The following is a 44,306-nucleotide window of genomic DNA, read 5'->3' on the forward strand; positions in this document are numbered from 1 at the left end:
ATGCCGCTGCCTGAAGCTTCGCAACGTTAAGCTGATAAACATTCGACGCATTGCGGTTACCCTGGCGACGCGCCTTACGCGTTAACCAGCCTTCTGCTTCCAGCCGTGCGATAGCCGTTCTGACGGTGCTCATCCCCGCGCCAATCTGGCGGGCAATGGTTTCAATTGATGGCCAGCACACACCTTCGTCATTACTGAAATCAGCCAGGCGGGCCATAATTGCCACGCTGGATAACTTCATGCCTGACGCAGCGCAACCATCCCATACATAGCCGGTTAATTTAGTGCTCATGACCGACCTCTATTTCCCTGAATTTACGACGAAACTGTTCGAGCGGGCTGAAGCACTCATGCTCATAGCCTTCGCGGAGGTAGATAACCCGTTGTGTTTCCGGTTCCCAACGAATGACTCTGACGGGCACTCCGTAGTGATCTTTGAACCAGCGGTTAACTTGTCGCAAAGGACTGTCTCCTTTTGCCTGTTGAAATCACCCACAGCCCACTCTGCAAAGCTGTGGGTTACAATTTCCCTGTCACCTGGTACATTCACTGCATAGCAATACTCCACCTTCGCTTTTCCACCCGGTACAGGAAGTGCAATCAGTTGCGAGCGACGGTAGTGTGTTGTTAAACTGTTCATGCGTTAGTTTCTCCACAGTCACGACACGCCACGGCGCCCGGAGCTGCACACTCGCGGGCGTCATTACTTTCTGAAATGCAAAAAATTTTGTAGACCAGTGCTGCATGCTCCTGCAGCTTCGAAATTGAGAGGTACAGCTCGTCGTTAATTGCTGTCTTCTCATGCGGTTCCACTACACCGTCTTCAATTGCTGAACGAATCTGTTTTGAATAACTGCCGATCTGTTCAATGACCTCCAGCAGGCGTTGGTTGATATCGGCGTTGTCCACATCCTCGACATCAGGAAGAGACACAAAGACGCCATTTGCAGACTGCGCCACAGCGTCAGCAATGAAGTGAGTTCCACCAGCACGTTGCAAAATCATTGCCCATCCCAGCGGGAAAATCTGATCGCCATCGGCACGAAGGCGGTTAAATAATGCGTTCTCTGTTACATCCAGCCAGTCAGCAGCTTCAGCGTACCCCCCCGGCAACGCTGCGATAGTTTTTCTGACAGCTTTCACGTACCACTCAGGCTGTTTTTCTACTTTCCAGTGATGCTTACCCACGGTTCACCTCCTGTTCCTGTGGTTTAAACCCATTCTGGTTTTGGCTAGATTGAAAACGTGCCGGATAAAGAATCTGCATTTCGCTGACTTCACCCTTAAAAAAATTGGCTAAACGTTCTGCAAGCTCGATAGATGGAATCTGCTCCAGCCTCTCAATACGACTCAACGTCGCTGGATTGACTTGAACACCCGCAGCAACATGCTGCAAAGTGAAACCATGCGCCTTACGCACATTTCGTAATGGTGATTGCATACGCCCTCCAAATATTGCGCGTTATGCATGTTATTTCACGCAATTATTTTGCGCAAGTTGATTTGCTTATCACGCAATAAAGAAATGTAATAAACGCATGAACATAGGAAACCGAGTCAGACAACTTCGCCAAGCGAAGAACATGAAAATCGCCGATCTCGCTGAAGCGATAGGAGTAGATGCGGCGAACATCTCGCGCTTAGAAACGGGTAAGCAAAAACAATTTACCGAACAAACACTGAGTAATATTGCCAAGAGCTTAGGTGTTGATATTGCTGATCTCTTTACCTCTGCCCACAAAAGTAATACTGTATATAAAAACAGTAATAATGAGGATGTTGCGCAGGTGAAGGATGTGTTCCGTATTGAAATGCTGGATATCAGTGCCAGTGCGGGAAATGGCCTTATCCAGGGCGGTGATGTCATTGATGTGATTCATGCCATCGAATACAGAACTGATAATGCTGTATCAATGTTCGGCGGACGACCAGCCAATCACATCAAAGTTATCAACGTTCGTGGGGACAGTATGTGTCCAACCATTGAGCCAGGAGATCTCATCTTCGTTGATGTCAGCATCAATCAGTTTGATGGTGATGGTATATATGTCTTTGGTTTTGATGACAAAATATACGTTAAAAGACTTCAAATGATTCCTGACAAACTGCTGGTGATTTCTGATAACCAGATTTACCGTGAATGGGGAATTACTAGCGAAAACGAACACCGATTCATGGTCTTTGGAAAGGTCTTAATCAGTCAGTCGCAAACCCTTAAGAGACATAATTAACCTCAATATCCCATCCATCGGCCACCGAAAGGTGGCTTTTTATTACCTATAAATTTGCATATCTCGCAAATATCACTTGCATATCTCGCAATTTAATTTTATCTTTTATTCCAGACCAACTACAGGATTACAACAAAATCTGGTTGCAACACGGTGCATGTGTCGTAAGCAGTCAGTAAATGTCAAAAACGAACAGGCAGGACGCCCACGAAGTAGCCGCCTGGGGCATATGAAGTCCAGGATGATTCGTTAGCAACAAAAAAGCGCCCTACAGGACGCTTAGCTCTTTAACAATCTGGTCCCCATCAACAAGTAACTGATAACTTGAGGAGATGTGAAATGCACAAAACAGAACCCAAAATCGTCGCGCCTGGCTACACAGATGAGGAAATTTATGAGTGGATGACAAAGAAGCTGGCAGCTATAAACCAGCTTCGTGAAGTGCTGTCTTATCGACAGGAAACAATAGACTCCTTAAAAAAACTGGATCAGGAAATCACGGTTTTATCACAGGATGTTACTTTAGATATTGTGCAGACAAATTAGGATCCCATTCATTTTCGTCAAAATCATCAAAGTGATGAATTTGTGATCTCCAGTCTCGATAATCTAAAAATTTCTGGGCGGTTACGCTTATTTTATCAAGTGTGAGTTCATCCTGAATTGAAAGAAGAAGTTCATCAAATTTCATCTCATTAATCTGTTTTGGCATCCAGTGATGCTTCATCAGAATAAGGTGAACCAGAGCCTTTTTCCCATTCAACTGATTATAGGGAGTGCCGAATTTCTTCCGGTGCTCATGTAAAACAAGGTCCAAAAGAGTAAGTAATGTTGCCCTTGATTCAACTTTGCTTATTTCGACTGATGACACTACCCCACTGATTTCAATGCCCCGATACTTTCCAACATTTTCACAGTGGGATTTGTACAGCGTATAGATATTACCGGACATTTCTTTTCCTTTTACGTTGTTGGGGATAACCAGATTAACCGAATCCTTGTTGTTGGGGAATAACTAGGTCCACCTCGCCTGATGTGGCTAAAAGCAGGCACATAACAGCTAAGTATTTTCAACCAGAGAGAATCCTTAGCGTTGTGGTGAATGCGGCTCAGCGCACGCGGGTTAAGGTTGAGGCTGACAGTCGACCTTCTGTGGATATCCACCCGCCTGGTGTGCAACCTTCGCCAGGCACCGGGAGGCACCCGGCACCACAACTTTATGCTGTGTGTAGTCTTGGCGGTACCAGCTTGTACCCTTGCTTCCGGCTGGTACCGTCCTTTTTACAAAACAGAGAAGAGCATCACCGGACGACGGGCTCATAACCCAATCCATCCGGGCGGCTGCCACCGCAGGTGTTCTTCTCTGTTTTGTGGAGAAACTAACCGCCCCTACGGGGGCATTTATGGAAATGTAATTGACTCAATAATCGCCGGACGGTGAGGGCTTCCTTTTACCCGAATTCAGCGCGGTGCAGCGCATATACGTGGAGAACAAAATGTCATTTATTAAAACTTTTTCCGGGAAGCATTTTTATTATGACAAGATAAATAAAGACGACATCGATATTAACGATATCGCGGTTTCCCTTTCAAATATCTGTCGCTTTGCCGGTCATCTTTCGCACTTCTACAGCGTCGCCCAACATGCGGTTCTTTGCAGCCAGCTGGTGCCGCAGGAATTTGCTTTTGAAGCGTTAATGCATGATGCAACAGAAGCGTATTGCCAGGACATTCCCGCACCACTGAAACGCCTTCTTCCTGACTATAAACGGATGGAAGAAAAAATAGATGCAGTAATCCGTGAGAAATACGGGTTACCTCCTGTTATGAGCACGCCAGTGAAATATGCCGATCTCATTATGCTGGCAACCGAACGCCGTGATCTCGGGCTTGATGATGGCTCTTTATGGCCTGTACTGGAAGGTATCCCGGCAACAGAGATGTTCAAAGTTATTCCACTGGCACCGGGCCATGCCTACGGGATGTTTATGGAACGCTTCAACGAGTTATCGGAATTACGCAAATGTGCATAACTCATGTAGTTAGTTTTTCTGGCGGGAGAACATCCGCATATCTTGTTCACCTGATGGAAGAACAAAGAAAGGCTGGCAATAACGTCTGCTACATCTTTATGGATACCGGTTGCGAACATCCGCTGACATACCGCTTTATCCGGGAGGTTGTAAAGTTCTGGGACATACCACTAACTGTGTTACAGGTCGATATAAATCCTGAGCTTGGGCAGCCAAATGGTTATACAGAATGGGAGCCAAAGGATATTCAGACACGAATGCCGGTGCTTAAACCGTTTATGGACATGGTTAAAAAGTACGGCACGCCATACATCGGCGGCGCGTTCTGTACTGACAGGCTAAAACTCATCCCTTTCACGAAATACTGCGATAACCATTTCGGGCGAGGTAATTACATCACATGGCTGGGTATTCGTGCAGACGAACCCCGTAGGCTGAAACCGAAATCGGGCGTCCGGTATCTTGCCGAGCTGTCAGATTTTGATAAGTCGGATGTTATCCGGTGGTGGCGAAAACAACCTTTTGATTTGCAAATCCCGGAGCATCTCGGGAACTGTGTTTTCTGCATCAAAAAGTCAACGCAAAAGCTGGGGCTTGCATGTAAAGACGAACCAGGTCTGATGCGAGTTTTTAATGAGCTGGTTACAGGCAAACACGTCAGGGATGGTCATCGCAGAACAGGTAAAGACATTATGTACCGTGGTCACCTGACGCTTGACGGAATTGCCAGAATGTCTGCCAACAGCGACTACAGAAATTTGTATCAGGCGATGGTACAGGCCAGGCGATTCGATACCGGTTCGTGTTCAGAGTCATGTGAAATCTGGGGTGATCAATTGGAATTGGAATTCGAAGAGGTAGGGGTATGACAACCGAAATTAACTACCATGCACTGCTTGAGCGCGCACGGAATAAAGTGCAGAGCATTGAGTTCGCCTTAACACAGAGTGCATTCGCTGAGATTCGCGCTGAGCTTGAAAATGATTTAGAACTGGCACGGATTGCACTGGCATCTCTGGAAGTTGAGCCAGATGAACGCGTAGCCTATGAATTATTTATGGAAAAGCGTTTCGGTAAAACAGTCGATCGTCGGAGAGCAAAAAACGGCGATAACGAATACATGGCATGGGATATGACTCTCGGTTGGATCGTCTGGCAGCAACGAGCTGGTATCCATTTTTCAACAATGTCACAGCAAGAGGTGAAATAATGGAGCCATACAGCCTCACACTCGATGAGGCCTGTCATTTTCTCAAGATATCCAGACCGACTGCTATTAACTGGATACGCACAGGGCGTCTTCAGGCAACACGCAAAGATCCCACTAAGAATAAATCTCCTTACCTCACAACACGACAAGCCTGCATTGCGGCTCTTCAGTCTCCGCTGCATACTGTCCAGGTGAGCGCGGGTGATGGCATAACAGAGGAAAGAAAATGTCACTCTTCCGCAGAGGTGAAATATGGTACGCCAGTTTCACATTGCCGAACGGTAAAAGATTTAAACAGTCTCTTGGAACAAAGGACAAAAGGCAGGCGACAGAACTCCATGACAAGCTAAAGGCTGAAGCATGGCGGGTCAGCAAACTTGGTGAAATACCTGATATAACGTTCGAGGAAGCGTGTGTCAGGTGGCTTGAAGAGAAAGCACATAAAAAATCACTGGACGATGACAAAAGCCGGATCGGATTCTGGCTTCAACATTTCGCAGGAATGCAACTAAGAGACATTACTGAATCAAAAATTTATTCAGCAATGCAGAAAATGACGAACCGGCGTCATGAGGAAAACTGGAAACTCAGGGCAGAAGCATGCAGAAAAAAAGGGAAACCTGTTCCAGAATACACGCCAAAACCAGCGTCCGTTGCAACGAAGGCTACGCATCTTTCATTTATAAAGGCCCTACTAAGAGCCGCAGAGCGTGAATGGAAAATGCTGGATAAGGCACCAATTATTAAAGTGCCTCAACCAAAGAATAAACGGATCCGCTGGCTGGAGCCCCATGAAGCACAAAGGCTGATTGATGAATGTCCGGAGCCATTAAAGTCTGTTGTTGAATTTGCACTGGCAACAGGCTTAAGACGCTCGAACATCATCAACCTTGAATGGCAACAAATAGATATGCAGCGCCGGGTGGCATGGATAAACCCGGAAGAGAGTAAATCAAACCGCGCAATTGGCGTTGCGCTGAATGATACTGCATGTCGCGTATTGAAAAAACAAATCGGGAATCATCACCGTTGGGTATTTGTGTACAAGGAAAGCTGTACCAAACCAGACGGAACGAAAGCGCCAACAGTAAGGAAAATGCGGTATGACGCAAACACAGCCTGGAAAGCGGCGCTGAGACGGGCTGGTATTGATGATTTCAGATTTCACGACTTGAGACACACCTGGGCAAGTTGGCTGGTTCAAGCCGGAGTCCCGTTGTCAGTGTTACAGGAAATGGGAGGCTGGGAGTCTATCGAAATGGTTCGTCGATATGCTCACCTCGCGCCTAATCACCTTACCGAACACGCACGGCAAATAGACTCGATTCTGAACCCATCGGTCCCAAATTTGTCCCAGTCAAAAAATAAGGAAGGTACTAATGATGTGTAACTTATTGATTTTAATGGTGCCGATAATAGGAGTGTAACACGCGATAAATCTTGTGTTCGGGTCTTCTTCTACGACCTTCGCAACTACCTGATTTAACGATTTTTACGCACACTGATAATCTGGCATTCATCATGCACATGATAAACGCCCCTAAACTTTAACGGGGTGGAAAATGAAATACAAGCCGGATCAATACATCATCTCTGATAGTTACGGAGTTTATTACGTCAGGATCTCAATTCCTATATGGCTTCGTAATGCATTTGGTGGAAGAAAAACTCTCGTCCGTAGTCTGAACACTTCCGATCTTCGTGTGGCACGTAGGAAGCGTGATGTTATAGCAGACGAGTTTCACCACATCAGGCAAATTGCAGAGCCACCAAAACCGGACAGCTTGCAGGACACAATCAGCTATCTAAAGAGCGTTGCTAAGTACGCAAAAGCTGCCCCGAAAGCATCAGCGCCAATTATCTCCCAATGCCCCTCTCTGAATAAGATGTTGGAGATTTACCTCACGCATAACGCTGATCGCCTGAAAATTGGAACATTAAGCAAGACCAGGAAAGCCGTAGAACTGTTTCTGAATTACCTGCGAAAGAAGGATGTGGAACTAAACGATATCAACCGTACCACCGTTACAGGCTGGCTTGATCATCTCCGAGAAACAAAGGCAGTCCAAACAGTGGCTAACTATCTTTCTGCAATGGCAAACATTCTCGATCTTGCCTCTTCCCGATACCAGGACGCCCCACAGCTGGAAAGTAACGTATTCAGAGGGCATAAACTCAACACAGCGCAGAGCCGCCAGAGTTACGAGGCATTCACGGACGAAGAAATTACGAAGCTCATTAGCACGTTTAACAAGTTAGGAGAGGACGAATTAAGGGATTTAAGCGCCATAGCCGCTTATAGCGGAATGCGCATCAATGAAATAGCCAGTTTGAAATCTGACAATATCCGTGAAGTTGAGGGGGTGTTATGTTTCGATGTATTGGAAGGAAAGACAGCTAACGCTTCCAGGCTAATCCCATGCCATAGTGCGATTAAAACAATGGTCCTGGAACGCTGCCAGAAGCCGCACAACGGCTTTTTATTTTACCGTGCAAGTGTGACCAAGAGAGAGGACGGCAAGCGCTCCTCATGGCACGTAAACCGCTTTGGACGGCTTAAACGCGATATTCTCCCAGGGCAAGAAAACAAGGTGTTTCACTCGTACCGCCATGCCGTGATCAGTAAGCTAAACGCCGCCGGAGTGGATGAATCTCGTATTGCCTTGCTCGCGGGCCACTCATTTGGAGAAACTGAATCTTTCAAGACGTATTCGAAATCCGTTCCTGAGCGAATAGTGAAGGAACTAAAAGAATATATCGAATTAATCAAATATTAAAATACCTTAAATGTGAGGGGAAATCCCCCTCTATTTTATTTATACCATACACTTTGCATATATTGCGATGTTTCAGATGAAATATTATACCAATATGCATAATTATTTGTTGCATCTACAACTATCAATTTATCATCACTATCCATCGCTTTATGAACTATTTGCGCTGCCTGTTCAGAATTGTAATGTGAATTAACATACCAATTTGATTCTGTAACTTTGACTGCTACGCCCAATGATTTAATAGCTTCGTAAACTGCTGGATAGTTTTTAGTTTTGATCAAGTCATAGGTTACAAAAAGATTGTTAGCCATTTTATTCTCTCCAGAGATTCAAAAGAATAAGCGCCGCTATAGGCGCTTTGAGATGTTTTTATTTCTTAGCTTTCTTGGTAGGGATTTTGATAGTTTCAGTTACCGTAGTGTCAGGATGTCTTTTAGCTTCAATGGGCTTAACAAACTGACCAGTTATCGCAGAACGAACTACTGTTTTCTTAGCCATAAAACACCTCATCTTGGAGATAAAGAGTGAACTGCTTACCCTTTTAAGAATAAGGGACAAACGAAGCGGCGTCAAAGAAAAAACACCACATATACACATCATTTACAAAACAAGCGCAATATGTGGTATCTCCATGCGATTTACATCACAATCACCCCCCTGTGCTGCTCTGACCGCTCAAGGCTGACAAGGTGAGCGACTGTGTAAAACTGGCTTGTGAGGCTCTCGCCTGGAAATCAATGTAATCGCTCAGCCTTGAGCTATCGCTGGCGATAGTTAGCGGAACAGACGCTTCAAGATTGAGATTGAATACAGGTGCAAGATTGTACGCTGGCGCACTATTGGTGCTGGTTAGGGATGATATAGCAGAATCACGAAGCGCTCCCCCTTTCAGAGAATCACCATTCAGGCCGTATTGTTCTACCGCTGTCCCTGTAGGCTGATCATCTATCCCTAACCAACCTTTAACGGCATGACCTACACTACGGCTGTCCCACCCTGTCTTGTCCTGCACCCAATCGGCAGCACTGTTGGCACTTCCTGTAACAGCACCATCATACAAACTCTGTGCCGCTGGCTTATCGCTACCAGTGAACCATTGAGGGAAACGTTCTTTCAGCCCTGCATTGATATCACTCACAACACTGGAAATCTCACCCACAAACCCAGTGATTTCTTTCGAGAGATTGCCTAAGCCCTCTCCAAGCATTCCCGCCGCTTCGGTGATAATTTTGGTTTTCCTTACCAGATCGTCGCCCCCATCGGCAAAGCCTTTCATCCAGCCTGTAAACAACTGATTGTCTATTCCATTCATCAGATTACCCATAGCAACACTCAAATCGCCATACTCATAAACCTGCTTGATCATTTCGTCGTTCAGCGTCTGACCGGACTCAATGAGAGTTCTTAGCGTCTTGTTATACTCTGCACCGTTGTTCATGAACATATCGGTGTAGTGCATCAGGTCATCACCTAAACTCTCAATCAGCGTACCAATCTGAGCCTGTGACATACCACGGCGTTGCCCTTCATTCACCGTAGCTTGAACAAAATCGAGTGGTGAATCTTGGAACTTGGAAATCTGATCCTTACTCCATCCAAATTTGTTCATTATCGACGTAATGCCACCATCCCCACCCTTCCATTCGCCATTCTTCATTTGAGCATCGTTAACAGTCATGGCGAGGCGTTCGCGCACATCTTTCATGTTATCGACGGCTTTTGAGGTATTAGCTGAATCAACACCGTGTTGCTGTCCCCAGGCCACCATCGTTTTTATGGCGTTTGGGTTGGTTTTCACACGTTCACTCATTCTCACCAGTTCGAGGTTATCATTCCCTTTGTCAATAATTCGCTGCCCCACTCCGAGGGAGCCAGCCGTTAACGCAAGGTTTCCTAATACCCCACCACCGACGATAGGAGCATTCCCGCCCTTCTGAGCCTTTAGCTTAGTGGCTGCTGCGGCATACTGGGTACGCTGTGCCTGTGTCACTTTGGCTTGCTGTGCGGCTTCTCTGCGTAACAGGGTTACACGCTCACGAATAGATGCGTTCATACGGGCACTGGTCAGATTGCCTTTGGCAAATTCCTCTGTTTGCTGACGTATGAAACGTAACGCTTCATATTGAGATTTAGGATCAAGTCCGTATTTACCTTTAATTCCTGACACTTGTAGCCCTGCATGGCGAAGTTTAAGCTCGGCTGTCTCTTGGTGCTTCTGTAGCTGCTGCTTCGCTTTCAGATTGGCCTTTTCATCCCTGGCTTTCTGCTTCTCCGCCGCACGTTGGGCTTTCATTTCCTTCGTATCACGAGGTTTATCATTAAAACGTGCATCATCGGCTTGTTGACGAGCTTTCTGTCTGCGCTGCTTCTGAGCCTGGAAGCGAATCTTGGGATCGGCTATTTTCTGGAAGTGCTTTTGAAGGTTATCCGCTGCGGCTTTAGCCAGAGCAATGCTCTGCTTATCCACCACGAATGTAACCGTATTGCGGATCTGACTGACCGAAATATCAAGCATCGCCACCGCCTTTCTTACTCACCAGATAATTAAGTGCATCTGATACACTACGCCCACGATGTAATAACTGACGTAGATGACCGTGATCTATTTCAAGCACACGACACACTCCCGCCAGATTTAATAACTCTTCTGCTGTTTCAGCATTTACGGCGAGGTGAAGCCCCGCGCTTTTTACAATCACTTGCATTTATCTTTCCTCTTATTCTGGAAATAAAAAAGGGCGGGAACACTGGGGAGATGTTCCCAACGTTCACACGCCCTATTCAAAAGCCTGATTATTGCCTGCGGGTCAGGCTCCCGCTTGCTCATTAAGCAGTGATGGTGATCTTCACTTGCATACCTAACGCATGGTTCACTGGTAATGCGCTGTTTTCGTGCATAACGTGGTAAGCATCGCCGCGCTCGCTCAGGTAGCCCCAAGAGTAGTATTCAGCAGGTGCAGCATCGATCAGCGCGAAGTTGCCAGAGGCAGCGCCGTAGATGTTCTGATAAGCATTTGTGCCTTTACTGAATACCGGAACCGCCACCATGTCAGCATCATCTGGCATCTGTGCAAGGATCAGCGGATCTGTCACTTTAACAATGTCGATAGGCGCACCAGGTAGGCTAAACGTACTAACACCAGGGAGAAGCTCGTGACGCTGGTAGAATAGGTTACGGTCGTCATATGGCGCTACATACTGGAACGCCTTAGACATACTGTCAGAGAAGCGAATCTGGCTAAATGCAGCAGGTTTAGCGAATACGATCACTCGTTCAATCTGTCCAGCCAATCCACCTGCGGCAGCCTGAACTTTGTCTAAGATGGCATCAAAATCCTGTGCCGCTGTCGCTGTGCTCACGCTGGCTGTCATTGGCACCACACCGAACAGTTCAGCATAAGAGATCAGTAGGTCATCAGTTGCAGGCGTATAAACTTCACCTTTGAGCAGAGCACGGGCCAGGTAGGATTCACGGGTACGAAGATAGGCAATCTTATGTTTCCCTGTGTACTCGGTGTACAGGTCGGTAACGGTTTGCTCGTAGTCCGTGCCTTGCACCCTTTTCCCTTGTACGTCTACTGGTTTGAAGGTGTCTTCCCTCGCAAACCAAGGGATCTCCACCAAATATTCTTTACCATTCTGACGCGCGGTAGTGTCGTGGCTTGATGAATAACGACTCTGCGGGGTGTTAAACAGGCTGTAGTTATCATCCAGAAGCTGTGTCACCACCACTTTCGGATTCTGAACACCTACCCCGTCGAAGAGGTCGAGAGCATTCATAAGATAGTTACGTTCCGGCAGAGCCTGGAAGATTGGCGCTAAATCGACCATCTCACGCCCAATTGCGATTTTACTCATTATTTATCTTCCTTGATTAAGAGGTGAAGAATGGACGGCATACGAACCCTTTGGATTCGAGCGTGGTGATAGCTGCGGCGTGATTAGCTGCGTGCAGGTTGTCGGCTTTCAGTGCTACGAAGCTGCCAACATTAGGCGCACGTAGGACATTCACGGTTTTACCGTCGCCAGCACTCACGAAATCACTTACCACCACAAAGGCATCATCGCCGGAGGTGTATAGAGCGCCATCAGCGCCGATAACATCGCCGCATTCAATATCTGCTGGCAGGTCGAAAACACGGCCTTCTACGACTGCAAAAGAATCAGTGGCGTAGCTCACTACGTCAGTGAAACTCTTACGAATTGGGAAAAGTTCGGTTAGGTCTACAATCATTGTTGTTTGATTTCCTTGGATTTGATTGCGATCCGTTCCTGCATACTAAGTTGAGGTGTGTCCTCAGAAGGGAAATACTGGTCTACAGCTTTTTCTATTTCTTCAACGGTACATCCTGCCATTTCAGCCACTTTAGCTATTAACTCAGGATTAACTTGAATCACTTCGGATTTGTATTTTAGGATTCGGTCGCGATTGTTTATTAAGAACATTGTGTTGTTCCTTCGCGTTATAACTGCGTTTATCCTTCCATTAATAACGGAAGTGTTACATGCAGATTGTTAAAAAGGGGCGATTAAGCCCCTGGAGAATATGCCCTTGTTAGAAAGCATTCTGTTAAAATCATTTTCGTTTCGGAGGATTATGATGTTAAAGAATGGTTTCTTGAAAAAATGAAGGGCGCAACTGTTACGAATAACAGAAGTAGGATCGCCCGTCATTGCTCCCACTTCAAAACAGAAGCCCTTCTGTCATGGCGAGAAGTGGGAATGGAATTTCTTATCACCCTGGAATAGTAATAAGAGATTGCCAGCCTGAACGTAACTACCACTGACGGCGTTTATTCAGTCTGACTGCTTATAATCCTAACGGGGTTATAAGGTTTAGAGCACGGAATATGCTCTCTGAAAGAGAATGTGCGCGGTGATTGTTCGTTACCACCCGACACAAGTGGGAACGCCCGCGCCACCCTTTGGAACTAAACACAACAAAGGAAAACAACCAGCTTTCAGAGAGGATATTCAATGGGAGAGAGCGCCGCCTATGGGAAACGGTATTCTCAGGGAGTGCGTATTGTTATACGAGGGTGGAGTGATTCTAATACCTACCCTATAACTTATTATGACACAAATAGCACAATATGTCAAGATATTTCGTAATTTTTATGTTATAGCGCATTCTTCCGCGATCTGGATGGCAAGCTCTCCGAGTTCAACGGTGATGTGTTCCATAGCGAGGGCAAGCTCCTCCATATCATTGGCAATGCGCCACGCCTGATCCACGGTGACGGTATCCCCGTTCATCTGCACCAGGTGCTCTACAGCAGCATTCCAGTGTTCAAGGGCGGTGATTGCCTGTTCAGTGAATTGCAGCGCTTCCAGGAGCGCGGAGGGCGTTCTCTCACACCACGCCCTATTAACAAGCCACAGGGCTGGTAGATGCCAAATATCGTGGAAATAGTTAATTAGGGTGTTCACGGTGTCCATAGTTTTATTATTCATTGTTGTTTTCCTTGTCGTCAAAGAGAATATCAAAATCTTGTATGTGGTGAGATAAGCCGTTAGTTTGGGAATACCCCACCCAGTCAACATAGTTTTCTGCGTATAGCTGCCACTTCTTAAGATTCGATGAATCAACACGGTATTCACGGCGGCGGCGTGGTTTATAGAAGACGTTATCCGAAGATGCTAAAACATCCTGCAATAGTTCAAACTCTGCCCCTACGGGCACCGTTGCAGGGTATTCTATTATTTCGGTGATCCATTCTCCTGGAATAGACTCTCGTGCGAGGTCTTGTAGAGAAGAGGTGTATTTACGTTTGCTGGCGCGAGTGGCTTTTTCGATTCTAACAATGTTACTTCGTTCTTTTCGTCCCATTCATTCCTCGTAGAGGGAAACTTCCGTGTTTTCTCGTTAATGTCCATACTGCGTAAAATGCAAATAACCAATACATAGCGATGATCATAAAAGTTTCCCTATTGTGTGTTTAGAAATTAGAGTAGATAAATTCTACATTGTCTCGTTCGATGTGTTTCAGCGTGAATGATAGATAATGGCTTTCATCGTCGATATCGATCACACCAATGTTGCGCAGCGCACGAAGCCAGAATCTGATCCCGTTATCACTTACACTGGATTTATCAGATAGCTCTCCGTAAGAAATTTTAGTTTTTCTGCCCTTCCAGAACCAGATAAGCGCATAATAAACGCCCTTCCCGCTATCGTTGATCTGTATCTGGTTTGTGTTGTTCAATTTTATGTATTGTATCAATTAGTCCTCCTGATTAGTTCCAGTGGCGTTGTATTGTGGCGATCCCTTTCTTCATTAGTTCAGCCGTTTGTCTTTGGGTCAATCCTTTGGATTTGTGTTCCTGTACTTCTTTACGGGTGTTGTTACCTTTAACTTTCTTTCTCACTTTCCCAAATTTCAGACATTCAATCTTTGCTCCAGGGAAATAATGCTCTTTGATGTATTCAGCTGTTGCCAGATCCGGTACTACGAACACCAGAGGGTGATCAGTGTCAGCATTACGGATAGATGTACGGCTAATAAACTGGTAGCACCTTTCATAATTCATCGCGGAGCGTTGCTTCTGTTCAAATTCTTCAACATTCCAGCCGTTAAGCTCCGCATACTGCCGCCATTTACCTTGGAAATCTTTATCAAGATTACTGCATCCGAGAAATACAGCATTGTGTATGTGCTGGTAATGGTTCAGGCCATAGGAAGCCATTGAAACACGGATACCACGGGAAGCATCGGTAAGAATTTCATCCCCTATCGTAGTAAACTGACACAGGGATTTATCTCTGTTGGTAGCGAAGATAAATTCACCAGGCACGCGCTGGATGATTTCCTGGAGATGTTCGTGAAACACCTTCTGTAATGCTGTCAGGGTGCATCTGTTTTCACATACGGCGACCAGGGAGATCGGTACACGCTTATGTTTACGTCTTTCAAGTGGCGGCTGTAAATCTTCACCAGCTTTCTCTACTTCGTATTTCGTCAGATGTTCAGCAGCCCAGACAAACAAACTTCGAGAAGAGCCAGCACCTAAGAGTGTGAGTTGTTCAGCCCATTCTACAGATCTGATAATTGGTGAAGCAGTGAAGGCGAACAGGTGTTTATTCTCTTCGTAGAGAAGTCCAGCACCCTGCATAATCGCCCAGAGCAGGCGCTTTAACTCAGCACCATTCGCCTCTGTTTCGTGCCAATAGTCGTAGAAATCTTCACGCTTATCCTCACTCAGGAATAACAATCCGTCCCGCTCTTCCAGCCAATCCAGGAATGGGAAATTTTGTTCCGTCCGTTTGGTATGCTGCACTTTGATGTAAGCGCCAAACATTGCATCAGGGATTTCATCAACAAAGATACTGAAATTACGGAGAAGGTTTTGAAGTTCCGTTTCAAGCGCTGCGCGATAGCAGTAATGAATGAAACATTGATGTGTACAGATAATAACCGAATGCTGGAAATCGTATTCCAAGGTGGAAATTAGGTGTCTTACCGCTTCTGTTTCGGTGTCCACATGGAAACTCTTCACCCGTCTGTCTTTTAGTTCTTCCCTCACCTGCCCACATAATTCATGTGTTGGCATCACGAGAAGAAAACGAGGGGGAATTGCTTCGGAATTTGTTAATAAACTTGACTTGATGTAGTGCTGTAACGTGGTGGATTTTCCAGATCCGCAAATTGCATCAACGAATTTTACTACGCGTTTCTTTTCTTTCATCAGTTTCCTCTTTTTGTAGGATAGTGTGTTTGACAATGGAGTTAACCAGGGCCGGAATACTTACACCTTTAATTGTGGCGGCTTCAAGGAGCGCCTCGTAAACTTCTGGACTAAAACGAATGTTCATCATTAGTTAATTTCCTTACGGTGTTGGTCATAACGGGCGAGAGCGTCAGCGAACATTTTCATTCGGTCTGTATACTCCCTCGATTTTGCTGCTTGCATGGATGCGTAAATAACGTGGCGTTTCACCTTACCACTCACCAGATCATTAAAAACCTGGTCACTACTGAAATACTTCAATAACTACCTCCTTCGGATTTTGGATGCAAAAAGCCCCAGGCAGTTACCCCGCCCAGGGCTGAAAAGTTCAGAAGGTTTTCTCCCCTTCATACTTACCATAATACACTATTTTAATAACGTTTGTCAACCACCTACCATAAAATAAATTTGTCGTCAACAATTTTTTCATAATAGGATAAGACGGCTTCTCAAGGAAGGGTATCATTTCCGGCTCTTCATGCGAGTGAGCCGATCTTGTAGCTACGCTACATCGCACAATGAACCTGTTAACACATCATTTTAATGATAAGCCCTTTTACATAATTTTGATGTGTTGAGATCGTAGGCTCACAATGAACCAGCGATCAGCGGGTGAATGTCGCATGAAAAAGTATCTGCTCATGCTCATCCTGCACAAAGATGTATGTTCGAGGAATACGAGAACATAAGAGAGATAATTAATAACCTTAATTTAATTAAGGGTAGTTAGTAGTTGGTTTGTGTCAGTGAGCGAAGCGAGCATGACAAATTATCTCTACAGGAAAATTTCTTCTCAACAATACTTTTCTGTAGAAGTCACTTTCATGCGCGTGATCAGCGCATACCAAATTGTACAGTCCACTTTATGGAGAATTAACCCTCCATCAATCCTGATTACGTGTTAATAGCGAATACTCGCCTCCATAGCGCCGGAAAAATCCCACGCTAATTACATTCTAAATACCCGCTAAACCCCAGGTAAAGCGATGCTTAATCTATTCTAAATAACCCGCCTGTAACGCCCTCTGAGCGCCTTTCTCACTTTCAAAGTATCTTTCATCACTTATACGAAAGCCTTACGCCGTGCGGCTCACAGCGATCATTGTCCACAATGAGCACTTTTATGATAGGTGCAATTTGCTTAAAGACTTTTTATGTTTTATCAAATTTATTTGAATATCGATTTTCCATGCCCAAACCCGCCAGTTGGTTAGCATTCTAATCATTTCATCATGCAATCAGTTGCAAGTGCATAAACTCCGCATAATCTGTGCATACAGGCAGGTTAGCGCCGCCCTCGCCTAACGACTCTACATTTATCACCATTAAATCAATGAGATAGATAAAAACCACACACAAGCATTGGTAGTGTGATGTTCCGCTGTTGCCGCTGTTCTTCGTGAAGAGTTGAGGATTTGGCAACGTTCAAACAGATGTTTAGACTTTCCAACATTATGATTTTGCTAAGATATTTCCAGTTTGTGCGAATTTCGAACAGGAGAATGTGCTTGTTCGCGCTGAACCCTGGACACAATCGCGCCATCTACCACACACAACACCGATTATTTTTTGATCATTTGTCTTGCAACTCACTGAAATTGATCATAATGTTTATTTCATTGGTTTAGATGTGTGACCTTGAAGGAGGGTAAATTGAACAGAGCAGTGGTGTTAGACGAACAGCAAGCTAAAGCGATCAGGGAATGGCTAAACGCTCATAACAAAAGCCTGATAGCTGACGTTACGTTAATGATGCAAGCCGCCGTATTGCGTGTGGGGGATGCCGTAGCTTTGCGCTTCGACGAAGTGATTAACGGAGAGATAGACATAGAAGAACAGAAGACTGGGAAGCGTAAAGCCCTCACCCTTCCGGCTCCAGTGGTGCAGATGATCGCTCGTCGCCGTGCTGAGTATCCGCATGATGTGCATGTGTTCAGAAGCCAGCGTAACCGATCAATGAACAAGCAAGCGCCTGTACGACGCGAAGAAGTGAGCAAGCAGATCGCAGAGGCCGCTAAAGCTATCGGTATTCATGGCACTGTATCGGCTCACAGTTTCCGCAAAGCTGGCGGGAATGCCATCTACAAGCGTTCAGCAAACAACATCGCTTTAGCTATGACCGTGCTTAATCACAGCAACATCACTGACACCAGGCGCTATCTGGACTTAGACAAGCAAGCCGTTAGCCGGATTATCAATGAAATGGATTTATGAGAATCGAACACTCAATTTGCAGACACTACAGTACCAAGCGTTTTGACCCCTCGTGACAGCAAACTGTTGCATGTGTCTTTTGATATTGCTTGTTTCATAACAATGAGGACAAAATGGTACTTCATCTCCAGCTTTCCAATAAACATTATCCTTGAAGATAAATGTCGATTTATCTTTCAGCTGATCTTCAAGCTGCTTATTTTTCTGTTCCGCGTCGAAAAGTAGAGTTTGTGTTGTTATCGCTTCAATCTTGGCGTTAGCAAGTTCGACCATTAGATTGGCTAACTCAAGTTTGAGCGTAGCCTTGTCCAGTTCATCGCTGTTATTTGCCAGCTTCTGAGTGATGCTTACCGCTTTATCAAGAATCCCTATAGCTGCCGCCGTGCTTGCCAATACTCCTGCCATAACCTCTCCTACGTACGTATCGATTCGAAGAATATGTTACTGCCGATTCCCTGCGCATACCAGTGTGGAGAAGATACCACAAGGATTCGCACACCACCTTCATCACATCACAATCAGAATCCACTTAAAATTCTTGAAATTATGTTTTAACATTGCAGGCGCTTCTAAATAAAACAATCATTCAGGATGATTTATATTCGTAAAGGTTTATTGGTGTTAGTGGCTTCAACTCTGCTTCTCTCTGGGTGTGCTGTACAGAAACAACTGGTTCCAACTGGTGGTAGCAAGGCTGATGGGACTGTAAAAATGAGCTACTCTTTCGGGATGTTCGAATCCCCTAAAGTGAACGTTCAGCAAGGCGCTCAAGCAGCAGCACAACGTTGCGCTGCATGGGGTTATTCTGGTGCTGAGCCTTTCGGTGGTTCAACTTCTGTTTGTTCTCAACCATCTTCAAGCGGATGTATGGAAACAATGGTCACTATGGAATATCAATGTACTGGTGACTTGAAGAAGTAAGATTCGGGGGGCGGGTTGCCCCCTTATTTTTTGGGATACGAATTTTCAGCAGTGACTAAATTTCATACTGACTTATCGTTGTACGTTCTTTAAAACAGGGATAAAATTAAGATAATTCGTAAAAAATGGATTGGTGCATATGGTTAAGAAAATCACTTTACTGGGCTTGTCGGTGCTTTTTGCTACACAAGTTGCCTTCGCTGAAAATTCAAACAATTGGATTGAAGTTACGACGAATAAAGACGGTGCTTTTTTAGTCAAGAAAGGCACGTTTAGAAATGTAAAAGGTGATTCATCTGCTTTGTTCATGTATGAAAAAACAGATAAAAAAGTTGAATATTACAAAATTAGTATGAAAAACACAGATTGCGACAATGGATATGGTGAAATAAAATTTTTCTATATGGACGGAAGTTTAGCTTTTAAAGGTGATTATGTGGCTGATGGAACCAGTGTTGGGGCTGGTCTTGGTGATTTTCTTTGTGGAGTAAGAATCGCGGCGGAAGCACAAAAAAGTTGAGGAATGGGGGCACATCCTACAAGAAATATGCCCTCCCCCCTTCATATAAATTTCCTCGCCTCTGAAACCAGCTTCATTTCAGCTTCTTCGATTGTCTTGCGTTCTAACCATAATTTACCCTCCGGCGTAGCCAGGAATTTACGAGCGTGTATCTTTCGGTTGTTACGCTTCGTGGCTGCTTGTGAGTTAGCTTTTGACATGTTATCCCCTCCGCTGAATATGCCAGCGTTCAACGTACAGTAGAGAGACAGTACAACGAAAGTTACAATGGTGCAGATAATAGATGACCATTACGTGCCGTGTTGGGCACATAAGAAAAGGCGGCGCGTAGCGCTTCCGCAGGGTGTAATCCCTTCGCAGGGAGGATAAAGCCTTAGCACGTTCTCTTATCAGGTGATCGTTATACTCCGGTGATCGAAACCGTGGCAGAGCCGGATTCTTTCCCGATCCGGTTAGTCTTCCCAACATTACGCCTGTTTATTCTCTGCAACGTCATCTCGACGTGTAGCATCATTGAGCGCCGCACGAAGCGCGGAACGTATCGCTAAGGGTTCAAGTGATGTGTTTAGAGAGTCCGGCAACTCTTTCAGCTTCAAGGGATGGCAAAATTTCTAATGCTGTTCGGGCTTGAGCCTGGTAACTACCCGCCATTACGTTGTACAATCCTTGAGCCGATACAACGCAAAGGCGTTTACCAAGTGTTATCAAGAATGATAATTGAAGATACAATCCGTTAGATTTTTTACGCTAAGTGATTGATTTTCTTAGATGGTGCCGATAATAGGAGTCGAACCTACGACCTTCGCATTACGAATGCGCTGCTCTACCAACTGAGCTATATCGGCCCTGAAAGGACATGTTCACGAACGTGAATCACGGTGGACAAGGTTAAAACTAACCGGGCGATGCGTCAATGGCCTTGTGAATCAAATGGCTACTTTTGCATCACCCGGTTTTATTTACGCACGAATGGTGTAATCACCAATGCCGATCCACTTGTAAGTGGTCAGTGCTTCCAGCCCCATTGGGCCACGCGCGTGGAGTTTTTGTGTGCTTACCGCCACTTCCGCACCCAGACCAAACTGGCCGCCGTCGGTAAAACGCGTAGAGGCGTTAACGTAAACAGCGGACGAATCCACTTCGTTAACAAAACGCTGGGCGTTGCGCATATCGCGGGTCAGGATCGCATCGGAGTGTTGTGTGCCGTGTTCACGAATATGGGCGATGGCATCGTCAAGATCGCTGACGATTTTGACGTTCAAATCTAATGACAGAAACTCATCGTCATACTCTTCGGCTTTAACAGCAACCACCTTCGCAGGGCCTGCCTGCAACTGCGCCAGTGCAGCTGCATCTGCGTGTAATGTCACGCCGCTTTCCGCCATTTGTTTGCTTAATGCGGGCAGGAAGCTATCGGCGATGTTTTTATTCACCAGCAACGTTTCAACCGTATTACATGTGCTCGGACGCTGAGTTTTCGCGTTGACGATCACTTTTAATGCTTCAGCGATCTCTACACTTTCATCAACGTAAATATGGCATACGCCTATACCACCTGTGATCACCGGGATTGTCGACTGTTCACGGCACAGTTTATGCAAACCAGCGCCACCACGCGGGATCAGCATGTCGATGTATTTATCCATACGCAGCATTTCACTGACCAGCGCACGGTCAGGATTATCAATCGCCTGCACGGCACCCGCCGGTAAGCCGCAGGATTTCAGGGCGTCCTGAATCACCGCCACCGTTGCAGCGTTAGTGCGACACGTTTCTTTGCCACCGCGCAGGATCACCGCATTACCGGTTTTCAGGCACAGCGAAGCGACATCAACCGTCACGTTCGGGCGCGCTTCATAAATCACGCCAATAACCCCCAGCGGTACGCGACGACGCTCAAGACGCAGGCCGCTGTCCAGTACGCTGCCATCGATTACCTGCCCCACCGGATCGGCGAGGTTACACACCTGGCGCACATCATCGGCAATGCCTTTCAGCCGTGCGGGCGTCAGTGCCAGACGGTCAAGCATCGCTTCGCCAAGGCCATTGGCACGCGCGTCAGCAACATCCTGGGCGTTAGCGTTGAGGATGATTTCGCTTTGTGCTTCCAGTTCATCGGCGATTTTTTCCAGCACGCGATTTTTTTCGCGGCTGGAGAGTTGCGCTAATTTATACGAGGCTTGCTTCGCGGCAATGCCCATTTGTTCCAGCATCAGCCTGCTCCTTAACGGGTAATCATGTCATCACGGTGAACGGCAACCGGGCCGTATTCATATCCCAGTATTGCATCAATTTCTTGCGAGTGGTGCCCGGCAATACGGCGTAATGCATCGCTGTTGTAACGACTGACGCCGTGGGCGATATCGCGACCTTCGAGGTTGCAAATGCGGATGACTTCACCACGCGAGAAATTGCCAGTCACGCTTTTAATGCCTTTCGGCAACAGGGAGCTGCCGCGTTCAAGAATGGCGGCAGTTGCCCCTTCATCTACCGTGATTTCACCCGCCGGCGGCGCACCGAAAATCCAGCGTTTACGGTTTTCAAGCGGAGTCGCCTGGGCATGGAACAGCGTACCGACGGAAATGCCTTCCATCACATCACCAATAACGCCCGGCTTGCTGCCCGCGGCAATAATGGTGTCGATACCCGCACGGCAAGCCACGTCAGCGGCCTGCAATTTGGTACTCATGCCGCCAGTTCCGAGGCCTGAAACGCTGTCACCGGCAATCGCGCGCAGTGCGTCATCAATGCCGTAAACATCTTTAATCAGTTCTGCCTGCGGATTGCTGCGCGGATCAGCGGTATACAAACCTTTTTGATCGGTCAGCAGCAACAGTTTATCGGCACCCGCCAGAATCGCCGCCAGCGCAGAAAGGTTATCGTTATCGCCGACCTTAATCTCTGCCGTAGCGACAGCATCGTTCTCATTGATTACCGGAACGATATTGTTATCGAGCAACGCACGCAGGGTGTCGCGGGCGTTCAGGAAGCGTTCACGGTCTTCCATATCAGCACGGGTCAGCAGCATCTGCCCGACGTGAATGCCATAAATCGAAAACAGCTGTTCCCACAGTTGAATCAGTCGACTCTGCCCTACCGCCGCCAGCAGTTGTTTCGAGGCGATAGTCGCTGGCAGTTCCGGGTACCCCAGGTGCTCACGTCCGGCGGCGATCGCGCCCGACGTCACAATAACAATCCGATGCCCGGCGGCATGTAACTGCGCGCACTGGCGAACAAGTTCAACGATATGGGCACGGTTCAGACGGCGCGATCCGCCTGTTAGCACACTGGTGCCGAGTTTTACCACCAGCGTCTGGCTGTCACTCATGATTCTCTGCCATTCAATTTTAGGAAAAATGATATCAAACGAACGTTTTAGCAGGACTGTCGTCGGTTGCCAACCATCTGCAAGCAAAGCATGGCGTTTTGTTGCGCGGGATCAGCAAGCCTAGCGGCAGTTGTTTACGCTTTTATTACAGATTTAATAAATTACCACATTTTAAGAATATTATTAATCTGTAATATATCTTTAACAATCTCAGGTTAAAAACTTTCCTGTTTTCAACGGGGCTCTCCCGCTGAATATTCGCGCGTTAATTAAAATCAGGAATGAAAATGAAAAAGAGCACTCTGGCATTAGTGGTGATGGGCATTGTGGCATCTGCATCCGTACAGGCCGCAGAAATATATAACAAAGACGGTAATAAACTGGATGTCTATGGCAAAGTTAAAGCCATGCATTATATGAGTGATAACGACAGTAAAGATGGCGACCAGAGTTATATCCGTTTTGGTTTTAAAGGCGAAACACAAATTAACGATCAACTGACTGGCTATGGCCGTTGGGAAGCGGAGTTTGCCGGAAATAAAGCGGAGAGTGATACTGCACAGCAAAAAACGCGTCTCGCTTTTGCCGGATTGAAGTATAAAGATTTGGGTTCTTTCGACTATGGCCGTAACCTGGGCGCGTTGTATGACGTGGAAGCCTGGACCGATATGTTCCCGGAATTTGGTGGCGACTCCTCGGCGCAGACCGACAACTTTATGACCAAACGCGCCAGCGGTCTGGCGACGTATCGGAACACCGACTTCTTCGGCGTTATCGATGGCCTGAACTTAACCCTGCAATATCAAGGGAAAAACGAAAACCGCGACGTTAAAAAGCAAAACGGCGATGGCTTCGGCACGTCATTGACATATGACTTTGGCGGCAGCGATTTCGCCATTAGTGGGGCCTATACCAACTCAGATCGCACCAACGAGCAGAACCTGCAAAGCCGTGGCACAGGCAAGCGTGCAGAAGCATGGGCTACAGGTCTGAAATACGATGCCAATAATATTTATCTGGCAACTTTTTATTCTGAAACACGCAAAATGACGCCAATAACTGGCGGCTTTGCCAATAAGACACAGAACTTTGAAGCGGTCGCTCAATACCAGTTTGACTTTGGTCTGCGTCCATCGCTGGGTTATGTCTTATCGAAAGGGAAAGATATTGAAGGTATCGGTGGTGAAGATCTGGTTAATTATATCGACGTCGGTGCTACGTATTATTTCAACAAAAATATGTCAGCATTTGTTGATTATAAAATCAACCAACTGGATAGCGATAACAAATTGAATATTAATAATGATGATATTGTCGCGATTGGGATGACGTATCAGTTTTAATAGATATTGCCGGATGTGATGCATCCGGCACATTTCACTCACGCCGTTAACTTCACCGGCTCGTCACGAAAATCATCCGCCGGTTCCAGCTTCAGATTCAGCGTCGTCAGCAGTTCACGCAGCTTCTCGTGAAACTCACGCAGGGTGTGCTCCAGTCGTTCAACCACTTCAGTATCTTTTACCGGAACACTCTTCCAGTCGCCTGCTTTATCGAACAGACCAAACTGGTAGCTGTAGGTAAAACGGGATTCCTGCGCTTCCAGCTCCATCCACCAGCCCCAGAATTCACGCACTTCCGGTGCCGGTTTCACGTTGACGCATACAGCCAGACAATCGAAAAAGAATCGATTATCTTCGCACTTACCTTCACGAATATACGGGCCTAGTGCGGTAAATTTTTTGATCAATCTGCTCTTCGGGTGTCCACTCGGTAACGTCATTGCTATCTCCTGTTGTGATGCAACTGTTTTACCAAATTGGCAAAATTTAGCAAATTTTTAACACAAGCGTTTTTCGATCCAGCCGGTGATTTCCTGAAGACCTTTGTCAAAATTCCGATACACCGGGTTAAATGGGATCTCTAATAATTTACCGTCAGCAGATGATGAGGTGATTAAGCGTGAGTCCTCTTCCGGGCTGAACGGATCGTTCTTCCAGTAGCCTGATAACATTGGCGTTGGGCAGCGACGTCCCAGCAATCCTTGCACTTTTAATGAATAGCGATTCAGCTCCACGCGTAACGCTTCGTCGGAAGCATCATGCATCCCCAAACGACTCGCCAGAACGTCAAGATACATTTCCGGCACCTGTTGCTGGCACTTAAAATCACTCAACAGGGTATGAACTACCGGACCAAGACAGGCAACCGCTTTCAGACGCGGCGATTCAAGGTATGCCAGACGCACGGCAACGTTAGCGCCGAAACGGAAACCAAAGGCCGCGACGCGAGTGTGATCCACCCACGGTACGTTAGGCAGCGCCTTTAAGACGTGCTGATGCAACAGGCTGGAGTCCTGGGTGAGCTTCCATTTTGAAGAAAAGCCCACCGACGGCATATCAATAGTCAGCATCGCAATGCCGCGCGGCGCAAAATAACGTTCATACAGGCTGTAATAGTCCGTCTGCATCGCATCCAGACCACCACACATTAATACTGTCGGGAACGGGCCATCGCCTTTCGGCATATGCAAAAAGCCGGTGATGGGCGCACCGCCGGGTACAGTAAACTCCATCTGCCGCATCGTGCCCGGCAGACGCTGGGCGGCCTCTTCATAGGCGCGGTTTGATAAAGCCTGCGCTTGCTCGGCCAGGTCATCTCCTTTCAGATGAGGATAGGCGGCAATGTTGTACAACGTAGCCGCATGCAGCCAGTGTCGACCACTGAGTTGCGGATCTTCTTCCGCACAGGCTTTTTGTTGCCACACCATCGCCTGGGTGGCCCACTCATAAATCCAGTTGCCACCACGGTAGCCAATCACAGTATCGTATAAATCATCGTCGGTACGTTCAGCATCGCTCATCACAATACGTGCCTGGACGTCTAGGATTTCACGTGGGTCAATACCGCGCCAGATCCACATCAGACGGTTAATCATGCGATACCAGTGAGGGATGGTTTTACCATCAAGAGCCGACTGCACAGGCGGTTGTGCGCCGTGATTAAAGCGGCGGACTAGCGTCGAGGTTTCAGGATGTTTAAAGCGGGGTTTGAACAGGGTTTCGCTCAGGTTTGCCTGTGTCATGGATGCAGCCTCCAGAATACTTACTGGAAACTATTGTAACCCGCCTGAAGTTAAAAAGAACAACGCCCGGCAGTGCCAGGCGTTGAAAAGATTAGCGACCGGAGATTGGCGGGACGAATACGACGCCCATATCCCACGGCTGTTCGATCCAGGTATCTTGCGGGATATCAACAACATAATCATCAACCAGCGGACGACCAGCCGGTTTTGCAAAGATGGTGACAAAGTGCGCTTTTGGATACATTTCACGAATCGCAACCGCAGTACCACCGGTATCCACCAGGTCATCAATAACGATGAAGCCTTCGCCATCGCCTTCTGCGCGTTTCAGCACTTTAAGCTCGCGCTGGTTGTCGTGATCGTAGCTGGAAATACAAACGGTATCGACATGACGAATACCCAGTTCACGCGCCAGTAACGCACCCGGTACCAGACCGCCACGGCTTACGGCAATAATGCCTTTCCATTGTTCAGAAGGCATCAGTCGGCTTGCGAGTTTACGTGCATGGATCTGCAACATGTCCCAGGTGACGATGTATTTTTCGCTCATGTGAAGTGTCCCAGCCTGTTTATCTACGGCTTAAAAAGTGTTCGAGGGGAAAATAGGTTGCGCGAGATTATAGAGATCTGGCGCACTAAAAACCAGTATTTCACATGAGTCCGCGTCTTTTTACGCACTGCCTCTCCCTGACGCGGGATAAAGTGGTATTCTCAAACATATCTCGCAAGCCTGTCTTGTGTTGACAACATTTTCTGCTAACCCTGTGACCTGCAATACTGTTTTGCGGGTGATCGACAAGGAGACTTAACGTGTCTGAACTGTCTCAATTATCTCCACAGCCGCTGTGGGATATTTTTGCCAAAATCTGTTCTATTCCTCACCCGTCCTATCATGAAGAGCAACTCGCTGAATACATTGTTGGTTGGGCAAAAGAGAAAGGTTTCCATGTCGAACGCGATCAGGTAGGTAATATCCTGATTCGTAAACCTGCTACCGCAGGTATGGAAAATCGTAAACCGGTCGTCTTACAGGCCCACCTCGATATGGTGCCGCAGAAAAATAACGACACCGTGCATGACTTCACGAAAGATCCTATCCAGCCTTATATTGATGGCGAATGGGTTAAAGCGCGCGGCACCACGCTGGGTGCAGATAACGGCATTGGTATGGCGTCTGCGCTGGCGGTTCTGGCTGACGAAAACGTGGTTCACGGCCCGCTGGAAGTGCTGCTGACCATGACCGAAGAAGCCGGTATGGACGGTGCGTTCGGCTTACAGAGCAACTGGTTGCAGGCTGATATTCTGATTAACACCGACTCCGAAGAAGAAGGTGAAATCTACATGGGTTGTGCGGGGGGTATCGACTTCACCTCCAACCTGCATTTAGATCGTGAAGCGGTTCCAGCTGGTTTTGAAACCTTCAAGTTAACCTTAAAAGGTCTGAAAGGCGGTCACTCCGGCGGTGAAATCCACGTTGGCCTGGGTAATGCCAACAAACTACTGGTGCGCTTCCTGGCGGGTCATGCGGAAGAACTGGATCTGCGCCTTATCGATTTCAACGGCGGCACACTGCGTAACGCCATCCCGCGTGAAGCCTTTGCGACCATTGCTGTCGCAGCTGATAAAGTCGACGTCCTGAAATCTCTGGTGAATACCTATCAGGAGATCCTGAAAAACGAGCTGGCAGAGAAAGAGAAAAATCTGGCCTTGTTGCTGGACTCTGTAGCGAACGATAAAGCTGCCCTGATTGCGAAATCTCGCGATACCTTTATTCGTCTGCTGAACGCCACCCCGAACGGTGTGATCCGCAATTCCGACGTGGCAAAAGGTGTGGTCGAAACCTCCCTGAACGTCGGTGTGGTGACCATGACTGACAATAACGTAGAAATTCACTGCCTGATCCGTTCACTGATCGACAGCGGTAAAGACTACGTGGTGAGCATGCTGGATTCGCTGGGTAAACTAGCTGGCGCGAAAACCGAAGCGAAAGGCGCATATCCTGGCTGGCAGCCGGACGCTAATTCTCCGGTGATGCATCTGGTACGTGAAACCTATCAGCGTCTGTTCAACAAAACACCGAACATCCAGATTATCCACGCGGGCCTGGAATGTGGTCTGTTCAAAAAACCGTATCCGGAAATGGACATGGTTTCTATCGGGCCAACTATCACCGGTCCACACTCTCCGGATGAGCAAGTTCACATCGAAAGCGTAGGTCATTACTGGACACTGCTGACTGAACTGCTGAAAGAAATTCCGGCGAAGTAATTATTTGATTTGCTGCCGGATGGCGTTTAATCGCCTTCCGGCAGTTTCATCCTTCATTATCCTTCGATAAAAGCCATCCCTGTAAATGTCCGTCTCGGGTTGCCACGTTCAATCTGGTGATGGAACATTCGCCGCTGCGATTTCAGCACCGCGCTATTTTCCTGTTGCTGCTGCTCCAGCTTCCAGGCAATCAGCAATCGTGCCAGCCGCTTGTTAGCATGCTGACTACGCTCTGACTGAACCTTCACGCTAATACCGGATGCCAAATGCGTGGCGCGTACCGCCGAGTCGGTTTTATTGACATGTTGACCGCCCGGCCCCGACGAACGCAACGTCTCATAACGGATTGCATCCGATTGTTCCTGCTCATCAGCGGTAAAACGCCCAATGCCCAGAAACCAGTTTTTGCGCCCATGATGAGGCCGATACGGACTCGGACAAATCCACTGAATAGTGCCGCACCAGCTTTCGCTTAATGCCCATGCGTTATCGCCATCCAGAGAAACCAGAGCTGAACGCAGCGTGTCAGAGTAGCGGCCCGTTTCTGTTTCCAACACCGTTACCGCGACGTCTTGTCGGGCAGCTTCTTTAATTAGCCTGTCCAGCGCCTTTTTCACTGCGAGACAACATTCTTCCGGCCCCTGCGCTGAGGAGAGTTGTAGCAAGATCATCCTTTTTTCCCTCCACTGTTTTTGAGCGTTAGCACCGGACGCAGCCGCGCGACAGGAATAATTAAACCGGCCTGCACCAGACATTGCACCACGCTTTCAGCCGATTTATAGGCTTGTGGCGCTTCTTCAAAGATGAGTTGTTTATCGCGACAAATTACCCGACTGCCAAGTTCAGTACGCGAGAGTTGCGTCGCCGTGTATTTCGCTGCCAGACGCCCTTTACACTCGGTGCGCCCCCATTTACGCCCTGCCCCATGCGCCAGCGAGTGGAGCGTTTTTTCGTTCGCAACAGGCTGTACAATCCAGGAGTAATCACCACGTGAACCGGGAATAATCACCAGACCGTTGTCATCCGGCGTGGCACCTTTACGATGCAACCAGCCCTGTTGATCGCCGATTTGACACGCGCTAACAAAGTTATGCGCCACATCCAGAACCGGACTTCCCGTGGCCTTAACTTGTTGCATTATGCGCAAAGCGATCATCTGGCGATTAATACACGCAAACGCCAGCGCATCGTCATGTTCCGCAATATACCGTAGCGCGTCGTCACTGCCTTGAGGCAAACCATGATGCGAGAACGAGGCAATATGCCGCTGTAAAATAGACTGCCCCACCCCCCGCGAGCCGCTATGAACCAACAGTTGCAGATGTTGTGCATCCAGACCTGCCAGTGCAAACAGTTCAGCGTTGATGATTTGATCAACTTGTTGCAGTTCAGCGAAATGATTGCCGCCACCGATAGAGCCAAGCGAGCTGCGCCACGGATGCTGTGCAAATGCTGACGGCAGGTTTTCCTCCAGCCAGCTTTCTTCAGCAACGTCATCCAGATCTGATAATCGCTTTTCAAACTTATCGGCGTTGTATTTGCGAGTGAGAATATCTGTTTGCCATAGCGCCATACCGCAGCCGATATCATTGCCGACCAGTGCCGGATAAAAACGACCAACAGAGAAGAACGCTGCGCCAATCGGATAGCCGCGTCCGGGATGTAAATCTGGCATCCCCACTACGCGCTGCATGTTGGGTAAATTTGCCGTGGTGTGTAATTGTTGGATCGCTAAACTCTCGATCCACAGGTCATCAGATGCGATGGTAAATACCGCATCGGATAAGGGACGAATATAATTGCCCATATACCATTCCGTAAATAGACTCGTCATACTTCAAGTTGCATGTGTTGCGACTTGAATTATTGAGAGTAACAATTAAAAAATCAGGAAATGGCAGACGAATCCAGGGCAAGAAAAAAAGAATTAATCCTGGAAAGGTCTGCAAAGAGTCATTGATAAAGGATTTGTCATGATTTACCTCCTTGCAGTTTGTGGAATAAGAAAACGCGCACATACTAGGCTTGCGTTATTTTCATTGCAAGCTGGATTTAATGTTGCTGTTTATAACGCATATAAAAATTAATAAACCACTCTCCCCGACATTCAACGCGTTGCTGCTTAACTGTCTGAAAACCATAACGTTCAAAAAAGGGTTTTGCGGTTATGCTTGCGTCCACCGTAAGTTCGGATTCAGACTTAATCAAAGGTTTTAACAAAGCGCTGGCAACCCCACGGCGGGTGTATTCAGGGTCAACAAATAACATATCGATATAGTGTTCAACGCAGGTAATAAAGCCGACCAGTTTTGCATTAATGACTGCAACCCGCACTTGTGATTTCGCGAGTTTCTCCTTCCAGCGAGATTCGTCAATCTGCGCCCAGGCGGCAATTTGTTGTGGTGAATAATGCTGACTGGCAGTCATCGTAACCGCTCTAATGAAAATAGCGCATAGTTGCTGAAAATCGCCAGGCTGATAGTCTCTTATTTGTATGTTATTCATAATCCCAGCACCAGTTGTCTTTCCATTTGCGGGTCAAGCAACGTCACATGCAGCCCCACCAGTCGCACACCGCGCCCGCCGCGGCGTTCATCCCAGGTTTTACGCGCGGTGGCGATTAAGTCAGCTTTATTCAGCCGCGGCCAGACGTGCTCCTGAGTGGTTTGCTGAAAATCGTCGAACTTTAATTTCACCCCCTGGCGGGCAATCAGTAAATCAGGTTTTACCTTTGCCAGACGGCGTTCAAGTTCCGGATACAGCCGCTCGATAATCGCTTCACATTCAGACCAGTGGTGGATATCTTCCGCCATCGTGCGTTCCACGCCGACGGATTTTCGCAACCGTTCGCTGTTAACGTCGCGCTCGTCAATCCCCTGACTACGCTCCCACAAAATGCGGCCAAATTTGCCAAAGCGTTTAAGCAGCATCACCAGATCACACTTTTGTACATCACCGCAGGTCCGCAGCCCCATCGCTTCCAGTTTTGCCGCCGAGACTTTGCCGACGCCGGGGATTTTTGCCAGCGGTAAGGTTTGTAAAAATGCCGGAACTTCTGCCGGCGTAATCACAAACTGACCGTTGGGTTTATTCATGTCGGAGGCGATTTTGGCGAGAAACTTTACTGGTGCCACGCCCGCAGACGCCGTCAGTTGCAGCTCGCTGAAAATCGTCTGGCGGATTTCCTGGGCGATGAGGGTCGCAGAACCGTGGCAATGGACGCTATCGGTGACGTCGAGATAAGCCTCATCCAGTGACAACGGTTCAATACGCGAGGTGTAGCGCGAGAAGATTTCACGGATATGATTTGAGGCTTCTTTGTAGGCGTCAAAGCGCCCCGGAAGCAAGGTGAGATGCGGGCATAATTTGAGCGCCATCCCTGTCGGCATAGCGCTACGTACGCCAAATTTACGCGCGGGATAATTGGCGGTGCTGATCACCCCCCGACGTTCGCGGCTGCCGCCAATAGCAATAGGGATATCGCGCAGGGCGGGATTGTCGCGCATCTCCACCGCTGCGAAAAAGCAGTCCATATCCACATGAATGATTTTACGCATTACTCACCTCTCAACACTGGTAAAGTATACAGTGATTTCAGGGTTTGAGAAATGCGTAAAGATTCAGCATTTAACGCGTTCGCTGCGAAAGCACCTGCTGCTTATCCAGCTTTTGCACCAGCGGCTGCACCACTTTATCCCCATGCTGACCAAAGTATTGATACAGCGTATCGGACGCACTTTTGGTCAGCACCATAATCTCAATGCGCCGGTTGCCCGCGCTTTGCGGATTTTTGGAATCCAGCAGCATCTGGTCCGCCATTGCGCTTACCTGCATCACTTTATCTTCCGGCATTCCGGCCTCTTCCAGCACCCGACGAGCTGAAAGCGCGCGATCGCCCGAAAGGTTCCAGTTGTTGTAGATATTGTTTTTGTAGGCCATCGCATCGGTATGCCCGGTAATAATAATTTTGTTATCGAGCGAGTCGAAAACTGGCGCGAGCTCCACCAGCAGCCTTTTAAAGAACGGCATAATCTGCGCGCTGCCGCGTTCGAACATATTGCGATTCTGGTCGTCTTTAATCAGCACGCGTAATCCCTGCGGGACAATCTCCATCTCCAGATTCGCTTCCATATGCGCATCACGGGCAATGGTGTTGATACTGGTTGCCAGCTCGCCAAGCTCGGTGGCGGATTTCTTCTTCAGCAGCACCGTTTTCTCATTGACGTCACGCGCTTTTTTCTCCGTCTCTTCCGGCACCGCCACGGTGGCAGGTTTTGGCGGATGAGACGGGCTGATTTTATTTAACGGCGACAGCCCACCACCGTTAAAAATCGACTGCCCGTGCAGCGCGGCGATAATGCTTTCACGCTCGGATTTACTGACGCTGTTGACAATCAACTTTATTGTCGTCACCAAAGGGGCCGAGCGTATTTCCGAGGTTTCAGCCCGCTTTACCCTGGATGCGATGCCCGGTAAGCAGATGGCGATTGACGCCGATCTTAATGCCGGGTTGATCAATCAGGCGCAGGCACAAACCCGACGTAAAGATGTTGCCAGCGAGGCCGATTTCTACGGCGCGATGGACGGGGCATCGAAATTTGTGCGCGGGGATGCTATCGCCGGGATGATGATTCTGGCGATCAACCTGATCGGCGGCGTCTGTATCGGGATCTTCAAATACAACCTGAGCGCCGACGCCGCCTTCCAGCAGTATGTGCTGATGACCATCGGCGACGGGCTGGTGGCGCAAATCCCTTCCCTGCTACTCTCCACCGCGGCGGCGATTATCGTCACCCGCGTCAGCGACAACGGCGATATCGCCCATGACGTGCGTAACCAGTTGCTGGCAAGCCCGTCGGTGCTCTACACCGCTACCGGAATTATGTTCGTACTGGCGGTAGTGCCGGGAATGCCACATCTGCCGTTTTTGCTGTTCAGCGCCCTGCTTGGCTTTACCGGCTGGCGGATGAGCAAACGCCCGCAGGCGGCGGAAGCGGAAGAGAAAAGTCTCGAAACGCTGACCCGCACCATCACCGAAACCAGCGAGCAACAGGTCAGTTGGGAAACCATTCCGCTGATCGAGCCCATCAGCTTAAGCCTCGGCTACAAGCTGGTGGCGCTGGTGGATAAAGCGCAGGGCAACCCGCTCACCCAGCGGATTCGCGGCGTGCGGCAGGTGATATCCGACGGTAACGGCGTGCTGCTGCCGGAGATCCGTATTCGGGAAAACTTCCGCCTCAAGCCCAGCCAGTACGCTATTTTCATCAACGGCATTAAGGCTGATGAAGCGGATATTCCGGCGGATAAACTGATGGCCCTACCCTCCAGCGAAACCTACGGCGAAATTGACGGCGTGCTGGGGAACGACCCGGCGTACGGGATGCCGGTGACCTGGATCCAGCCCGCGCAGAAAGCGAAGGCGCTGAATATGGGGTATCAGGTGATCGACAGCGCCAGCGTGATTGCCACGCATGTGAATAAGATTGTGCGTAGCTATATTCCTGATTTATTTAACTATGACGATATTACGCAGTTGCATAACCGTTTGTCGTCGATGGCACCGCGCCTGGCGGAAGATTTAAGCGCGGCGCTGAATTACAGCCAGTTGCTGAAAGTGTACCGCGCGCTGCTGACCGAAGGCGTTTCCCTGCGCGATATCGTCACCATTGCCACCGTGCTGGTCGCCAGTAGCGCGGTGACCAAAGATCATATTCTGCTGGCAGCTGATGTGCGCCTGGCGCTGCGGCGCAGCATTACCCATCCGTTCGTTCGCAAGCAGGAGCTGACGGTGTATACCCTGAATAATGAGCTGGAAAATCTGCTGACCAACGTGGTGAATCAGGCGCAACAGGGCGGGAAAGTGATGCTCGACAGCGTGCCGGTCGATCCGAATATGCTCAACCAGTTCCAGAGTACGATGCCGCAGGTGAAGGAGCAGATGAAAGCGGCGGGGAAAGACCCGGTGCTGCTGGTGCCGCCGCAGTTGCGCCCTTTGCTGGCACGCTATGCGAGGTTGTTTGCGCCGGGGCTGCATGTGCTGTCGTATAATGAAGTGCCGGATGAGCTGGAGTTGAAGATTATGGGAGCGTTGAGTTGATGAGGATTCTTTTCCATGCTTTGCATGCATCTGACACCATTGATTGACGTCACATTGCAAACATACTACGATGACACCATACAATGACGTCATGGATTGATAGTATGATTAAGGTCAGCGCGCTAGGCTCCCGCCATAGAAAAACATTCGACGATGTAATGACGGAGCCGCCAAAATCTGGAATTAAATGGGATGATGTTGTTGCGCTCATTAAAGCGGTGGGTGGAACAATAAAAAATAACAATGGGTCCAGAAGGAAATTTCAGATTGGAACGACCAAATTCAGTACACATGAGCCACATCCAAAGAATGTGATGGATAAAGGTGCAGTAGCAGGTCTTAAGGAGTGGTTTGTTAACTGTGTAGGGGTAGATTATGAATAAAGCATCGAACATTATCACAATTAAAGGTCAACCAGCCGCAGTGACATTTGAAGCCGATATCAACGCATTTCGCGGCAAGTTCCTCAATGTAAACGGTTATTGTGACTTTGTAGCCACAAGCATTGAGGCATTATATCGTGAGGGCGAAAGCGCGCTGGATGAGTGGATGGCGGATTGTGAAGAGGACGGTATTGCCCCTTTTCGTGAAGAAGAAGAGCAAAAACGCCTGACGCTTCGTGTTCCTCATCACATTGATTCGCGGCTGACCATCGTCGCCAGACAACATTCCATTTCAAAAAACCAGCTCATTGTTGATGTCTTAGAACGTGAGTTTTCAGCCCATATGTAAACAAGTCGGATGCCGCGTGGCATCCGGCCTTTTGCCAGTTCGTCAATATTACCCATTTACAAAATCGTCTCTTCCGTCAAAATCCTGCGCGCGCCCAAAAAATGGTCCTGCCAGAAAGGTTCGGCTAACCGGCTTACCCGAATGGTTTCCCCGGTGCGCGGCGACTCGATAAACTGGCCATCGCCCAGATACACCCCCATATGATCGGCAATCTCGCGGCTGTGGATATGGAAAAACAGCAAATCTCCCCGGCGCAGGTCGTTATTCGCCACAATCGTTGCCCGATGGTAGTGATACATCTCGTTGGCCGTGCGTGGGAGCTTCGCCTCAAGGATCTTGTTGTAGGCATAGAAAACCAACCCGCTACAGTCGAAGCCTTGATCGGGCCGCGTGCCGCCCCATACGTAAGGCTTGCCAAGCTGTTGCTCCAGACGGTGAATCGCTACTTCGGTGATGTTATGCAGATGGTCGCTGCTTAAGAAATGGTTGTTTTCCGCCAGCGCCTGCCAGCGTCTGTCACTCGCCTTGAGCGGCGCAGGAAACCATTCTGGATGCTGTTTTATCTGTTCGCGGTTGTGCTGGCGTAGCGCCCTTCTGCTTTCGGCATTGCCTTCCACAATATAGCTGGCCTGTTTTTTCAGATGGGTTTGGTACTGTTTTAATAAACGCGCACGATTTTGCATCCGCTGGCGGGCGGCGTAGCTGAAAGTGATATGTGATGTGGTGGCGCTGGCAAATGAAGAAAACGGCAAGCAAAGCAACAGTAATCCCGACAACACAAAAGAGGGAATCGACGGCAAGGACATACTCAATAATGGCTGATCATGCATTGATGTTGCAGTGTATCCCGGCCCGTACCTGAACAAACTTAATAAACCATTATTATAAAATTAATAAATATATTTCAGTTAATTATGTAAAAACATCCGTTTATTAAATTACTCATGGATTGTCGCTGTTGCTCATTTGAGCTACAATTCAAGCTGAATAAATATACAGCACAGGAGATACCCCAATGGCTGCTAACGCATTTGTTCGCGCCCGAATCGATGAAGATCTGAAGAATCAGGCGGCGGACGTACTGGCCGGGATGGGGCTGACCATCTCTGACCTGGTTCGCATAACCCTCACAAAGGTCGCGCGTGAAAAGGCATTGCCGTTTGATTTACGCGAGCCTAATCAATTAACCATTCAATCAATCAAAAACAGCGAAGCTGGCGTTGATGTTCATAAGGCCAAAGACGCCGATGATTTATTTGATAAATTAGGAATTTAAATATGATTCAAAGGGATATTGAATACTCGGGACAATTTTCAAAGGATGTAAAACTTGCACAAAAGCGTCATAAGGATATGAATAAATTGAAATATCTTATGACGCTTCTTATCAATAATGCTTTACCGCTTCCAGCTGTTTATAAAGACCACCCGCTGCAAGGTTCATGGAAAGGTTATCGCGATGCTCATGTCGAACCGGACTGGATCCTGATTTACAAACTTACCGATAAACTTTTACGATTTGAGAGAACTGGAACTCACGCGGCGCTCTTTGGGTAAAGCACGCTGCCGATGAAATTTGTAAACCCTGCGCCGACAGGCTTGCGTAAAACTCTTTTGGTGATAATGTGAGCCTTCCAAATCCAGACTATTCCGATTTGGGATCTATTTTGCCGTCCTGGCGTGTGTAACCGTTTTATCAAGGAATAAGCAGTATGCGTAAAATCGCATTAATTCTTGCGATGTTGTTGATCCCGTGCGTTTCGTTTGCCGGTTTGCTGGGCAGCAGTAGCTCGACCACGCCAGTGAGCAAAGAGTATAAGCAGCAGTTGATGGGATCCCCTGTCTACATCCAGATCTTCAAGGAAGAACGTACGCTCGATCTCTACGTCAAAATGGGCGAGCAATATCAGCTGCTCGACAGTTATAAAATCTGTAAATATTCCGGCGGCTTAGGGCCAAAACAGCGTCAGGGCGATTTCAAAAGCCCGGAAGGGTTTTATAGCGTCCAGCGTAATCAGTTAAAACCAGACAGCCGTTACTACAAAGCGATTAATATTGGTTTCCCCAATGCCTATGACCGTGCGCATGGTTATGAAGGGAAATACCTGATGATCCACGGCGATTGTGTTTCCATCGGCTGCTACGCAATGACCAATCAGGGTATTGATGAGATCTTCCAGTTCGTTACTGGTGCGCTGGTGTTTGGTCAGCCGAGCGTGCAGGTGAGTATTTACCCGTTCCGCATGACCGACGCCAATATGAAGCGCCATAAATATTCCAACTTTAAGGACTTCTGGGAGCAACTGAAGCCGGGTTACGACTACTTTGAGCAAACCCGTAAGCCACCGACCGTTTCTGTGGTCAATGGTCGTTACGTGGTCAGCAAGCCGTTAAGCCACGAAGTTGTGCAGCCACAACTGGCATCAAACTACACGCTCCCCGAGGCAAAATAAGCGCCATTCGCCTGGCATAATCTTTTGCCAGGTTTCATTGCCCGTCAGCGGCTGTGTTGCAATCACCGTGACCACATCATTCGGTGTGGTCTGCGAGCTGAAGTCGATTTCCACATCCTGATCCAGCAGCGTTGCCACGCCAAACGGCGCGCGGCGGGTGATCCAGTGTAAATTAGTCGAGCAATACGCCATCACATAGCGCCCGTCAGAAAGCAGCATGTTGAAAACGCCCTTCTGCCGCAGTTCATCCGCCAGTGAGGCGATATATTTAAACACTGCCGCCATGTTGCCCGGTGTGCGCGGGTAACGCTGCGTTAATTTATGCAGGAGCCAGCAGAAGGCTTTTTCGCTATCGGTTTCACCGACCGGGCGGAAGTTGCCGGTTTCCAGTGATTTGTAGCCCGTCAGTTGTCCGTTATGGGCATAAGTCCAGTTACGCCCCCATAACTCGCGGGTAAATGGGTGAGTATTTTCCAGCGCCACCTCGCCCCGATTAGCCTGGCGAATATGAGCCACCACCGAACAGGATTTTATCGGGTAGTCCTGGACAAGTTTGGCGATGGGGGAATTAAAGCTGGGTTGTGGATCTTTAAATGTGCGACAGCCTTTACCTTCGTAAAAGGTAATGCCCCAGCCATCTTTATGTGGCCCGGTTCCACCACCACGCTGTACAAGTCCGGTGAAACTAAAGCAGATATCGGTAGGGACGTTGGCGCTCATCCCGAGCAATTCGCACATGGGTAACCTCCACAACAGCGGGAGCGAATGGCCCCCGGCGAAGATTGATTTAAGAATTTTCAGGTCGGATGCGGCGTAAACGAATTATTCGGCCTACGGTTCGGGTACAGATTTGTAGGCATGATAAGACGCGTCAGCATCGCATCAGGCATCAGCGCACAAGTGCCGGATGCGGCGTAAACGCCTTATCCAGCCTACGCCAGACTTACTTAACCATCTCTTTTTCAATTAACTGGATCAGGATATGGATCACTTTAATGTGAATCTCCTGAATGCGGTCGGCATAACCAAAGTGCGGTACGCGAATTTCGATATCCGCCGTGCCAGCCATTTTGCCGCCGTCTTTACCGGTCAGGGTGATCACTTTCATCCCCTTCTCACGCGCCGCTGCGATCGCTTTGATCACGTTTGCAGAGTTACCGGAGGTGGAGATCCCCAGCAGTACATCGCCTTCGCGACCTACCGCTTCAACGTAGCGGGAGAAAATATCATTGAAACCGAAATCATTACCGACGCAGGAAATATGACTAACGTCAGAAATAGCAATCGCCGGGTAGCCCGGACGGTTTTCACGGTAGCGACCGGTCAACTCTTCGGCAAAGTGCATAGCGTCGCAATGGGAACCTCCGTTGCCGCAGGAAAGCACTTTGCCACCGGCTTTAAAGCTGTCTGCTAACAGGACCGCCGCGCGCTGAATGGCGTGAATATTGGCGTCATCTTTTAAAAAGTTAGCCAGCGTTTCCGCCGCTTCGTTCAGTTCGTTACGAATAAGATCCTGGTACATGAGGATATCCTTCAGCATAAATGTAATAGACAAAATGCAGTGTACCGGATACCGCCAAAAGCGAGAAGTACGGGCAGGTGCTATGACCAGGACTTTTTGACCTGAAGTGCGGATAAAAACAGCAACAATGTGAGCTTTGTTGTAATTATATTGTAAACACATTGCTAAATGTTTTTACATCCACTACAACCATATCATCACAAGTGGTCAGACCTCCTACAAGTAAGGGGCTTTTCGTTATGATGATTTTGAGTATTCTCGCTACGGTTGTCCTGCTCGGCGCGTTGTTCTATCACCGCGTGAGCTTATTTATCAGCAGTCTGATTTTGCTCGCCTGGACAGCCGCCCTCGGCGTTGCTGGTCTGTGGTCGGCGTGGGTACTGGTGCCTCTGGCCATTATCCTCGTGCCATTTAACTTTGCGCCTATGCGTAAGTCGATGATTTCCGCGCCGGTATTTCGCGGTTTCCGTAAGGTGATGCCGCCGATGTCGCGCACTGAGAAAGAAGCGATTGATGCGGGCACCACCTGGTGGGAGGGCGACTTGTTCCAGGGCAAGCCGGACTGGAAAAAGCTGCATAACTATCCGCAGCCGCGCCTGACCGCCGAAGAGCAAGCGTTTCTCGACGGCCCGGTAGAAGAAGCCTGCCGGATGGCGAATGATTTCCAGATTACTCATGAGCTGGCGGATCTGCCGCCGGAGTTGTGGGCGTACCTTAAAGAGCATCGCTTCTTCGCGATGATTATCAAAAAAGAGTACGGCGGACTGGAGTTCTCAGCTTATGCCCAGTCTCGCGTGCTGCAAAAACTCTCCGGCGTGAGCGGGATCCTGGCGATTACCGTCGGCGTGCCGAACTCATTAGGCCCGGGCGAGCTGCTGCAACATTACGGCACTGACGAGCAGAAAGATCACTATCTGCCGCGTCTGGCGCGTGGTCAGGAGATCCCTTGCTTTGCACTGACAAGCCCGGAAGCGGGTTCCGATGCGGGCGCGATTCCGGACACCGGGATTGTCTGCATGGGCGAATGGCAGGGCCAGCAGGTGCTGGGGATGCGTCTGACCTGGAACAAACGCTATATTACGCTGGCACCGATTGCGACTGTGCTTGGGCTGGCGTTTAAACTCTCCGACCCGGAAAAGCTGCTGGGTGGCGCAGAAGATTTAGGTATTACCTGTGCGCTGATCCCGACCACCACGCCGGGCGTGGAAATTGGTCGTCGCCACTTCCCGCTGAACGTACCGTTCCAGAACGGACCGACGCGCGGTAAAGATGTCTTCGTACCGATCGATTACATCATCGGGGGGCCGAAAATGGCCGGGCAAGGCTGGCGGATGCTGGTGGAGTGCCTCTCGGTAGGCCGCGGCATCACCCTGCCTTCCAACTCAACCGGCGGCGTGAAATCGGTAGCGCTGGCAACGGGCGCGTATGCTCACATTCGCCGTCAGTTCAAAATCTCTATCGGTAAGATGGAAGGGATTGAAGAGCCGCTGGCGCGTATTGCCGGTAATGCCTACGTGATGGATGCTGCGGCATCGCTGATTACCTACGGCATTATGCTCGGCGAAAAACCTGCCGTGCTGTCGGCTATCGTTAAGTATCACTGTACCCACCGCGGGCAGCAGTCGATTATTGATGCGATGGATATCACTGGTGGCAAAGGCATTATGCTCGGGCAGAGCAACTTCCTGGCGCGTGCTTACCAGGGCGCACCGATTGCCATCACCGTTGAAGGGGCCAACATTCTGACCCGCAGCATGATGATCTTCGGACAAGGAGCGATTCGTTGCCATCCGTACGTGCTGGAAGAGATGGAAGCAGCGAAGAACAATGACGTCAACGCGTTCGATAAACTGTTGTTCAAACATATCGGTCACGTCGGTAGCAACAAAGTTCGCAGCTTCTGGCTGGGCCTGACGCGCGGTTTAACCAGCAGCACGCCAACCGGCGATGCCACTAAACGCTACTATCAGCACCTGAACCGCCTGAGCGCCAACCTCGCCCTGCTTTCTGATGTCTCGATGGCTGTGCTGGGCGGCAGCCTGAAACGTCGTGAGCGCATCTCGGCACGTCTGGGGGATATTTTAAGCCAGCTTTACCTCGCCTCTGCCGTTCTGAAGCGTTATGACGACGAAGGCCGTAATGAAGCCGACCTGCCGCTGGTGCACTGGGGCGTACAAGATGCGCTGTATCAGGCTGAACAGGCGATGGATGATTTACTGCAAAACTTCCCGAACCGCGTGGTTGCCGGGCTGCTGAATGTGGTGATCTTCCCGACCGGACGTCATTATCTGGCACCTTCTGACAAGCTGGATCATAAAGTGGCGAAGATTTTACAAGTGCCGAACGCCACCCGTTCCCGCATTGGTCGCGGTCAGTACCTGACGCCGAGCGAGCATAATCCGGTTGGCTTGCTGGAAGAGGCGCTGGTGGATGTGATTGCCGCCGACCCAATTCATCAGCGGATCTGTAAAGAGCTGGGTAAAAACCTGCCGTTTACCCGTCTGGATGAACTGGCGCACAACGCGCTGGCGAAGGGGCTGATTGATAAAGATGAAGCCGCTATTCTGGTGAAAGCTGAAGAAAGCCGTCTGCGCAGTATTAACGTTGATGACTTTGATCCGGAAGAGCTGGCGACGAAGCCGGTAAAGTTGCCGGAGAAAGTGCGGAAAGTTGAAGCCGCGTAATTGAATAACGGAGCCGAAAGGCTCCGTTTCTTTATCCGCTAATTATTTAAAATTAAAGCCATCCGGATGGTTTTCCAGGCTGCCGGTCAACGCCGCGAACAGCACCGTTTTACCATCAATCGAAAGCGCATCGTTCACATTCAGCCAGGTGAGTTTCTCTTGCGACGTTTTCTCATCAATAGTCGAGAACAGCCCCGTCATCTGATTAGATTTCTCGGACCACATCACAGCGATACGTTGCGAGCCACAGTCATGCGGTTTGCACGCGCTCATCACCTGATACGTCTCATCTCCCAACGTTACGGTTTGTGCGGGAGTATAAGTACCGCCTTTCATCACCCAGGCAGGCAGCTTATGCCCTTGTACCATCTGATTAAATGCAGCTTTGGTGGTTTCGCCCTTTGCAAGGCTGCTAATGGTTAAATCATCCTGCGCCATTGCACTGGTGGCGATGACCAGAGCGGCGACTGTCGTTATTGCCTTAAACATCATTCCTCCCGAGCTTATCCTGCCCATGTTATTAACCTTCTAAAGCCTGGCGATAACACGATAATTTGCAAATCAGATATTTCCAATATCAGCATTTGTTATCAATTTATTCTGCGCTAAGGCAACTGCCTGATAAGGTGTTAAAGTTATAAAACCCTTCGCATAAAGGAGTTGTACACCGTGCCTGGTTTGAAGATTACGCTTTTGCAGCAACCACTGGTGTGGATGGATGGCCCTGCCAACCTGCGTCATTTTGATCGTCAACTGGAAGGTATTACCGGGCGCGATGTGATCGTTCTACCGGAGATGTTTACCAGCGGCTTTGCCATGGAAGCGGCAGCTTCGTCGCTAGCACAAGATGACGTAGTGAACTGGATGACAGCTAAGGCGCAGCAGTGCAATGCGCTGATTGCAGGCAGTGTTGCATTACAAACGGAGTCTGGTTCGGTTAACCGCTTTTTGCTGGTTGAGCCGGGCGGCACGGTACATTTTTATGATAAGCGTCATCTGTTCCGCATGGCAGATGAGCATCTACATTATAAAGCGGGCAATGCGCGAGTGATTGTGGAATGGCGCGGCTGGCGTATTTTGCCGCTGGTGTGCTACGACTTACGTTTTCCTGTGTGGTCGCGCAATCTCAACGATTATGACCTCGCCCTGTACGTCGCCAACTGGCCTGCTCCGCGCTCTCTGCACTGGCAGGCATTGCTGACGGCCCGCGCGATTGAGAATCAGGCGTATGTGGCGGGATGCAATCGCGTCGGCAGCGATGGCAACGGCTGCCATTATCGCGGTGACAGCCGGGTGATTAATCCACAAGGCGAGATTATCGCTACTGCCGACGCGCATCAGGCAACGCGCATTGATGCCGAGCTGTCGATGGCGGTGTTAAGGGAATATCGCGATAAGTTTCCGGCATGGCGGGATGCGGATGAGTTTAGGTTGCGGTGAGTGGGGGTTGTGTTTAAGGCTGGGGGAGAGTCGGGGTAAGACTACGAAAGCCCGCTCTCCGCAAGGACTGACGCCAGATAGTTTCTGTCCATAGCTGCATTTCGCATCTTACGTCTTAACCCTGCCTTGAATACCTTATCATTCGTCAAAATATTAATAGCGATGTGCCGTATCCCTGAAAATAATTCTGCTGCATTTCCTCTTCTTATTTTGCAGTCGTCTTCATTCATTACCACGTCCAGACGCCAGTGCAGCTTATTCTCCACGTGCCAGTGGTTTCGGATTGCTGTGGCGAACTTCTCTGCGGTTAAATCAGCAGAACTGATATAATATCTGACCGTCATTTCTGGCTCTTTCTTTTGTTCTGCTATTATGGACCGAAAGGAGACTGCCACGCATAATTTCTTCAGCCCTTTCCATTCAAACGTGAAATCAATAAGTTCATCAGGGACATCGCAAACAATATGAAGACGGATTTCTTCTCTGCCGTGACTCTTTTCACTGATTGCGTAACTGTCATGCTCTGGATTATTTAATTCTTTCAGCGGAAATTTTTCCTCAAAGGCTTTATTAAGCCGCCCCTGGTTTCCTTTTACCGCGAATAAATAATCACCGCCCTGTTTTTGTATCTTCTCTGCAATATCTTTCTGGCATCCCATCGCATCAGTTGTGATAATTTTTCCTTTAATATCCAGCATGTTAAGAAGTTCTGGGATAGCTGTAATCTCATTAGATTTCTCATCCGTCCTGATCTGTCCGATGACCAGACTGTGCATTGTTGAGAACGCACTAATGACATGAATCGCTCCCCTGCGGCGACTCTTGTCATAAGAGTGCCGGAGCGTTTTTCCATCAATTGCGATGACGTCTTTATCATCTGAAGAATGGCAGTCACGCATCCAGTTAATAAAGCACTCATGAAATTTTGCAGGACTGATACAGGATACAACTCTGGCAATAGTATCGTGAACAGGAATACCATTTTCAAAATCACCATATTGCTTCAAGAAATCGAGATGTGTTTCCCCGAAATCCTCTATATCTTCCCAACTTTCTGCAC

The 44,306-nt window shown here is 48.5% G+C and carries 53 protein-coding genes, 1 tRNA gene and 2 pseudogenes; 22 read left to right on the forward strand and 34 right to left on the reverse strand.

Annotated features, from left to right (window positions below):
* The 4 genes from ACJHXA_RS20345 to ACJHXA_RS20360 all read right to left on the reverse strand — a co-directional run.
* A partial coding sequence (locus tag ACJHXA_RS20345) for a helix-turn-helix domain-containing protein (protein WP_073980643.1) occupies positions 1–292 on the reverse strand: 292 nt, incomplete at its 3' end.
* Complete coding sequence (locus ACJHXA_RS20350) at positions 282–461, reverse strand: DUF4222 domain-containing protein (RefSeq protein ID WP_001250269.1); 180 nt, start codon at positions 459–461, stop codon at positions 282–284. The genes ACJHXA_RS20345 and ACJHXA_RS20350, both read right to left, overlap by 11 nt.
* Positions 462–636: 175 nt before the next feature.
* Positions 637–1,188: a protein YmfL gene (gene ymfL / locus ACJHXA_RS20355; protein ID WP_000515845.1), complete on the reverse strand. Its 552-nt coding sequence runs from the start codon at positions 1,186–1,188 to the stop codon at positions 637–639.
* On the reverse strand, positions 1,181–1,441 hold the full coding sequence (locus tag ACJHXA_RS20360; RefSeq protein WP_001191674.1) for a helix-turn-helix domain-containing protein: 261 nt from the start codon (positions 1,439–1,441) through the stop codon (positions 1,181–1,183). Before ACJHXA_RS20360 ends, ymfL begins: the two co-directional genes overlap by 8 nt.
* 97 nt (positions 1,442–1,538) lie before the next feature.
* On the opposite strand from ACJHXA_RS20360, the gene ACJHXA_RS20365 reads away from it, so the two are divergent.
* Positions 1,539–2,231 (forward strand): XRE family transcriptional regulator, encoded by a 693-nt coding sequence (locus tag ACJHXA_RS20365; RefSeq protein WP_001020634.1) that lies wholly within the window; start codon positions 1,539–1,541, stop codon positions 2,229–2,231.
* 339 nt (positions 2,232–2,570) lie between these two features.
* Positions 2,571–2,777, forward strand: a complete 207-nt coding sequence (locus ACJHXA_RS20370; protein ID WP_000549623.1) for a hypothetical protein — start codon at positions 2,571–2,573, stop codon at positions 2,775–2,777.
* On the opposite strand, the gene ACJHXA_RS20375 is transcribed toward ACJHXA_RS20370, so the two are convergent.
* Positions 2,749–3,183: a hypothetical protein gene (locus ACJHXA_RS20375; protein ID WP_000016389.1), complete on the reverse strand. Its 435-nt coding sequence runs from the start codon at positions 3,181–3,183 to the stop codon at positions 2,749–2,751. The two genes, ACJHXA_RS20370 and ACJHXA_RS20375, sit on opposite strands and share 29 nt — an antisense overlap.
* Positions 3,184–3,326: 143 nt before the next feature.
* On the opposite strand from ACJHXA_RS20375, the pseudogene ACJHXA_RS20380 reads away from it, so the two are divergent.
* From ACJHXA_RS20380 to ACJHXA_RS20410, 7 genes and pseudogenes are all read left to right on the forward strand, one after another.
* Positions 3,327–3,646, forward strand: a pseudogene (locus ACJHXA_RS20380) (hypothetical protein).
* A gap of 81 nt (positions 3,647–3,727) precedes the next feature.
* Positions 3,728–4,264, forward strand: coding sequence for a 5'-deoxynucleotidase (gene yfdR / locus ACJHXA_RS20385; RefSeq protein ID WP_074530275.1), 537 nt, complete (start codon positions 3,728–3,730; stop codon positions 4,262–4,264).
* Positions 4,255–5,133: a phosphoadenosine phosphosulfate reductase family protein gene (locus ACJHXA_RS20390; RefSeq protein WP_000335007.1), complete on the forward strand. Its 879-nt coding sequence runs from the start codon at positions 4,255–4,257 to the stop codon at positions 5,131–5,133. Before yfdR ends, ACJHXA_RS20390 begins: the two co-directional genes overlap by 10 nt.
* On the forward strand, positions 5,130–5,474 hold the full coding sequence (locus tag ACJHXA_RS20395) for a DNA-binding protein (protein WP_089538370.1): 345 nt from the start codon (positions 5,130–5,132) through the stop codon (positions 5,472–5,474). Before ACJHXA_RS20390 ends, ACJHXA_RS20395 begins: the two co-directional genes overlap by 4 nt.
* Positions 5,390–5,824 (forward strand): helix-turn-helix domain-containing protein, encoded by a 435-nt coding sequence (locus ACJHXA_RS20400; RefSeq protein WP_077873866.1) that lies wholly within the window; start codon positions 5,390–5,392, stop codon positions 5,822–5,824. The genes ACJHXA_RS20395 and ACJHXA_RS20400 overlap by 85 nt, the downstream gene beginning before the upstream one ends.
* Positions 5,746–6,864, forward strand: coding sequence for a tyrosine-type recombinase/integrase (locus ACJHXA_RS20405; protein ID WP_001132557.1), 1,119 nt, complete (start codon positions 5,746–5,748; stop codon positions 6,862–6,864). Before ACJHXA_RS20400 ends, ACJHXA_RS20405 begins: the two co-directional genes overlap by 79 nt.
* Positions 6,865–7,036: 172 nt before the next feature.
* Positions 7,037–8,251, forward strand: a complete 1,215-nt coding sequence (locus tag ACJHXA_RS20410) for a tyrosine-type recombinase/integrase (RefSeq protein ID WP_033801639.1) — start codon at positions 7,037–7,039, stop codon at positions 8,249–8,251.
* A gap of 35 nt (positions 8,252–8,286) precedes the next feature.
* Here the strand turns inward: ACJHXA_RS20410 and ACJHXA_RS20415 are convergent, their stop codons facing one another.
* From ACJHXA_RS20415 to ACJHXA_RS20465, 11 genes are all read right to left on the reverse strand, one after another.
* On the reverse strand, positions 8,287–8,565 hold the full coding sequence (locus ACJHXA_RS20415) for a hypothetical protein (RefSeq protein ID WP_033801635.1): 279 nt from the start codon (positions 8,563–8,565) through the stop codon (positions 8,287–8,289).
* 58 nt (positions 8,566–8,623) lie between these two features.
* Positions 8,624–8,752: a hypothetical protein gene (locus ACJHXA_RS20420; protein WP_257394210.1), complete on the reverse strand. Its 129-nt coding sequence runs from the start codon at positions 8,750–8,752 to the stop codon at positions 8,624–8,626.
* A 151-nt stretch (positions 8,753–8,903) separates the two neighbouring features.
* Positions 8,904–10,769: a cell envelope integrity protein TolA gene (locus tag ACJHXA_RS20425; RefSeq protein ID WP_283512351.1), complete on the reverse strand. Its 1,866-nt coding sequence runs from the start codon at positions 10,767–10,769 to the stop codon at positions 8,904–8,906.
* Complete coding sequence (locus ACJHXA_RS20430) at positions 10,762–10,959, reverse strand: hypothetical protein (RefSeq protein ID WP_033801633.1); 198 nt, start codon at positions 10,957–10,959, stop codon at positions 10,762–10,764. The genes ACJHXA_RS20425 and ACJHXA_RS20430 overlap by 8 nt, the downstream gene beginning before the upstream one ends.
* A gap of 121 nt (positions 10,960–11,080) precedes the next feature.
* Positions 11,081–12,112, reverse strand: coding sequence for a major capsid protein (locus ACJHXA_RS20435; protein ID WP_410225219.1), 1,032 nt, complete (start codon positions 12,110–12,112; stop codon positions 11,081–11,083).
* A gap of 16 nt (positions 12,113–12,128) precedes the next feature.
* Positions 12,129–12,488: a hypothetical protein gene (locus tag ACJHXA_RS20440; protein ID WP_033801631.1), complete on the reverse strand. Its 360-nt coding sequence runs from the start codon at positions 12,486–12,488 to the stop codon at positions 12,129–12,131.
* A complete protein-coding gene (locus ACJHXA_RS20445) occupies positions 12,485–12,700 on the reverse strand; it encodes a hypothetical protein (protein ID WP_033801630.1) in 216 nt (71 codons plus the stop codon). Before ACJHXA_RS20445 ends, ACJHXA_RS20440 begins: the two co-directional genes overlap by 4 nt.
* Positions 12,701–13,369: 669 nt before the next feature.
* The gene (locus ACJHXA_RS20450) at positions 13,370–13,708 is read right to left on the reverse strand and encodes a hypothetical protein (protein ID WP_283512352.1); all 339 of its coding nucleotides are present in this window, start codon (positions 13,706–13,708) and stop codon (positions 13,370–13,372) included.
* Positions 13,701–14,084: a hypothetical protein gene (locus tag ACJHXA_RS20455; protein WP_033801628.1), complete on the reverse strand. Its 384-nt coding sequence runs from the start codon at positions 14,082–14,084 to the stop codon at positions 13,701–13,703. Before ACJHXA_RS20455 ends, ACJHXA_RS20450 begins: the two co-directional genes overlap by 8 nt.
* A 407-nt stretch (positions 14,085–14,491) precedes the next feature.
* Positions 14,492–15,940: a DEAD/DEAH box helicase gene (locus ACJHXA_RS20460; RefSeq protein ID WP_045148751.1), complete on the reverse strand. Its 1,449-nt coding sequence runs from the start codon at positions 15,938–15,940 to the stop codon at positions 14,492–14,494.
* Positions 15,906–16,070 (reverse strand): hypothetical protein, encoded by a 165-nt coding sequence (locus ACJHXA_RS20465; protein ID WP_283512353.1) that lies wholly within the window; start codon positions 16,068–16,070, stop codon positions 15,906–15,908. The genes ACJHXA_RS20460 and ACJHXA_RS20465 overlap by 35 nt, the downstream gene beginning before the upstream one ends.
* Positions 16,071–17,635: 1,565 nt before the next feature.
* Between ACJHXA_RS20465 and ACJHXA_RS20470 the strand changes: the two genes are divergently transcribed.
* On the forward strand, positions 17,636–18,196 hold the full coding sequence (locus ACJHXA_RS20470) for a tyrosine-type recombinase/integrase (protein ID WP_045148753.1): 561 nt from the start codon (positions 17,636–17,638) through the stop codon (positions 18,194–18,196).
* Here ACJHXA_RS20470 and ACJHXA_RS20475 read toward each other — a convergent pair.
* Positions 18,191–18,601 carry a hypothetical protein gene (locus ACJHXA_RS20475; protein WP_045148755.1) on the reverse strand — a complete coding sequence of 137 codons (411 nt, stop codon included), beginning with the start codon at positions 18,599–18,601 and terminating at the stop codon, positions 18,191–18,193. The two genes, ACJHXA_RS20470 and ACJHXA_RS20475, sit on opposite strands and share 6 nt — an antisense overlap.
* 186 nt (positions 18,602–18,787) lie before the next feature.
* Between ACJHXA_RS20475 and yecR the strand changes: the two genes are divergently transcribed.
* Together yecR and ACJHXA_RS20485 are read left to right on the forward strand one after the other, a co-directional pair.
* Complete coding sequence (gene yecR / locus ACJHXA_RS20480; RefSeq protein ID WP_071829443.1) at positions 18,788–19,117, forward strand: YecR family lipoprotein; 330 nt, start codon at positions 18,788–18,790, stop codon at positions 19,115–19,117.
* 139 nt (positions 19,118–19,256) lie between these two features.
* A complete protein-coding gene (locus tag ACJHXA_RS20485; RefSeq protein ID WP_096981031.1) occupies positions 19,257–19,637 on the forward strand; it encodes a hypothetical protein in 381 nt (126 codons plus the stop codon).
* Positions 19,638–19,678: 41 nt separating this feature from the next.
* Here ACJHXA_RS20485 and ACJHXA_RS20490 read toward each other — a convergent pair whose 3' ends face one another.
* From ACJHXA_RS20490 to proB, 4 genes are all read right to left on the reverse strand, one after another.
* Entirely contained in the window at positions 19,679–19,837 is a 159-nt protein-coding gene (locus ACJHXA_RS20490; RefSeq protein WP_164474134.1) for a hypothetical protein, read from the reverse strand.
* A gap of 569 nt (positions 19,838–20,406) precedes the next feature.
* A tRNA-Thr gene (locus tag ACJHXA_RS20495) sits at positions 20,407–20,482 on the reverse strand.
* Between the two features lie 114 nt (positions 20,483–20,596).
* Positions 20,597–21,850 carry a glutamate-5-semialdehyde dehydrogenase gene (gene proA, locus ACJHXA_RS20500; RefSeq protein ID WP_000893255.1) on the reverse strand — a complete coding sequence of 418 codons (1,254 nt, stop codon included), beginning with the start codon at positions 21,848–21,850 and terminating at the stop codon, positions 20,597–20,599.
* Positions 21,851–21,861: 11 nt separating this feature from the next.
* Positions 21,862–22,965, reverse strand: coding sequence for a glutamate 5-kinase (gene proB / locus ACJHXA_RS20505; protein WP_001285288.1), 1,104 nt, complete (start codon positions 22,963–22,965; stop codon positions 21,862–21,864).
* Between the two features lie 287 nt (positions 22,966–23,252).
* Between proB and phoE the strand changes: the two genes are divergently transcribed.
* Positions 23,253–24,308 carry a phosphoporin PhoE gene (phoE, locus tag ACJHXA_RS20510; protein WP_000749882.1) on the forward strand — a complete coding sequence of 352 codons (1,056 nt, stop codon included), beginning with the start codon at positions 23,253–23,255 and terminating at the stop codon, positions 24,306–24,308.
* 38 nt (positions 24,309–24,346) lie between these two features.
* Here the strand turns inward: phoE and crl are convergent, their stop codons facing one another.
* From crl to gpt, 3 genes are all read right to left on the reverse strand, one after another.
* The gene (gene crl / locus ACJHXA_RS20515) at positions 24,347–24,748 is read right to left on the reverse strand and encodes a sigma factor-binding protein Crl (protein ID WP_000174677.1); all 402 of its coding nucleotides are present in this window, start codon (positions 24,746–24,748) and stop codon (positions 24,347–24,349) included.
* Between the two features lie 57 nt (positions 24,749–24,805).
* Positions 24,806–26,050: an esterase FrsA gene (frsA, locus tag ACJHXA_RS20520; protein WP_000189543.1), complete on the reverse strand. Its 1,245-nt coding sequence runs from the start codon at positions 26,048–26,050 to the stop codon at positions 24,806–24,808.
* 91 nt (positions 26,051–26,141) lie between these two features.
* On the reverse strand, positions 26,142–26,600 hold the full coding sequence (gene gpt / locus ACJHXA_RS20525; RefSeq protein WP_001291990.1) for a xanthine phosphoribosyltransferase: 459 nt from the start codon (positions 26,598–26,600) through the stop codon (positions 26,142–26,144).
* Positions 26,601–26,860: 260 nt separating this feature from the next.
* On the opposite strand from gpt, the gene pepD reads away from it, so the two are divergent.
* Complete coding sequence (pepD, locus tag ACJHXA_RS20530; RefSeq protein WP_001293016.1) at positions 26,861–28,318, forward strand: cytosol nonspecific dipeptidase; 1,458 nt, start codon at positions 26,861–26,863, stop codon at positions 28,316–28,318.
* Positions 28,319–28,374: 56 nt separating this feature from the next.
* Here pepD and prfH read toward each other — a convergent pair whose 3' ends face one another.
* The 5 genes from prfH to lafU form a co-directional block, all read right to left on the reverse strand.
* Positions 28,375–28,989: a peptide chain release factor H gene (gene prfH / locus ACJHXA_RS20535; RefSeq protein WP_000602112.1), complete on the reverse strand. Its 615-nt coding sequence runs from the start codon at positions 28,987–28,989 to the stop codon at positions 28,375–28,377.
* Positions 28,986–30,125: an RNA ligase RtcB family protein gene (locus tag ACJHXA_RS20540; RefSeq protein WP_000528869.1), complete on the reverse strand. Its 1,140-nt coding sequence runs from the start codon at positions 30,123–30,125 to the stop codon at positions 28,986–28,988. The genes prfH and ACJHXA_RS20540 overlap by 4 nt, the downstream gene beginning before the upstream one ends.
* Before the next feature lie 245 nt (positions 30,126–30,370).
* Entirely contained in the window at positions 30,371–30,823 is a 453-nt protein-coding gene (locus tag ACJHXA_RS20545) for a GNAT family N-acetyltransferase (protein WP_001059855.1), read from the reverse strand.
* The gene (gene dinB, locus ACJHXA_RS20550) at positions 30,820–31,875 is read right to left on the reverse strand and encodes a DNA polymerase IV (RefSeq protein ID WP_001226183.1); all 1,056 of its coding nucleotides are present in this window, start codon (positions 31,873–31,875) and stop codon (positions 30,820–30,822) included. The genes ACJHXA_RS20545 and dinB overlap by 4 nt, the downstream gene beginning before the upstream one ends.
* Before the next feature lie 70 nt (positions 31,876–31,945).
* Positions 31,946–32,731, reverse strand: coding sequence for a putative lateral flagellar export/assembly protein LafU (gene lafU, locus ACJHXA_RS20555; RefSeq protein WP_000207575.1), 786 nt, complete (start codon positions 32,729–32,731; stop codon positions 31,946–31,948).
* Between lafU and ACJHXA_RS20560 the strand changes: the two are divergent.
* From ACJHXA_RS20560 to ACJHXA_RS20570, 3 genes and pseudogenes are all read left to right on the forward strand, one after another.
* Positions 32,697–34,415, forward strand: a pseudogene (locus tag ACJHXA_RS20560) (flagellar biosynthesis protein FlhA); the annotation flags it as partial. The gene lafU and the pseudogene ACJHXA_RS20560 overlap by 35 nt on opposite strands.
* A gap of 104 nt (positions 34,416–34,519) precedes the next feature.
* On the forward strand, positions 34,520–34,798 hold the full coding sequence (locus ACJHXA_RS20565) for a type II toxin-antitoxin system HicA family toxin (RefSeq protein ID WP_000598760.1): 279 nt from the start codon (positions 34,520–34,522) through the stop codon (positions 34,796–34,798).
* The gene (locus ACJHXA_RS20570) at positions 34,791–35,147 is read left to right on the forward strand and encodes a type II toxin-antitoxin system HicB family antitoxin (RefSeq protein ID WP_001030483.1); all 357 of its coding nucleotides are present in this window, start codon (positions 34,791–34,793) and stop codon (positions 35,145–35,147) included. The genes ACJHXA_RS20565 and ACJHXA_RS20570 overlap by 8 nt, the downstream gene beginning before the upstream one ends.
* A 56-nt stretch (positions 35,148–35,203) precedes the next feature.
* On the opposite strand, the gene ACJHXA_RS20575 is transcribed toward ACJHXA_RS20570, so the two are convergent.
* A complete protein-coding gene (locus ACJHXA_RS20575) occupies positions 35,204–35,977 on the reverse strand; it encodes a C40 family peptidase (RefSeq protein ID WP_000543895.1) in 774 nt (257 codons plus the stop codon).
* A 185-nt stretch (positions 35,978–36,162) separates the two neighbouring features.
* On the opposite strand from ACJHXA_RS20575, the gene dinJ reads away from it, so the two are divergent.
* The 3 genes from dinJ (at position 36,163) to dpaA (ending at position 37,600) form a co-directional block, all read left to right on the forward strand.
* Positions 36,163–36,423: a type II toxin-antitoxin system antitoxin DinJ gene (dinJ, locus tag ACJHXA_RS20580; protein WP_000729704.1), complete on the forward strand. Its 261-nt coding sequence runs from the start codon at positions 36,163–36,165 to the stop codon at positions 36,421–36,423.
* 2 nt (positions 36,424–36,425) lie between these two features.
* Positions 36,426–36,704: a type II toxin-antitoxin system mRNA interferase toxin YafQ gene (gene yafQ / locus ACJHXA_RS20585; RefSeq protein ID WP_000615976.1), complete on the forward strand. Its 279-nt coding sequence runs from the start codon at positions 36,426–36,428 to the stop codon at positions 36,702–36,704.
* Between the two features lie 155 nt (positions 36,705–36,859).
* Entirely contained in the window at positions 36,860–37,600 is a 741-nt protein-coding gene (gene dpaA, locus ACJHXA_RS20590; RefSeq protein WP_001225679.1) for a peptidoglycan meso-diaminopimelic acid protein amidase, read from the forward strand.
* On the opposite strand, the gene ACJHXA_RS20595 is transcribed toward dpaA, so the two are convergent.
* Both ACJHXA_RS20595 and lpcA read right to left on the reverse strand, forming a co-directional pair.
* Positions 37,571–38,338: a class II glutamine amidotransferase gene (locus ACJHXA_RS20595; protein ID WP_000333380.1), complete on the reverse strand. Its 768-nt coding sequence runs from the start codon at positions 38,336–38,338 to the stop codon at positions 37,571–37,573. The genes dpaA and ACJHXA_RS20595 overlap by 30 nt on opposite strands.
* A gap of 205 nt (positions 38,339–38,543) precedes the next feature.
* On the reverse strand, positions 38,544–39,122 hold the full coding sequence (lpcA, locus tag ACJHXA_RS20600; RefSeq protein ID WP_000284050.1) for a D-sedoheptulose 7-phosphate isomerase: 579 nt from the start codon (positions 39,120–39,122) through the stop codon (positions 38,544–38,546).
* A gap of 239 nt (positions 39,123–39,361) precedes the next feature.
* Between lpcA and fadE the strand changes: the two genes are divergently transcribed.
* Positions 39,362–41,806: an acyl-CoA dehydrogenase FadE gene (gene fadE, locus ACJHXA_RS20605; RefSeq protein WP_000973081.1), complete on the forward strand. Its 2,445-nt coding sequence runs from the start codon at positions 39,362–39,364 to the stop codon at positions 41,804–41,806.
* A 42-nt stretch (positions 41,807–41,848) separates the two neighbouring features.
* Here the strand turns inward: fadE and ivy are convergent, their stop codons facing one another.
* Complete coding sequence (gene ivy / locus ACJHXA_RS20610) at positions 41,849–42,295, reverse strand: Ivy family C-type lysozyme inhibitor (protein ID WP_001308392.1); 447 nt, start codon at positions 42,293–42,295, stop codon at positions 41,849–41,851.
* A 180-nt stretch (positions 42,296–42,475) separates the two neighbouring features.
* Between ivy and yafV the strand changes: the two genes are divergently transcribed.
* Positions 42,476–43,246 (forward strand): 2-oxoglutaramate amidase, encoded by a 771-nt coding sequence (gene yafV, locus ACJHXA_RS20615; RefSeq protein WP_001118038.1) that lies wholly within the window; start codon positions 42,476–42,478, stop codon positions 43,244–43,246.
* A gap of 41 nt (positions 43,247–43,287) precedes the next feature.
* Here yafV and ACJHXA_RS20620 read toward each other — a convergent pair.
* Positions 43,288–44,306: ISAs1-like element ISEc1 family transposase (locus ACJHXA_RS20620; RefSeq protein WP_106104926.1), on the reverse strand; the 1,019-nt coding region annotated here is incomplete at its 5' end.

This window comes from Escherichia sp. WS33, assembly GCF_046486385.1.
Taxonomy (GTDB): domain Bacteria; phylum Pseudomonadota; class Gammaproteobacteria; order Enterobacterales; family Enterobacteriaceae; genus ECMA0423.

Coding starts and splice junctions, on each gene's coding strand:
- ACJHXA_RS20410 (WP_033801639.1), top strand. CDS start 7,037: ATGAAATACAAGCCGGATCAATACATCATCTCTGATAGTTACGGAGTT.
- dinJ (WP_000729704.1), top strand. CDS start 36,163: ATGGCTGCTAACGCATTTGTTCGCGCCCGAATCGATGAAGATCTGAAG.
- ACJHXA_RS20485 (WP_096981031.1), top strand. CDS start 19,257: ATGGTTAAGAAAATCACTTTACTGGGCTTGTCGGTGCTTTTTGCTACA.
- ACJHXA_RS20595 (WP_000333380.1), bottom strand. CDS start 38,338: ATGTGCGAATTGCTCGGGATGAGCGCCAACGTCCCTACCGATATCTGC.
- ACJHXA_RS20575 (WP_000543895.1), bottom strand. CDS start 35,977: ATGCATGATCAGCCATTATTGAGTATGTCCTTGCCGTCGATTCCCTCT.
- proA (WP_000893255.1), bottom strand. CDS start 21,850: ATGCTGGAACAAATGGGCATTGCCGCGAAGCAAGCCTCGTATAAATTA.
- frsA (WP_000189543.1), bottom strand. CDS start 26,050: ATGACACAGGCAAACCTGAGCGAAACCCTGTTCAAACCCCGCTTTAAA.
- ACJHXA_RS20450 (WP_283512352.1), bottom strand. CDS start 13,708: ATGAATAATAAAACTATGGACACCGTGAACACCCTAATTAACTATTTC.
- ACJHXA_RS20445 (WP_033801630.1), bottom strand. CDS start 12,700: ATGTTCTTAATAAACAATCGCGACCGAATCCTAAAATACAAATCCGAA.
- ACJHXA_RS20540 (WP_000528869.1), bottom strand. CDS start 30,125: ATGGGCAATTATATTCGTCCCTTATCCGATGCGGTATTTACCATCGCA.
- crl (WP_000174677.1), bottom strand. CDS start 24,748: ATGACGTTACCGAGTGGACACCCGAAGAGCAGATTGATCAAAAAATTT.
- ACJHXA_RS20400 (WP_077873866.1), top strand. CDS start 5,390: ATGGGATATGACTCTCGGTTGGATCGTCTGGCAGCAACGAGCTGGTAT.
- proB (WP_001285288.1), bottom strand. CDS start 22,965: ATGAGTGACAGCCAGACGCTGGTGGTAAAACTCGGCACCAGTGTGCTA.
- gpt (WP_001291990.1), bottom strand. CDS start 26,600: ATGAGCGAAAAATACATCGTCACCTGGGACATGTTGCAGATCCATGCA.
- ivy (WP_001308392.1), bottom strand. CDS start 42,295: ATGTTTAAGGCAATAACGACAGTCGCCGCTCTGGTCATCGCCACCAGT.
- ACJHXA_RS20420 (WP_257394210.1), bottom strand. CDS start 8,752: ATGGCTAAGAAAACAGTAGTTCGTTCTGCGATAACTGGTCAGTTTGTT.
- ACJHXA_RS20565 (WP_000598760.1), top strand. CDS start 34,520: ATGATTAAGGTCAGCGCGCTAGGCTCCCGCCATAGAAAAACATTCGAC.
- ACJHXA_RS20365 (WP_001020634.1), top strand. CDS start 1,539: ATGAACATAGGAAACCGAGTCAGACAACTTCGCCAAGCGAAGAACATG.
- ACJHXA_RS20460 (WP_045148751.1), bottom strand. CDS start 15,940: ATGAAAGAAAAGAAACGCGTAGTAAAATTCGTTGATGCAATTTGCGGA.
- ACJHXA_RS20375 (WP_000016389.1), bottom strand. CDS start 3,183: ATGTCCGGTAATATCTATACGCTGTACAAATCCCACTGTGAAAATGTT.
- ACJHXA_RS20395 (WP_089538370.1), top strand. CDS start 5,130: ATGACAACCGAAATTAACTACCATGCACTGCTTGAGCGCGCACGGAAT.
- ACJHXA_RS20465 (WP_283512353.1), bottom strand. CDS start 16,070: ATGATGAACATTCGTTTTAGTCCAGAAGTTTACGAGGCGCTCCTTGAA.
- ACJHXA_RS20430 (WP_033801633.1), bottom strand. CDS start 10,959: ATGCAAGTGATTGTAAAAAGCGCGGGGCTTCACCTCGCCGTAAATGCT.
- lpcA (WP_000284050.1), bottom strand. CDS start 39,122: ATGTACCAGGATCTTATTCGTAACGAACTGAACGAAGCGGCGGAAACG.
- ACJHXA_RS20475 (WP_045148755.1), bottom strand. CDS start 18,601: ATGGCAGGAGTATTGGCAAGCACGGCGGCAGCTATAGGGATTCTTGAT.
- yfdR (WP_074530275.1), top strand. CDS start 3,728: ATGTCATTTATTAAAACTTTTTCCGGGAAGCATTTTTATTATGACAAG.
- prfH (WP_000602112.1), bottom strand. CDS start 28,989: ATGATCTTGCTACAACTCTCCTCAGCGCAGGGGCCGGAAGAATGTTGT.
- dpaA (WP_001225679.1), top strand. CDS start 36,860: ATGCGTAAAATCGCATTAATTCTTGCGATGTTGTTGATCCCGTGCGTT.
- ACJHXA_RS20435 (WP_410225219.1), bottom strand. CDS start 12,112: ATGAGTAAAATCGCAATTGGGCGTGAGATGGTCGATTTAGCGCCAATC.
- ACJHXA_RS20370 (WP_000549623.1), top strand. CDS start 2,571: ATGCACAAAACAGAACCCAAAATCGTCGCGCCTGGCTACACAGATGAG.
- yecR (WP_071829443.1), top strand. CDS start 18,788: ATGATTTATATTCGTAAAGGTTTATTGGTGTTAGTGGCTTCAACTCTG.
- ACJHXA_RS20440 (WP_033801631.1), bottom strand. CDS start 12,488: ATGATTGTAGACCTAACCGAACTTTTCCCAATTCGTAAGAGTTTCACT.
- yafQ (WP_000615976.1), top strand. CDS start 36,426: ATGATTCAAAGGGATATTGAATACTCGGGACAATTTTCAAAGGATGTA.
- ACJHXA_RS20570 (WP_001030483.1), top strand. CDS start 34,791: ATGAATAAAGCATCGAACATTATCACAATTAAAGGTCAACCAGCCGCA.
- ACJHXA_RS20425 (WP_283512351.1), bottom strand. CDS start 10,769: ATGCTTGATATTTCGGTCAGTCAGATCCGCAATACGGTTACATTCGTG.
- ACJHXA_RS20545 (WP_001059855.1), bottom strand. CDS start 30,823: ATGAATAACATACAAATAAGAGACTATCAGCCTGGCGATTTTCAGCAA.
- fadE (WP_000973081.1), top strand. CDS start 39,362: ATGATGATTTTGAGTATTCTCGCTACGGTTGTCCTGCTCGGCGCGTTG.
- ACJHXA_RS20360 (WP_001191674.1), bottom strand. CDS start 1,441: ATGCAATCACCATTACGAAATGTGCGTAAGGCGCATGGTTTCACTTTG.
- ACJHXA_RS20415 (WP_033801635.1), bottom strand. CDS start 8,565: ATGGCTAACAATCTTTTTGTAACCTATGACTTGATCAAAACTAAAAAC.
- ACJHXA_RS20490 (WP_164474134.1), bottom strand. CDS start 19,837: ATGTCAAAAGCTAACTCACAAGCAGCCACGAAGCGTAACAACCGAAAG.
- dinB (WP_001226183.1), bottom strand. CDS start 31,875: ATGCGTAAAATCATTCATGTGGATATGGACTGCTTTTTCGCAGCGGTG.
- phoE (WP_000749882.1), top strand. CDS start 23,253: ATGAAAAAGAGCACTCTGGCATTAGTGGTGATGGGCATTGTGGCATCT.
- ACJHXA_RS20390 (WP_000335007.1), top strand. CDS start 4,255: ATGTGCATAACTCATGTAGTTAGTTTTTCTGGCGGGAGAACATCCGCA.
- ACJHXA_RS20455 (WP_033801628.1), bottom strand. CDS start 14,084: ATGGGACGAAAAGAACGAAGTAACATTGTTAGAATCGAAAAAGCCACT.